Here is a 57,671-nt window from a genome sequence, read left to right as displayed (position 1 = left end):
GACAGCGTCGATCACCGCAATCGCCAGTGGGTGAAGCTGGCCGTGCAACGCTCGGCCGATGAAGTGTTCGATGCCTACCAGGGCAACAGCCTCCCGGCGCCAAGCGACTATGCCGCCCTCAAGGTATTGCCGGACCTGGACGCGGCCAAGCACCAAGCGGCGAACTTCTCGCCACTGTTCGTCATGCAAGGGGACAAGGTCCTGCGCCGCAGCGACGTCAACAACCTCAACGACAGCAAGACCATCGACAACTGGTGGGGCTGGAGCACCTACCTGTTATTGAAAAACTACAGCCCCAACCGGCCCGCGGGGTATCTGGAGCCCCCGGCATCGGCTCCGAGCATCACCCCTGATGGCTGGCAAAGCCATGAACCCAGCGAACCCAACTGGCTGCCGGGCCAGGCGGTGCGCTATGCGATCAGCGAAACCCTTGGCGTCAACGAGTCTTACATCGGCCCCTGGTCGGCATACAGCGAACTCAGCGACAGCTTCCAGCCCACGCTCACAATCCCAGCCGGCACCCGCAACAGCGGCGCCAGCGGACGCCATATTTTTCGCCAGTTCCGCGGCGGCTCACCGGAGCTGATCGGCAGCATCGATAACACCACCAGCACCTTCATCGACCGTAACGCCTGACAAGGAGAACATCATGAGCCTCAAACTGACCCTGGAACTGGCCTCGGGCCAATCCCTAAAAGGCGCGCCACTGGAGCTGCTGGCAGACGGCGTGCCCATTGCCCGAGCCATTGTGGATGAACACGCCAAGGCCATTTTCAACGTCGCCCCGGGCTGCGGTTCGTTGACAATCAGGGTGGACCGCTCAATTCTGCAAACCCACGGATAAGCCTTAAGACCCGTATCTGAGCGCCCCCTCCCAGCAACAGGTGGAGACCTATTGCTGGGGGTTGGCTCAAGCGGTGAGCGTTTGATCCACCAGGCTGCCCTGCTCGATGCGGATATGCCGCGGGTGGAAGCGCTTGAGGCTGCTGCGATGACCGACGCTGACGATGCTCAGCCCCGACAACTGATCGATCAAAGCTTGATACAACGCAGCTTCATCCTCTTCGTCCATGGCCGATGTCGCTTCGTCCATGTACAACCATTGCGGCGCATACAGCAGTGCACGGGCGAAAGCCAGACGCTGCTGCTCCCCCGGGGACAACATGCGCTGCCAGTGATTGCTCTCGTCCAGGCGCAATACCAAGTGCGGCAGTCGGCAGGTTTCCAGCACCTGCACATAATGCTCGTGGGGGTAACTGTCTCCAGACTGTGGATAACTCAAGGCCTCGCGCAGGCTACCAATGGGCAAATAGGGCTTTTGCGGCAGAAACAGAGCACGCTGATTCGGCAGCACAATGCTCCCGCGTCCCGCCGGCCATAACCGTCCCATGGCTCGCAGCAAGGTGCTCTTGCCACTGCCGGAACGGCCACTGAGCATCAGGCGCTCACCGGGCTTGACCGTCATTTGCGCACCAGCCAGCAAATGCCGACCGTCCGCCAGGTCCAGGCCAAGATCGCGTACCTGCAATTCCTCCCCCTGATGCACTACATCGATGGCCGGCGTGCGTTGTTCGTTCTCACTCATGGCCTGGTGAAAACTCAACAGACGGTCACTGGTGGCGCGCCATGAAGCCAGATCCGTATAAGCGCTGATGAACCAACTGAAGTTCTCTTGAACGTTGCCAAAGGCCGAGTTGATCTGCATCAGTTCGCCCAGTTCGATCTTGCCGGAGAAATACCGTGGCGCCGCGACGATGAACGGGAAGATGATCGCGATCTGGCCATAGCCGGCGGTGAAAAAGGTCAGGCGCTTGGAGACTTTCATGATGTCCCAGAAGTTGTGCCAGACATTGCTGAAACGACTGCTTAGGCGCTGATTCTCGCTCCGTTCACCGTCATACAGGGCAATGCTCTCGGCGTTTTCCCGCACCCGCACCATGGAAAAACGCAGGTCGGCTTCGAAACGTTGCTGGCGATTGTTGAGACCGATCAGGCGCCGTCCGATCAGGTGGGTCAGCCAACTGCCGATGGCCGCATAGATCAACGCGCACCAGAACATATAGCCGGGAATGGTGTAGCCAAACACCTCGATGCTGCCGGAAACGCCCCAGAGAATGATTGAAAAAGACACTAGGCTGACCAGGTTACGGATCAACCCCAGGCCCAGCGCCAAAGTGTTGCTGGTGAAACTATTGAGGTCTTCGGAAATCCGTTGATCCGGGTTATCGGTGTAACCGCCCTGCTCCAGCTGGTAGTAATTCTTGTTGTCCAGCCAGCGGGTAAAGTGCTTCTCGGTCAGCCAGGCCCGCCAGCGAATGGTCAGCATCTGGGTCAGGTACAGACGGTACACCGCGCCCAGGATCGCCACGGCGGCAATCCCACAGAAATACAGAATCAGCCGCCAGAACGCCACGTCGTCTTTCTTCTGCAAGGCGTTGTAGAAGTCCTTGTACCAGCTGTTGATCCACACCGAAATCGCCACGCTGAACAACGACAAGGCGATCACGGCAATCAGCAACAACCAGGCCTTGGCCTTTTCCTCGCTGCGCCAATAGGGCGTGATCATGGCCCAAACCCGGCGAAAGAATTGACCGCGCACAGCATCGTTGACCGCAGAGTATTCAGCGTTCTGATTCATGGTTGAGGCTCAATGGGGAGGGAGACAAACATCGAGCCGATCATAGTGGATCGGCTCGCTTTTTCACGATGTCTTGCCAACATTCGTTCAGTCGCGGTTCAGCGACGGACCGGACGCTTCTGCAGTTTGCGCTGCAAGGTACGACGGTGCATGCCCAAAGCCCGGGCAGTGGCGGAGATGTTGCCTTCGTGCTCGGTCAATACTCGCTGGATGTGCTCCCACTGCAGACGGTCCACCGACATCGGGTTTTCCGGCACCAGGGTATCAAGGTCAGCGTGTTCAGAGAGCAGTGCCGCCAGCACGTCATCGGCGTCCGCCGGCTTGCACAGGTAGTTGCAGGCACCACGCTTGATCGCTTCCACGGCGGTGGCGATGCTCGAATAGCCGGTGAGGATCAGCACACGCATTTCCGGGTCCAGCGCCAACAGTTTGGGCAACAGTACCAGCCCGGAGTCGCCGTCCATTTTCAGGTCCAGCGCGGCGTAGTCCGGCAGGTCCTGCTGGGCAATGCTCAGGCCCTCTTCGGCGGAACCTGCGGTGGTGACGCGAAAGCCCCGGCGGCTCATGGCGCGGGCCATGACGCGGGTAAAGGTAGCGTCATCATCCACCAGCAACAGGTGCGGCAGTTCTTCGCCTTCGACTTGGATCTCTTCACTCATGGTCGTCTCCTCGGGCGGCACGGGGCAGGCGTAGCTCGGTGAGCGTGCCGCCTTCCTCATGACTGTAGAGTTTCACTGAGCCACCGGCGCGGGTCACGCTGGCCTTGCTCAAAAACAGGCCCAGGCCGAAGCCTTTGCCCTTGGTGGTAAAAAAGGGTTTGCCGATCTGCTCGGCGATGGCCAAGGGTACTCCGGCACCGTGATCGCGAATACTGATGGTGAGCGTTTCTGTATCCCAATCCAGATGCACTTCCAAACCTTCAGGGCAGGCATCGGCGGCATTGTTCAACAGGTTGAGCAACGCTTGGGTCAGGTCCGGTGGCGGCGCCAGGCGCGGCACGGCCCCCTGGCCCAGCAGATGAAAACGGTAGCTGGCCTCCGGGCGCATCAGGTGCCAGCGGTTCAAGGCTTCGTCCAGCCACTGAGTGACTTCCTGCATCTGTACCGCCAGACGTCGATTGGCCTCAGCAGCGCGGACCAACTGCTGCAGGGTTTCCTTGCACAGTTTGACCTGGTCCTGAAGCACGCTGAGGTCATCCTGCAGCAACGGATCATGATGGTCCTGGCGCATTTCCTTGAGCAGCACGCTCATGGTCGCCAGCGGCGTACCCAATTCATGGGCGGCGCCAGCGGCCTGAGTGGCCACGGCCAGCAACTGCTGATCCCGCAGCCCCTCTTCCCGGCGAATCGCCCGCAGCTCCTCCTGGCGACGCAGTTCTTCGGCCATGCGCGCGGCGAAGAAGGTGATCACCGCCGCGGCCAGGGCGAAACTCAGCCACATGCCGTAAATCTGCAGGTTCTCCCGTGCGATGGGAAAGGTCTGCAAAGGATAAAAGCGTGCCAGCAGCAAGGTGTAGAGGGTCAGGGCGATCCCCGACAACACCACGGAATAACGCCACGGCAGGGTCACTGCGGCAATGGTCAACGGCACCAGGTAGTAGGAGACGAAGGGGTTGGTCGAACCGCCGGAGAAATACAGCAATACGCTGTGGATAAACAGGTCACACGCCAGTTGCAGGGCATACTCCAACTCCGTCACGGGCCATGAAGTCCGCAAACGGATGGCGGTGAAGACGCAGAGCACCGTGGAAAACATCAGGGTGACGCCCAGTTGCAGCCAGGGCAGCGGCAGCAAATCAAACCAATAGGCGAGCCCCACCGAACCGGCCTGAGCGGCCAGCACCAGCGTGCGAATGAAGGTCAGGCGCCAGAGGTTCTGGCGAGTCGCGGACAACAATTTAACGGGGGCGAGCATGAGCTCTCCTGATGAGCGCTCCAGGGCAATCGCCGGGAGTATAACCAAGCAGCCCCCGGCGCAGGCAAAACTGCGGCAAAGCGCCACACTGTTTTTTTCTGCCCCCGTCACCGCCCATTGTCTATATGTATCAAAGTTGTAATTGCTCGAAACGAGACATAAAAACCACAGTCTGAAGGGCTCACGCAGGTGGGGACCTTTCCCTGCGGACCGCACTCAAGGAGTTTCCATGCAGCATTTCAGTCGCAGTATCGCCCTACTCGCCCTCGGCGGCGCCCCTCTCGTCAGCCTGCCCGCCCTGGCCGCCGATGATCTGCACTACAACCAGATTGCCCTGCGCGCCGAAGTCAGCCAGGAAGTGGCCCGCGATCTGATGATCGTGACCCTCTACAGCGAGTCACAGAATACCGACCCGGCCAAGCTGGCCTCACAGATCACCACCACCATGAACAAAGCCCTGGGCCAGGCACGTCAGGTCAAGGGCGTGACCCTACGCCAAGGCAGTCGCAACAGCTATCCGATCTATGACAGCAAGGGTCAGAAGATCACCGGTTGGCGTGAGCGCGCCGAACTGCGCCTGGAAAGTGCCGACTTCGCGGCCTTGTCCAAGCTCACCGGCGAACTGTTGGGCGATCTGAAAATGGGTGGCATGGACTTCGCCATCGCCGATCCGACCCGCAAGGCCAGCGAGGACGCCCTGCTCAAGGATGCGGTCAAGGCGTTCAAGGCCCGCGCCCAACTGGCCACCGAAGCCTTGGGCGGCAAGGCTTACAAAATCGTCAACCTGAACCTCAACAGCAACGGTTATCCACAGCCTTACATGCGTGCGCCGATGATGATGAAAGCCGCCAGCATGGATTCAGCGCCAGTGACCCCGGAGGTCGAAGCCGGCACCAGCCAAGTCAGCATGACCGCCGACGGCGCCATCGAAGTATTGATGCCTTAACGCTTCCCTCGCTTCAGCCCGCGGCGGCTCCCTCGGCACGACGCCAAGGTGACCGCCACTCTGGGTTGGCCATGATCACCAGCCCAGACCGTGAAACCCACCTCAGAATCTATGAGCTCGCTCCTTGGCTGATGCTAAAGTGACCGAGCCCAGTACAGCGCCTGTCGATCGTTTTGGCGTCAGCCGGGTATAGTGTTCCTTCCCTATAAGAGCCTCTCCCATGACCGCAGATCGCATCGGCGAACGCCTGCGTCGCTATCGCCGCGCCGCTAAAAAAACCCTTCACCAAATTGCCAGCGAATCCGGCCTGACGGCCAGTTTCCTCTCCCAGGCGGAACGCAATCTCACCGGCGTCTCGATCTCTTCCCTGGTCAACATTGCCAAGTCGCTGAACGTCCCGTTAAACGCCCTGTTCGACCAGCCCACTCAGGCGCAACCGGACTCCCACAACGGGAAACGCGTGCGCTACACCATCGAAGGCCAACCGCTGGCCTATGAGCGGCTGTCCAGTTCCTTTCCCGGCAATGTGCTGAACGCGGTGAAGATGAACATACCGGTGGGTTACCAGTCGGAACTGATTTCCCACGATGGCTCAGAGTTCTCCTACGTTCTTTCTGGACAGATCGTCTACACCATCGAGGGTCAGCAATATCCCCTCGGCCCAGGCGACTCGGTGCACTTCGACTCGACTAAAACCCATTGCCTGGTCAACGCCGGCAACAGCCCGGCGGAAGTCCTGACCATCACGACCCTGGGCCTGTTCGACGACCCCGCGGCAACCTGAGCCCAACACAACGCCACCCACCGAAGCTCACAGGCAACCCTGTGGGCAAGAGAAATGTAAGTCAGGCTTAATTTTCGTTGACCCCGATTTCAGCATGACTTAATTTCGGCATCGGTTAATCGATTATCAACAACACAACAAACGATTGCTGTCGCCGCACCGGGCCCATGGGGCTGCATCCACGCCCTATAGCAAGGCGAGTTGCCACGGCCCACAAGGCCAATCCTCAGATACGCCCTAGAAGAAGAAAAAATGAGGTTTGCATGTGTAAGACCTTTGCACTTCAGATTTGGCAGGCAACGGGGCTAATCCCCGACACCCCGCTGTCACAGACCGGCAGCCTCCTCCACAGTGACCACCTCACTGCGAGCCACACATTCAACACCGTCGACGATGGGCTGTTCACCCGCCATCGCCTGCCAAACCTCGGGCATCCGTCTCCCACGGCCTCCCCTTGCGAACCACCCTGCGTCCTCCGCTCATCTGAATACGCCGAACGCTGGCGCCTGGCAACGCAAGCACCGCCCCGTCGACCCACGCTCCAGCGACGCCCCCGTTGGAGGCACGAGGAACCTCGCTTGCCCAGTAAAAAGGCAACGCCAGCACCCGAAAAAACCAACGCAAACGTTCAAATGCGTCAAGACTTATACAAATGCGTCATTCGTGTACGTTCGTTCCACTCTTTGAGGCTTGTGACAGTCCCGTATCTTGCATTGGGTATGGGGCCTGCATAAGTATCGGCGGGTCGACTCACGAGGTCGCCCTCAACACCAAAAATGACAACAAATCATGAGGCCACCATGTTCAAAAAAGCAGTCCTTCCGTTTTTAGTCAGCGCCGGCTTGCTTGCCAGCGCCCCCTTCGCCCACGCGGCGACTAACCTGGTGTTCTGCTCTGAAGGGAGCCCGGCCGGTTTCGACCCAGGCCAGTACACCACCGGAACCGACTTCGATGCCTCAGCCGAAACCCTCTACAACCGCCTGAGTCAGTTCGAACGTGGCGGCACCGCTGTAATTCCAGGCCTGGCCACCAATTGGGACATCTCGGACGACGGTCTGACCTACACCTTCCACCTGCGTGAAGGCGTCAAGTTCCACACCACGCCCTACTTCACCCCGACGCGTAACTTCAATGCCGATGACGTGCTGTTCACCTTCAACCGCATGCTCGACAAAGACATGCCGTTCCGTAAGGCGTACCCCACCGAGTTCCCGTATTTCACCGACATGGGGATGGACACCAACATCACCAAGGTCGAGAAGCTCGACGACAAGACCGTCAAGTTCACCCTCAAGACCGTGGACGCCGCGTTCATCCAGAACCTGGCCATGAGCTTCGCCTCGATCCAGTCCGCCGAGTACGCCGACAAGCTGCTCAAGGAAGGCAAGCCCAGCGACATCAACCAGAAGCCGATCGGCACGGGGCCGTTCGTATTCAAGAGCTACCAGAAAGACTCCAACATCCGTTACACCGGTAACAAGGACTACTGGAAGCCTGAAGACGTGAAGATCGACAACCTGATCTTCGCCATCACCACCGACCCATCAGTGCGCATTCAGAAACTGAAGAAGAACGAATGCCAGATCACCCTCTTCCCACGTCCGGCCGACCTCAAGGCGCTCAAGGAAGACAAGAGCCTGAAGATGCCGGAACAGGCAGGCTTCAACCTGGGCTACATCGCCTACAACGTGATGCCGGTCCTCAAGGGCCGCACCGATGCCAACCCGCTGGCCGACCTTCGGGTTCGTCAGGCGCTGGACATGGCGGTGAACAAACCGCAGATCATCGACTCGGTCTACCAGGGGGCCGGCCAACTGGCAGTTAACGCCATGCCACCGACCCAATGGTCCTACGACACCACCATCAAAGATGCCAAGTACGACCCTGAGAAAGCCAAGCAATTGCTCAAGGAGGCGGGCATCAAGGAAGGCACGCAGATCACCCTATGGGCCATGCCGGTCCAGCGTCCGTACAACCCGAACGCCAAGCTGATGGCCGAAATGCTGCAGTCCGACTGGGCCAAGATCGGCCTCAAAGTGAATATCGTCAGCTACGAGTGGGGCGAGTACATCAAACGTTCCAAAGGCGGCGAGAACCAGGCGATGATCATCGGCTGGAGTGGCGACAATGGTGACCCGGACAATTGGCTCGGCACCCTGTTCGGCTGCGATGCACTGAACGGCAACAACTTCTCGAAATGGTGCGACAAGCCTTACGACGCACTGATCAAGCAAGCCAAATCTACCTCGGATGTGGCTAAGCGCACCGAACTGTACAAACAAGCACAGCACATCCTCAAAGACGCAGTCCCCATGACACCTATCGCACACTCGACGGTGTTCCAACCCATGCGCGCCAACGTGCAGGATTTCAAGATCAGCCCCTTTGGCTTGAACTCCTTCTACGGCGTCGGCATCGGCAAATAAGGTACTGCAACGGCGACGTCGCTGACGTCGCCGTTGCGCTACCGCCCCACCCTGCAGGAGACGGCCCTGTCTTCGAAGCAGCGCCACCTAGAGTGCGTTCCTTCGAATTTAAAGCCGATTCCTACAAGGCTTTCAGGCTCAGCGCATATACCGCACGGCCCTGGACCTCTAACGTCGAAGCCAGGTAACGCCGCGTCTGCCCTGGAGTAATTTGTCGCTATGCAATGGTTTGGCATCAATGACCTGCACAGGCTCCAGGAAGGGGCCATGGTCCATTGATCATCACAACAAAAATGGAGTAGGACCGTCATGCGTCATTCCTTGATCATTCCGGCGCTGCTGGGCACTGGCCTACTGGCCACCAGTTCATTCAGCACCGCCGCCGACCGCAGCCTGGTGTTCTGTTCCGAAGGCAGCCCGGCAGGCTTTGACACCGCGCAGTACACCACCGCCACCGACAACGACGCCGCCGAGCCGCTGTACAACCGTCTGGTGGAGTTTGAGAAGGGCGCGACCAACGTACTGCCGGCCCTGGCCAAGCGCTGGGATATTTCCGAGGACGGCCTCACCTACCGTTTCCACCTGCGTGAAGGGGTGAAGTTCCATACCACGCCCTACTTCAAGCCGAGCCGCGACTTCAACGCCGACGACGTGCTGTTCACCTTCAACCGCATGCTTGACGCCGAACACCCATTCCGTAAGGCCTATCCGACGGAGTTTCCCTACTTCAACGGCATGAGCCTGAACAAGAACATCGCCAAGGTCGAGAAGACCGATCCACTGACCGTGGTCATGACCCTCAATACCGTGGACGCGGCGTTCATCCAGAACCTCGCCATGAGCTTCGCCGCGATCCTCTCCGCCGAATACGCCGAGCAACTGCTCAAGGCCGGCACGCCCAGCCAGATCAACCAGAAGCCTATCGGCACCGGCCCGTTCGTCTTCCAGCGCTACCAAAAAGACTCGCAGATCCGCTACGCCGCCAACAAAGACTACTGGGACCCGAGCCGGGTCAAGCTCGACAGGCTGATTTTCGCCATCAACACTGACGCTTCGGTGCGCGTGCAAAAACTTCGCGCCGGCGAGTGCCAGATCACCTTGCACCCACGCCCCGCCGATATCGATGCGCTGAAAAACGATCCGAAACTGCGGGTTATCGAAAAGCCCGGTTTCAACCTGGGCTACATCGCCTACAACGTGCAGCACAAGCCCCTCGATCGTCTCGAAGTCCGCCAGGCGCTGGACATGGCGGTGAACAAAACCAGCATCCTCAACGCCGTCTACCAAGGCGCCGGACAACGGGCGGTCAACGCGATGCCGCCCACCCAATGGTCCTATGACACCCGCATCACGGACGTGGCCTACAACCCGGAAAAAGCCCGCGAGCTGCTCAAGGCCGCGGGGGTCAAGGAAGGCACGGAAATCACCCTCTGGGCCATGCCCGTACAACGCCCCTACAACCCCAATGCCAAGCTGATGGCCGAGATGCTGCAATCGGACTGGGCAAAAATCGGCCTCAAGGTGAAGATCGTCAGCTACGAATGGGGTGAATACATCAAGCGCACCAAGAACGGCGAGCACGACATCAGCCTGATCGGCTGGACCGGTGACAACGGTGACCCAGACAACTGGCTGGGCACCCTCTATAGCTGCGACGCCATCGGTGGCAACAACTACTCCATGTGGTGCAACCCGCAGTACGACGCGCTGATCAAGCAAGCCAAGCTCGTCACCGACCGTGAACAGCGCAGCATGCTGTACAAGCAAGCCCAGCAATTACTCAAGCAACACGTGCCGATCACGCCCGTGGCGCACTCGACGATCAACCAACCGTTGAGCGCCAAAGTCGAGGGCTTCAAGGTCAGTCCGTTCGGCCGCAATTCCTTCTCGGGTGTCAGCCTGACCCCATAAACGGTGAGCTTAAAACTCTGGGGGCGATTTCGCCCTCACGCAGGTGCTTTGCCTGAATTCGGCAATCACGCCGCATGCAAACGTTTGCGAAGCCTTAAATGAGTTCCAAAAAACAGCCGGCCCAAAAAAACCGGCACTTAAAAAAAGAAAGCAAAGGAGCTTCACCCATGAAACTGAGCAGTAGCGCATTGCTAGCCCTGGCTATCAGTAGCATCACCGCCACGGCCTATGCGGAGAGCGTCAGCCAGGCCTTCATCCCGACTGAACTGAACAGCACCCAGGCCCAGGCCGAGACCAAAGGGTTTATCGAAGGACAGAGCCTGTCGGGCACCACCCGCAACTGGTACGCCAACGAGCTGAGACGTCGCGAAAACCGTTTTTCGTACAACCACAACGGTTCAGACACCCCGACCTCACGCCGGATCAACTGGGTCCAGGGCACCATCCTCAACTACAGCTCCGGCTTCACTGAAGGCACCGTGGGCGTCAGCACTGAAGTCGCGGCCTACAACGCTATTGCGCTGGATCGTGACCGCAAGCACATCGCCGGCAAGAACAACCGCACCCTGACCCACTCCGACGGCGACGCCGTGGGCCAGTGGAGCAAATTGGGCCTGGCCAACGTCAAGTTCCGCGTGTCCAACACCACCCTGACCGCCGGCCGGCAGAACTTCAGCACGCCAATCGTCGATGTCATCGGCAACCGCGCCCTGCCTTCAAGCTTTGAAGGGGTGAGCCTGCACAGCGAAGAATTCAACAACCTGTCGTTCGACGCCGGCAGCTTCGATCGGGTCTCGCCACGGACCGAACAGAGCCTGTCGAAATTCCGCTCCGAGTACACCAACAACACCGCCGAGACCGACCGCGTGAGCATCGTCGGCCTCAACTACCAGCCGCTGAAAAGCCTGAAGACCAGCCTCTACGCCTCCAAGGTGGAAGACTTCTGGAACCAGTACTACTTCGGCGCCACCCACGATCTGGGCGACAGCTCGGTACTGAGCCTGACCACCGGCCTGAACTACTACAAGACCGTCGACACCGGCAAGAAAGAGATGGGCAATATCGACAACGATACCTACTCCCTGTCGATGGGGCTGACCCACCAGGCCCACAGCCTGACCTTCTCGTACCAGGAAATTAACGGCAACGAGTACTTCGACTACCTGCACGAAACCAACGGCATCTACCTGGCCAACTCCCTGCTTTCGGACTTCAACGGCCCGAACGAGAAGTCCTTCCAGATCGCCTACGGCCTGAACATGGCCGAATACGGCGTGCCCGGCCTCAAGTTCAACATCTACCAGGCCCGCGGCTGGGGGATCGACGGCACCCACTACAGCGGTACCGCCTACGACGTGAAGAACCTCGACGGCGAACATCACTACGAATACGGCGTCGGCGCCTCCTACGCTGTTCAAAGCGGGCCACTGAAAGCCACTGCGATCCGTGCCACCTACACCACGCACCGCGCCAGCGAGAACCAGGGCGACGGCAACATCAACGAGTTCCGCGTAGTGACCACTATCCCGTTCAATATTCTTTAACCCACCAGTTGAAGGGCCGACTCATGACGAGTCCGCCCTTCAAGCTAATCTGGTTCAATTGATTGCAGAGGGTTCTTGATGAACATGCTTCCCCTGAAAGCGGCCATTGGCGCCGCCCTGCTGAGCGTCGCCCTGGGCGCCACAGCCAAACCCCTGGTGGTCTGTACCGAAGCCAGCCCGGAAGGCTTCGATATGGTCCAGTACACCACTGCAGTCACTGCCGACGCGGTGGCGGAAACTATTTTCAACCGCCTGGTGGACTTCAAGCCCGGCACCACGGATATCCAACCGGCGTTGGCGGAGTCTTGGGACATCAGCCCCGATGGCCTGCAGTACACCTTCCACCTGCGTAAAGACGTCAAGTTCCACAGCACCGACTACTTCACCCCAACCCGCACCATGAACGCCGACGACGTGCTCTGGAGCTTCCAGCGCCAACTGGACCCGATGCACCCCTGGCATGACAAATCCAGTGTGGGCTTCCCCTACTTCGAGAGCATGGGCTTCAAAGAACTGCTCAAAAGCGTCGAGAAGACCGACGATCACACCGTGGTCTTTACCCTGACCCGCCGTGAAGCGCCGTTCCTGACCGACATCGCCATGGCCTTCTCATCGATCTTCCCGGCGGAATACGCCGACAAGCTGCTCAAGGAAGGCAAGACCGCGGACCTCAACAGCAAGCCCATCGGCACTGGCCCATTCATCTTCACCCGCTACGCCAAGGACGCCCAGGTGCGTTTCAAGGCCAACCCGGACTACTTCCGTGGCAAGCCGCCAGCCGACCCGCTGGTGTTGGCGATCACCACCGACAACAACGTGCGCCTGCAAAAACTCAAGGCCAATGAGTGCCAGATCGCCCTCTATCCCAAGCCCGATGACATCCCCAGCATCAAGGCCGACGCCAACCTCAAGGTCGACGAACTGGCCGCCATGACCATCGGCTACATCGCCATGAACACCACCCGCAAATACATGAATGACGTGCGGGTACGTAAGGCCATCGACATCGCCTTCGACAAGGAAGCCTACGTCAACAGCCTCTACGGCAAAGGCAATGCGCTGATTGGCACCGGCCCCTATCCGCCGACCCTCTTGGGCTTCAACAGCAGCCTGAAGAATCCGCACCGGGATCTGGACAAGGCCCGCGCCCTGCTCAAGGATGCCGGAGTGCCGGACGGCACGGTGATCACCCTGTTCACCCGCAACGGCGGCGGCCCGACCAATCCCAATCCCCTGCTGGGCGCGCAGATGATGCAGGCCGACCTGGCCAAGATCGGCCTCAAGCTCGACATCCGCGTCATGGAGTGGGGCGAAATGCTCAAGCGTGCGAAAAACGGTGAACACGATATGGTCTCGGCCGGCTGGGCCGGGGACAACGGTGACCCGGACAACTTCCTGACCCCGAACCTGAGTTGTGACGCAGCGAAAAACGGCGAAAACTACGCCCGCTGGTGCAATAAAGAGTTCCAGGAGCTGATCGACCAGGCCCGCGCCGACGCTGAACCTGCCAAACGGGCAGTGCTCTATGAAAAGGCGATGCTGGTTTTCCAACAGGATCAACCCTGGATTCCCATGGCCTATCCGAAGATGTTCACCGCCATGCGCAAGAACGTCGAGGGTTACCACCAGAGCCCCCTGACCACCAACAACTTCGCGACCACCCAAGTGAAGTGATAAGAAACGCCCGCCGCCCTTGACCGCAAGGGTGGCGGGAACGCCTAACCGGCTGATTGAGGTACTTCAGAAGATGTTTAGTTTTATTGCCCGCCGTGTGGGGTTGTTGATCCCCACATTCTTCGGCATCACCTTGCTGACCTTCGCCTTGATACGCATGATTCCCGGCGATCCCGTGGAAGTCATGATGGGCGAGCGTCGGGTCGACCCCGAGATGCATGCCCAGGCAATGGAACGCCTTGGATTGAACAAACCGCTGTATGCCCAATACCTGGACTACATCGGCAAACTGGCCCACGGCGACCTGGGCGAGTCCCTGCGCACCCGCACCAGCGTGTGGAGCGAATTCACTTCGCTGTTCCCCGCGACCCTGGAACTGTCCATGGCCGCCCTGCTGTTCGCCGGCGTTCTCGGGCTGCTGGCCGGGGTGATCGCCGCCTTGAAGCGAGGATCACTGTTCGACCATGGGGTGATGGGCATCTCACTGGCGGGCTATTCGATGCCGATCTTCTGGTGGGGCCTGATCCTGATCATGTTCTTCTCGGTGAGCCTGGGCTGGACTCCGGTTTCCGGGCGCATCGACCTGCTCTACGACATCGAGCCCAAGACCGGTTTCATGCTCATCGACACCCTGCTGGCCGAGGATACCGGCGCCTTCTTCGATGCGCTGCACCACCTGATCCTGCCGGCCATCGTTCTGGGCACCATTCCGTTGGCGGTGATCGCGCGGATGACCCGTTCCTCGATGCTCGAAGTGCTGCGCGAAGACTACATCCGCACCGCCAAGGCCAAAGGCCTGTCGCCGGCCCGGGTGGTGTTCGTTCACGGTCTGCGCAATGCACTGATTCCGGTACTGACCGTGGTTGGCCTGCAAGTGGGCACCCTGCTGGCCGGCGCGGTGCTGACCGAGACCATCTTCTCCTGGCCTGGCATCGGCAAATGGCTGATCGAGGCCATCGGCGCCCGGGACTACCCGGTGGTGCAAAACGGCATCCTGCTGATCGCCTGCCTGGTGATCATGGTCAACTTCGTGGTGGACATCCTCTACGGCTTTGCCAACCCACGCATCCGTCACCAGCGCTGAGATCAAGACTAATGAGCACTCAAAACTCTTCAGTAGCAGTCGATCAAAGCCTGCTCTATCCGTCCGTTTACAAAGAATTCTGGCAGCACTTTTCCCGCAACAAAGGTGCCGTGGCCGGCCTGCTGTTCATGTCGTTGATCGTGTTCTGCGCACTGTTCGCCCCTTGGGTGGCGCCGCACAACCCCAGCGAGCAGTACCGGGATTTCCTGCTGACCCCGCCAGTCTGGCTCGAAGGCGGGCAGATGCAGTTCCTGCTGGGCACCGACGAACTGGGGCGCGATTTGCTGTCGCGCCTGATCCATGGCTCGCGCCTGTCGCTGCTGATCGGCCTGTCATCGGTGGTGATGTCGCTGATCCCGGGCATCCTGCTGGGGCTGTTCGCCGGGTTCTTCCCGCGTTTGCTGGGCCCGACCATCATGCGCTTGATGGACATCATGCTGGCCCTGCCGTCCTTGCTGCTGGCGGTGGCGATCGTCGCCATCCTCGGCCCAGGCCTGATCAACACCGTGATCGCCATTGCCGTGGTATCGCTGCCGTCCTACGTGCGCCTGACCCGCGCTGCGGTGATGGGCGAGCTCAACCGCGACTACGTGACCGCCGCCCGCCTGGCCGGCGCCAGCCTGCCGCGCCTGATGTTCATCACTGTGCTGCCCAACTGCATGGCACCACTGATCGTGCAGGCCACCCTGAGCTTCTCCTCGGCGATCCTCGACGCCGCCGCCCTGGGCTTCCTCGGCCTTGGCGTACAGCCGCCAACGCCTGAGTGGGGCACCATGCTGGCCTCGGCCCGGGACTACATCGAACGCGCCTGGTGGGTGGTGAGCCTGCCGGGTCTGACCATTTTGCTCAGCGTGCTGGCAATCAACCTAATGGGCGACGGCCTGCGCGATGCGCTGGACCCGAAACTCAAGAACGCCGCCTGAGGAGATTCCCATGTCACTGCTAGAAATCAAGAATCTCAATGTTCGCTTCGGCGACGCCAAGGCCGTTCCAGTGGTGGACGGTCTCGACCTCAAGGTCGACAAGGGCGAAGTCCTGGCCATCGTCGGCGAGTCCGGCTCCGGCAAGTCGGTGACCATGATGGCCCTGATGGGCCTGATCGAGCACCCCGGTATCGTCACCGCCGACGCGCTCAACTTCGACGGTCGCGACATGCTCAAACTCAGCGACCGCCAGCGCCGGCAGGTCGTCGGCAAGGACCTGGCCATGGTTTTCCAGGACCCGATGACCGCGCTGAACCCGAGCTACACCGTGGGCTTCCAGATCGAGGAAGTGCTGCGCCTGCACCTGAAAATGTCCGGCAAGGCCGCGCGCAAGCGTGCCATCGAGCTGTTGGAAAAGGTCGAGATCCCCGGCGCCGCCAGCCGCATGGACGCCTACCCGCACCAGTTGTCCGGCGGCATGAGCCAGCGAGTGGCCATCGCCATGGCCATTGCCGGCGAACCCAAGCTGCTGATCGCCGACGAACCCACCACCGCCCTGGACGTGACCATCCAGGCGCAGATCATGGAGCTGCTGCTCAACCTGCAGAAAGAGCAGAACATGGGCCTGGTGCTGATCACTCACGACCTCGCCGTGGTGGCCGAAACCGCCCAGCGGGTGTGCGTGATGTACGCCGGCCAAGCCGTGGAAGTGGGCCAGGTGCCGCAGTTGTTCGACATTCCCGCGCACCCCTACAGCGAAGCGCTGCTGGCAGCGATTCCCGAGCACAGCCTGGGGGCCTCGCGCCTCTCGACCTTGCCGGGCATCGTCCCCGGGCGCTACGACCGGCCCCAGGGTTGCCTATTGTCGCCACGCTGCCCCTACGCCCAGGACAACTGCCGCCAACAGCGTCCCAGCCTTGATCCGCAAGCCGCCAGCCTGGTGCGCTGCTTCTACCCGCTCAATCAGGAGGTGGCGTAATGGCCGTCGTTCTTACCGCCCGCGAGCTGACCCGTCACTACGAAGTGTCCCGGGGCCTGTTCAAGGGCCATGCCACAGTGCGCGCCCTCAACGGCGTGTCTTTTGAACTGGAGGCCGGCAAGACCCTGGCCGTGGTAGGCGAATCCGGCTGTGGCAAATCGACCCTGGCCCGGGCCCTGACGTTGATCGAAGAGCCCTCCTCCGGCTCGCTGAAAATCGCCGGCCAGGAAGTCGCCGGCGCCAACAAGGCCCAGCGCAAGCAACTGCGCAAAGACGTGCAGATGGTATTCCAGAGCCCTTATGCCTCGCTCAATCCACGGCAGAAAATTGGTGACCAACTGGCCGAGCCGCTGTTGATCAACACGCAACTGTCGGCCGCCGAACGCCGGGAGAAAGTCCAGGCGATGATGAAGCAAGTAGGGCTGCGTCCCGAGCATTACCAACGCTACCCGCACATGTTTTCCGGCGGTCAGCGCCAACGCATCGCCCTGGCCCGGGCCATGATGCTGCAACCCAAGGTGCTGGTGGCGGATGAGCCGACCTCAGCCCTGGACGTGTCGATCCAGGCCCAGGTCCTGAACCTGTTCATGGACCTGCAGCAGGAGTTCAACACCGCCTACGTGTTCATCTCCCACAACTTGGCGGTGGTACGCCACGTTGCCGACCAGGTGTTGGTGATGTACCTCGGTCGCCCCGTGGAAATGGGCCCCAAGGAGGACATCTACAACCGCCCTCTGCACCCCTACACCCAGGCACTGCTGTCGGCGACCCCGACCATTCACCCCGACCCGGACAAACCTAAGATCAAGATCGTCGGCGAGTTGCCCAACCCGCTGAACCCGCCACCGGGCTGCGCGTTCCACAAACGCTGCCCCTACGCCACCGAGCGGTGCAGCTCTGAAGAGCCAGCCTTGCGCCAGCTCGACAACCGTCAGGTGGCCTGCCACTACGCCGAGCAGTTCGTGTAGGCCCCATGAAAAAAGCGCTCCCGAAACCTGTCCGGGAGCGCCTCAAGCGTGTTCTACCGACCCCTTTCGACCGATTGCGCATCAATCGGTCGCGAGGGGTTTTCTGTCAGCCCTGACGTTCGCCAGCATCCTTTTCAGCAATCTGATCATCATCCCCCGAACGACCTTCCTGACCTTCATCCCTCGGCTCAGACTCAGACGTGGCAAACATCTGCACCGGTTCATGCTGACTCGACGAAACGCCCGGTTCCTTGACGTCCAACAGGTTATGGGCCCAGGCCGCTGGGGTTCCAAGCGACAGCACCAGCAGCACTTTGATCAGCAACAGCGTGCGTTGGAAAATAGTCATAGCCGATTCCATCCTTCACAGGTGAATCATCGAAGGCCGCGCCTGCGCCTTTGCGACAGCCACGGCACTGCCTGAAACCTAGCCCCGATGGCGCGGTTTTTCCAGAATGCAGACGACTAACGGCGCCCCTGTGGCCAGCCTGTACGGCGCCGGGTACAAAAAAGCCCCGCTGTCTGCACAGCGGGGCTTGGGGTGTTGCCGGCGAACTCAGTGATGTTCGCGGGTGGCGCGGAATTTCACGTCCGGCCAGCGCTCTTCCATCAACGCCAGGTTGACCCGGGTCGGCGCCAGGTAGGTCAGGTGACCACCGCCGTCCAACGCCAGGTTCTCCACCGCCTTGTTGGAAAACTCTTCCAGCTTCTTCTTGTCGCCGCACTCGATCCAGCGGGCGGACCACACGGTGATCGGCTCGTAGGAGCACTCCACCTTGTATTCCTCCTTCAGGCGGCTGGCCACCACATCGAACTGCAGCACACCGACGGCGCCGAGAATGATGTCGTTGCTGCGCTCCGGGAAAAACACCTGGGTCGCGCCCTCTTCGGCCAGCTGTTGCAGGCCTTGGCGCAGTTGCTTGGACTTGAGCGGGTCCTTCAGGCGCACGCGACGGAACAGTTCCGGAGCGAAGTGCGGGATCCCCGTGAAGCCCAGGACTTCGCCTTCAGTGAAGGTATCGCCAATCTGGATGGTGCCGTGGTTGTGCAGACCGATGATGTCGCCGGCATAGGCCTCTTCCAGCTGTTCACGCTCGGAAGAGAAAAAGGTCAGGGCGTCGCCGATACGCAAGTCCTTGCCGGTGCGCACGTGGCGCATCTTCATGCCCTTCTCGTACTTGCCCGAACAGATGCGCATGAAGGCGATCCGGTCGCGGTGCTTGGGGTCCATGTTCGCTTGGATCTTGAACACGAAACCGCTGAACTTTTCTTCCTGCGGCGCCACGGTACGTTCATTGGCTTTACGGGGCAGCGGCAGCGGCGCCCAGTCCACCACCGCATCGAGGACGTGATCGACACCGAAGTTGCCCAACGCGGTACCGAAGAACACCGGGGTCAACTGGCCATCGAGGAACTCCTGCTGGTTGAACTCATGGCAGGCGCCCTGCACCAGTTCCAGTTGCTCGATGAAACGCTCGTACTCGTCACCCAAGTGGGCACGGGCTTCATCGGAATCGAGTTTCTCGATGATTTTGGTTTCAGTGCGTTCATGGCCGTGGCCCGGGGTGTAGACGATGATGTAGTCGCCCGCCAGGTGATACACGCCCTTGAAGTCGCGGTAGCAACCGATCGGCCAGGTAATGGGCGCGGCCTTGATCTTCAGCACCGCCTCGATTTCGTCCAGCAGCTCGATCGGATCACGAATGTCGCGGTCGAGTTTGTTGATGAAGCTGACAATCGGCGTGTCCCGCAGGCGGCAGACATCCATCAGGGCGATGGTCCGTGGCTCTACCCCTTTACCGCCGTCGAGCACCATCAGCGCCGAGTCCACGGCGGTCAGGGTGCGATAGGTGTCTTCGGAGAAGTCTTCGTGGCCCGGGGTGTCCAGCAGGTTGACCATGTGGTCACGATAGGGGAACTGCATGACCGAGGTGGTAATGGAAATACCCCGTTGCTTCTCCATCTCCATCCAGTCGGAGGTGGCGTGACGGTCGGACTTACGCGATTTGACGGTACCCGCCACGGCAATGGCCTTGCCCATCAGCAAGAGCTTTTCGGTGATGGTGGTCTTACCCGCATCCGGGTGGGAAATAATGGCGAAAGTGCGGCGTTTCGCGACTTCGGCGGCCTGTTGGGTCATGGGAAATCGCCTGGCGGTGATCAAAAAAGGGCGCAGATTATAGCTCAGACAACGCCCCGCGGGCCACCGCTCCCCCCGCCCTCCTGGCCACCGTGCAGCAGATAAACGGTGGCCATCTGCTGTCAATTATGGAACCTTTTAAAAAGCGGAGACGTCCACTCCCCTGCCACGCGCTGTCGTCAGGGGCTTAAATATCAGTAAGTTAGCTTGACGAAGCCGCGCTCATGGCTCGCTCACCTGCCGCTTTGCCGGCACTCGACGAGCTGCTTCTCGCGCGCACGTTCTCGGCAGCCAGCAATGGCCTTGCCACACCAGAAGGTGCACGCCGACCGACACAAAGGAGTCCGCCTGTGGCTATTCGCTATGGCAAAGGGCTGATAGGAGGGGTTGCGGTCATCGCCCTCCTGGCCCTGCTGATCCACTGGATCGGCATCAGTACGATCGAACACTACCGCGACGATCTGTGGTTCTACCTGCAAGCTCATCTGTTCCTGGTCCTGGCGTCCATGCTCGCCGCGCTGGTGGTAGGCATCCCCACTGGCATCTTCCTCAGCCGCGAAGCGATGGTCGGGCGCGCCGAACGCTTCATGCAAGTGTTCAACATCGGCAACACCGTTCCCCCACTGGCCGTACTGGCCATCGCCCTGGGCATTCTCGGCATCGGCAGTGGTCCGGCCGTCTTCGCGCTGTTCCTCGCCTCCTTGCTGCCCATCGTGCGCAACACCTTTGAAGCCCTGAAAAACGTCCAGGGCTCACTCAAAGAAGCCGCCGTCGGCATCGGCATGACACCGCGCCAGGTGCTGTGGAACGTCGAACTGCCCAACGCCGTGCCGATCATCATCGGCGGCGTGCGAGTGGCCCTGGCAATCAACGTCGGCACCGCGCCCCTGGCGTTTCTGATCGGCGCCAACAGCCTGGGCAGCCTGATCTTCCCCGGTATTGCCCTGAACAATCAGCCCCAACTGCTGCTCGGCGCGGCCTGTACCGCCCTGCTGGCCTTGCTTCTCGACGGCCTGGTGACCCTGGCCAGCCGCCTCTGGCTGGAACGTGGCCTGCGCCCGTCTTAGCCCCCGCCTAGGAATGAACATGAAAAAAACAAGCCTGATACTCGGCTGCGTCCTGCTGCTCGCGGGACTGGCCCACGCGGCGGACAAACCGCTGATCCGCATTGGCGCCCGGGTCTTCACCGAACAGACCCTGCTGGCGCAAATCACCTCGCAATACCTCAACAGCAAGGGCTACGACACCCACATCACCGGCGGCCTGGGCAGCAATCTGGCCCGCAGCGCCCAGGAAAGCGGCCAGTTGGACTTGCTTTGGGAATACACCGGAGTGTCGTTGGTGGCCTACAACCATGTCAGCGAAAAACTCGACAGCACACAATCCTACGCCCGGGTTAAACAACTGGACGCGGAAAAAGGCCTGACCTGGCTGACCCCTTCAAGGTTCAGCAACACCTACGCCCTGGCCCTGCCACAGAAAATTGCCCAGCAGTACCCACAGATCAACACCATCAGCGACCTGAAAAAGGCCCTCGACAACGAGCAGGACCCGCACCATCTGGTGGCCCTGGACACCGAGTTCGCCAACCGCTCCGACGGCCTGGACGGCTTGGTCCAGAGCTACCGGCTGAACCTGACCCGCAGCAACATCCGCCAGATGGACGCCGGCCTGGTCTACACCGCCTTGCGCAACGGCCAGGTATTCGCCGGCCTGGTGTACACCACCGACGGCCGTCTGAGTGCCTTCAATCTCAAGTTGCTGGCCGACGATCGACACTACTTCCCCGACTACACCGCAGCGCCCGTGGTGCGCCAGGCGGTGCTCGACGCCAACCCGCGACTGGCCGCCGATCTCAAGCCCCTGGCCGAGCTGTTCGACGACCAGACCATGCGCCAGCTCAATGCCCGGGTCGATGTTGATCATCAAAGCCCATCCGCCGTGGCCGCAGACTTCCTGCGCCAACACCCGATCAACTAATAAAGAGGAGAAGTCATGGAATTTTTAACCGCCTTTTCCCATCTCGATTGGGCCCAGGTCCTGCACCTGACCTGGCAGCACATCACCCTGGTGGGCATCGCCGTGACCCTCGCGATTGTCTTCGGCGTGCCCCTGGGCATTCTGATGACCCGCTTTCCGACCCTGGCCGGCCCGCTACAGGCCAGCGCCACGGTGTTGCTGACCATCCCGTCCATCGCCCTGTTCGGCCTGCTGCTGCCGTTCTACTCCAAGTTCGGCCAGGGCCTGGGCCCACTGCCGGCCATCACGGCGGTGTTCCTCTATTCGCTGCTGCCGATCATGCGCAACACCTACCTGGCGCTGACCGGCGTCGAGCCGGGCATCCGCGAAGCCGCCCGCGGCATCGGCATGACCTTCGGCCAGCGCCTGCGCATGGTCGAGTTGCCGATCGCGGTGCCGGTGATCCTCGCCGGGGTGCGTACCGCGGTAGTGATGAACATCGGTGTCATGACCATCGCCGCCACCATTGGCGCCGGCGGCCTGGGCGTACTCATTCTGGCGTCCATCAGCCGCAGCGACATGTCGATGCTGATCGTCGGCGCGGTGCTGGTCAGTCTCCTGGCCATCTTCGCCGACCTGCTCCTGCAATGGCTGCAACGCTCGCTGACACCAAAAGGCCTGACTCCAAAAGGACTCCTGAAATGATCGAACTGCAAAACCTGACCAAGACCTTTCACAGCAACGGCAAGATCATCACCGCCGTCGACTCGGTAAGCCTGACCGTCAATGAAGGCGAAATTTGCGTGTTCCTCGGGCCGTCCGGCTGCGGCAAAAGCACCACGCTGAAAATGATCAACCGCCTGATCATGCCCAGCTCGGGCAAGGTGCTGATCAACGGCGAGGACACCACCGGCCTGGATGAAGTGACCCTGCGCCGCAACATCGGCTACGTGATCCAGCAGATCGGCCTGTTCCCCAACATGACCATCGAGGAAAACATCGTGGTGGTGCCCAAGCTACTGGGCTGGGACAAACAGAAATGCCACGACCGCGCCCGCGAGCTGATGAGCATGATCAAGCTCGAACCCAAGCAGTACCTGCACCGCTATCCGCGGGAGCTGTCCGGCGGCCAGCAGCAACGCATCGGGGTAATCCGCGCCCTGGCGGCGGATGCGCCGCTGCTGCTGATGGACGAGCCCTTCGGCGCGGTGGACCCGATCAACCGCGAGATGATCCAGAACGAGTTCTTCGAGATGCAGCGCGCGCTGAACAAGACCGTGATCATGGTCAGCCACGACATCGATGAAGCCATCAAGCTGGGGGACAAGATCGCCATCTTCCGCGCCGGCAAGCTGCTGCAGATCGATCACCCGGACACCTTGCTCGCCCACCCGGCGGATGATTTCGTCAGCCACTTCGTCGGCCAGGACAGCACCCTCAAGCGCCTGTTGCTGGTGAAAGCCGAAGACGCGGCGGACAACGCACCGTCGGTGAGCCCGCAAACCCCGGTGGCCGAGGCCCTGGACCTGATGGACGAACACGATCGGCGTTACGTGGTGGTGACCTGCGCCGAGAACAAGGCTCTGGGTTATGTGCGTCGTCGCGACCTGCACCGTCAGACTGGCACCTGCGCCCAGTTCCTGCGCGAATTCAACGCCACCGCCGCCTACGACGAACACCTGCGGATTCTTCTGTCGCGCATGTACGAGTTCAACCGTTCGTGGCTGCCGGTGCTGGATGCCGAGCGTGTATTTCTCGGTGAGGTGACCCAGGAATCCATTGCGGCCTACCTGAGCTCCGGGCGTTCGCGGGGGATGAAAACCAACATCGTCTCGCCGGCGGAGGCACTGGTCGCCTGATCAATAAATAGCCAATAACGAACCTGTGGCGAGGGCGCTTGCTCCCCCCTGGACCATGAAGCGGCCCCTCTTTGCCAAAAAGAGTGGAACTGCTGCGCAGTCCACCGGGAGCAAGCGCCCTCGCCACTGGTTTTTCGGCCCACTTACATGGCGGAAAAAAATATCAACAGCCGCCCCCGCAAACAGCGTCCGGCGACACCTTTCGAAACAGCCAAGATCCCCCTCTGATCAGTCTCTCGTCGCCAACGTCGCCGATGTTGACGCTTTCACACTTTCCAGTCACTTGGCGCGCAAAAGCGCCGAACGTGCAGGTATTTTTAACACTTGGAAAATTTTCGGGAACCTCTTTCCGTCATCTGTGTCGGCTACAACGAGAGGTGTCGATATCGCACGTCAGACACGTGCAAAAACGCGACATTTTTTGTTGATCTCAGGCCCCTCACCGCCTAAAGTTCGCGCCGAACGTCCATGCTGGAAACGATCCATCCGGCTCAAGTACTGACGACGAGACAGCAAGGCCAAGGGCAATATTCCCAGATCGCTTGAGAGCGTAGCGAGCGCAGGCAATAGCAGGCGGGAAGAGGCGAAGAAGCAGAGTTTACAGCTGTAAATGAGCATTCCGAGCCTCTTACCAACGCAGTATTGCCTGCGTAACGCCTAAGGCGCCCAGCGCGCAGTAGCTCTCAAGCAATCTGCGTGGCCTTTTTGCTTTCGGCGCCAATGCCTTGGGAAGTAGGCGAACCAAAGTGGGGATACGGAGGACGTTCACAAGGCGGTGTCATCAATGACCTGTCCTTAAACCCATTGATTACCAACGTTTGCCAGTAGGAGCTCCCAACGCATGTCGATTAACGTCGAAGACTATTTTGCGCGCGAAACCTTTCAAAAAATGAAGGCGTTCGCCGACAAGCAAGAAACCCCATTCGTGGTCATCGACACCCAGATGATCGCCCAGGCCTACGACGACCTGCGCGCCGGTTTCGAGTTCGCCAAGGTCTACTACGCGGTCAAGGCCAATCCGGCCGTCGAGATTATCGACCTGCTCAAGGACAAGGGTTCGAGCTTCGATATCGCCTCGATCTACGAACTGGACAAGGTCCTGGACCGCGGCGTCAGCGCCGACCGCATCAGCTACGGCAACACCATCAAGAAATCCAAGGACATTCGTTACTTCTACGAGAAGGGCGTGCGCCTGTTCTCCACCGACTCCGAAGCCGACCTGCGCAACATCGCCAAGGCCGCCCCGGGCTCGAAAATCTATGTGCGCATCCTCACCGAAGGCTCGACCACCGCCGACTGGCCCCTGTCGCGTAAATTCGGCTGCCAGACCGACATGGCCATGGACCTGCTGATCCTTGCTCGCGACCTGGGCCTGGTGCCTTACGGCATCTCCTTCCACGTGGGTTCGCAACAGCGTGACATCAGCGTCTGGGACGCGGCGATCGCCAAGGTCAAGGTGATCTTCGAACGCCTGAAAGAAGAAGACGGCATTCACCTGAAGCTGATCAACATGGGCGGCGGCTTCCCCGCCAACTACATCACCCGCACCAACAGCCTGGAGACCTACGCCGAGGAGATCATCCGCTTCCTCAAGGAAGACTTCGGCGACGACCTGCCGGAAATCATTCTGGAGCCAGGCCGTTCGTTGATCGCCAACGCCGGCATCCTGGTCAGCGAAGTGGTGCTGGTGGCGCGTAAATCCCGCACCGCCGTCGAGCGCTGGGTCTACACCGACGTGGGCAAATTCTCCGGCCTGATCGAAACCATGGACGAAGCCATCAAGTTCCCGATTTGGACCGAGAAGAAAGGCGAGATGGAAGAAGTGGTGATCGCCGGCCCGACCTGCGACAGCGCCGACATCATGTACGAGAACTACAAATACGGCCTGCCGCTGAACCTGGCCATCGGCGATCGCCTGTACTGGCTGTCCACCGGCGCCTACACCACCAGCTACAGCGCGGTGGAATTCAACGGCTTTCCGCCGCTGAAAGCGTTTTACCTGTAAGGACAGTGGCTAGCTGCTAGCCACCAGCGGCAAGAAAAAGCCCATGACCTGTCATGGGCTTTTGGCTTTTTGTGGAGGCGGTTTTGGCAAAGGACAAGGCTGACTCAAGCGCGCAGCCCATACCACTACTGACTGATGGTCGATCACTCATGCGCAATCGACATCGGCCATTGCTTCCAGTGTCCTGCGAGTGGTGACATTGAAAGACGGCGGGCCAAAAGAGACCAGAGAATCACTCATGAGGCTTTTCCTTGCGTAGGCAGGTGCTCAATCATCGCCACTAAGGCCAAGTCTGTAAGCCGTTCTACATCCCGTTCATCACCCAATTGCGCGGCGCGCTGATGATAGGCCTGGGCCAGTTGGCGAATCTTTGGATGCGTGGCATTGAGCAACGCAGCGCAAGCCACGCGCAGGAAATTCAGATTGCCGCCCGCTAGGGCCTGTTGCAGCCAATCCACGGCTTCGTCGATCCGCCCTGCATCGGCCAGCACCGCCGCGTAGCTGAACTGCCCGCGAAAATCCCCACCCTCGGCCGAACGTCGGTACCAGTCCCGGGCCGCCTCGGGATCGGCCGGACACACCAGCCCTTCCTCCAGGTAACGCCCCAGCAGGTTCATCGATTTAGCATGACCAAGGTCCGCCGCACGGCGGTAGCAGGCCAGGGCCAGGGCATGGTTCTGCGCCACGCCACGGCCGGTGGCCAAGAGGTTGGCGTAGTTGTACAGGCCCCAATCCAGCCCCGCTTCGGCGGCCAATCGATAGTGCCCGGCCGCGCGGGCGGCATCCGCCGGGCACCCCCAGCCGTGTTCATGGCAGCGTCCGAGCATGTTGCGGGCCATCAGGTGTCCGCGTTGCGCGGCGATGTCGAACCAACGCAAAGCCAGGGCTCGATCCTGCTGGATGCCGTGGCCGTCGAGGAGGATCTGCCCCAGCAGCGCTTGGGCCTCCACCACACCCTCGCGCGCCGCTAGCAGGATCGCCTGGGCCGCACGGGCCGGGCTCTGTTGAAGCATGGCGCTCAGTTGCGCACCGTCGAGGACTTCCTCGCGGCGAAGTTGAACAGTCACGGGTTACACCTCGACCCAGCGGCGCAGCAGATTGTGATAGGTGCCGGTCAGGCGGATCAACGAAGGATGCTCGGGCACATCCCGGGTCAGTTCCTGGATCGCGCCGTCCATCTCGAACAGCAAGGCGCGCTGGCTGTCTTCGCGCACCAGGCTCTGGGTCCAGAAGAATGAGGCGTAGCGGGCGCCACGAGTCACCGGGTTAACCTTGTGCAGGCTGGTGCCGGGGTACAGCACCATGTCGCCCGCCGGCAGCTTGACCCGCTGCAGGCCGAAGGTGTCCTGGATCTCCAACTCGCCGCCGTCGTAATCATCGGGGTCGCTGAAGAACAGGGTCGACGACAGGTCGGTGCGCACCCGCTCCGGGCTGCCCTTGGGCTGACGCACGGCGTTATCGATGTGGTAATCGAAACTGCCGCCGGCGGTGTAGCAATTGATCAAGGGCGGGAACACCTTGTGCGGCAAGGCGGCGGACATGAACAGCGGGTGCTGCCACAGGCGATCGAGCATCGCCGCACCGATCTCCTGGGCCAGCGGATGCCCTTCGGGCAGTTGCAGGTTGTGCTTGGCCTTGGCCGACTGATACCCGGCGGTGATCTTGCCGTCTGCCCAATCCGCCTGCTCCAGGGCCTGACGAATGCGCTGCACTTCGTCGCGAGTGAAGACACCGGGTATGTGCAGCAGCATGGCGAGGTACCTGAAGATCGAAGATCGCTAATGGTATTGATTCTTATTGACGATGTAAAACCCACCGACGAATGAGCACGTAAAAACCGTAAGGATAAATTGTAAAGAATGTAAATTAAGTACGAATAGCAATGTTTCGCAATTGATAACAAATACCGCTACCGCCTATATTCCGCCGCCTCAAATCCTTGGGGAGGGGAACCACCATGTCACGCCAACAACCACCATCCACTGCCAGTTCACCACGCTTGCTGGCCTCTGCCATCGGTGTGGCAATCAGCGCAGGCTCCGCCGCTCACATGGCCCAAGCCGCCGAAGACACCCAGCAAAAGACCGCAGGCAAAGCCATTGCCCTGGATGCCACCCGCATTACCGGTGAGGCTCAGGAGCAGACGTCTTACAAGGTCGACACCTCCTCCTCGAAAAAATACACAGCGCCACTACGGGAAACGCCGAAAAGCGTGACGGTGATTCCCCAGCAAGTGATGCGCGACACGGCAGCCACCAGCCTGGTGGATGCCCTGCGCACCACACCCGGGATTACCTTTGGTGCCGGCGAAGGCGGCAACCCGGCCGGTGACCGCCCGATCATTCGCGGCTTCAACGCCGAAAGCGACGTGTTCATCGACGGCATGCGCGACCCCGCTTCGCAAAGCCGGGAGATCTTCAACGTCGAATCCATCGAAGTCAGCAAGGGCCCTGGCTCGGCCTTTACCGGTGCCGGTTCCACCGGCGGCAGCCTGAACCTGATCTCCAAGACCGCCAAGCTGGGCAACTCCTACAACGGTGGGTTCACCTGGGGCTCGGACCAGACCAAACGCACCACCCTGGACCTCAACCAGCAGATGACCGACAGTTCGGCCTTTCGCCTGAACCTGATGAAGCACGAGGCCAACGTGGCCGGTCGCGATGCCGTGGAAGTCAGCCGCTGGGGCGTGGCGCCCTCCTTCGCGTTCGGCCTGGGTACTGACACTCGGGTCACCGTGGGCTACTACCACCTCAACACCGACGACATCCCGGACTACGGCATCCCGTTGACCAACAGCGGCACTCGCCGCAGCAAGTACAACGTCGACAAACCGGTCAGCGTCAATCGTGACAACTTCTACGGCCTCACCGGCCGCGACTACCGCAAGACCAGCGAAGACAGCGGCACGATCAAGATCGAACACGATCTGAACGACAACCTGACCCTGTCCAACAGCTTCCGCCTGTCGCGCTCGACCCTGGACTACATCGTCACCAACCCGGATGACAGCCGTGGCAACGTGGCCAATGGCACCGTCTACCGCAGCCCGAAAAGCCGCAACTCGACCTCCAAGGGCTGGACCAACCAGACCGACCTGAGCGCCAAGTTCGACACCGGTTTCATCGAGCACAGCCTGGTGACCGGTATCGAGTTCTCCTACGTGGATACCCACAACCGTGCCTACGACGTGACCTCGGCGGTCAACGGCAGCACCTGTAACGCGGCCCTGATCGCCAACGGCGACTGCACCAGCCTCAACAACCCGACGCCGGGCGCCGGCTGGAACGGCACCATCAAGGACAGCGCGGCCTACACCGACACCGACACCAAGACCGCTGCGGCCTACGTGTTCGACACCCTGAAGTTCAACGAACAATGGTCGCTGAACCTGGGCCTGCGTTTCGACGACTACCAGACTCGTTCCAGCGGCTTCGCCACTCGGGCCCCGGCGGGTGAATTTGCCCGCGAGAACAACTCGCAGCTGTGGAACTACCAGGTTGGCGTGGTCTACAAACCACTGCCCAACGGCAGCGTCTACGCCGCCTACTCCACCTCCAGCAACCCAGCGGGCGAGACCAGCGGCAACGGCGGCCTGGACTTGGCCGCGAACAACAGCAGCCTGGACCCGGAAAAGAACCGCAACTACGAAGTGGGCACCAAGTGGGACTTCTTCGATGACGATCTGTCGTTGACCGCGGCCCTGTTCCGCACCGAGAAGACCAACGCGCGGATCAACGACCCGGATGGCGGCGCCACCCAGGTGCTGGACGGTGAACAACGGGTCAACGGCCTGGAACTGACCTACAGCGGCAAGCTGACTCGCAACTGGAAGGTCTACGGCGGCTACACCTACATGGAAAGCGAAGTGGTGAAAACCACCCTGGCGGTGGACGAGGGCAACCACACCCCGAGCACACCACGGAACAACTTCACCCTGTGGTCGACCTATGACCTGATCCCGGAACGCCTCACTGTCGGCGCCGGCGCCACCTTCGTCGATTCGCAGTTCGGCAACATCGCCAACTCGGTGGAGATCCCGTCCTACTGGCGCTACGACGCCATGGCCAGCTACAAGCTGACCAAGAACGTCGACCTGCAGCTCAACGTGCAGAACCTGACCGACAAGCGTTACTTCGACCAGGTGTTCCAGACCCACTACGCCCACGTCGCCGCCGGCCGTACCGCCCTGATGAGCGCCAACTTCCACTTCTGACCCAGCACCCAACCGCCTGTGGCCCCGCCACAGGCCGCCAAGCCCCACGCATTGCAATGCCTGGGGCTTTTGCGTGTAAAAACGAATGCTTCTCGACAACACACGGCATACTGCGCGCCGTGTTTTCTCTCTCTGGACGAACAAGGCGAGTGACGTGTTGAAGAAAACCCTGTTCCAGCTGCACTGGTTCTTCGGCATCAGCGCGGGGCTGATCCTGGCCCTGATGGGCATCACCGGGGCGACGGTGTCGTTCCAGGACGAGATCCTGCGCGCCCTCAACCCATCGGTGCTGCAAGTCGACCCGCTCCCCGCCGGGGTGCTGCCGCCCGCCGAACTGGTGGACAAAATCCAGGCCGCCGAAGGCAAGACCGTGTCCATGCTCTGGGTGGAAACCGACAGCGGCAACGCCGCGCGGGTGTTCTTCACCCCGCCGCCGGGGGAACGTCGCGGGCAGATGCGCTACTTCGATCCCTACACCGGCGAGCTCCTGGGTGACGCGGTCGGCCAGGACTTCTTCGGCCTCATGCTGCAACTGCACCGTTTCCTGGCCATCGGCGACACCGGCCGGCAGATCACCGGCGCCTGCACCCTGCTGCTGATCTTCTTCTGCCTGTCCGGGCTGTACCTGCGCTGGCCGCGCCAGGTCGGCAACTGGCGGGTATGGCTGACCCTGGACTGGGCCAAGAAAGGCCGCGGCTTCAACTGGGACCTGCACGCGGTGTTCGGCACCTGGTGCCTGCTGTTCTACCTCTTGTTCGCCCTCACCGGCCTGTACTGGTCCTACGACTGGTACCGGGAGGGACTGACCAAGCTGCTCTCCGACGCGCCACACAGCGAACGCCAGCGCGGCGGTCGCGGCGGCCCGCCACCCAAGGGCGAGGCGCCGCAGGCGGACTACAACGCCCTGTGGAGCAGCATCTACAGCGCCGCCGGCAAGGACCTCAACGCCTACAACATCCGCATGCCGCCAGTGGCCGGGCAGCCGGCGACGGTGTTCTACCTGCTCAAGGATTCGCCCCACGATCGCGCCCTGAACCAACTGACCCTGGACCCCGTCACCGGGGTCATCAGCCGGCATGAGCGCTACGTCGACCAGAGCTTCAAGTCGCAGTTGCTCACCAGCGTCTACGCCCTGCACGTAGGCAGCTACTTCGGCCTTATCGGGCGCATCGTCCTGACTCTGGCCTCACTGAGCATGCCGCTGTTCTTCATCACCGGCTGGCTGCTGTACCTGGATCGCCGGCGCAAGAAACGCCAGATCAAGCAGGCACGCCAAGGCCTGGAAAGCGTCGCCAACGAGGGTTCGGCATGGCTGATCGGTTTCGCCAGCCAGAGCGGTTTTGCCGAACAACTGGCCTGGCAGACCGCCGGGCAATTGCAGGTTGCCGGGATCGCCGCCCGGGTCCTGCCCCTGGGTAACCTCAGCGAACAGGACCTGCGTGACGCCCAGCGAGCCCTGTTCGTGGTCAGCACCTTTGGCGACGGCGAAGCCCCGGACAGCGCCCGCGGCTTCGAGCGCAAACTGCTGGGCCGCGAGCTGTCGCTGCCGGGCCTGGAATACGCCGTGCTCGGCCTGGGCGACCGCCAGTACCCGCACTTCTGCGGCTTTGCCCGGCGCCTGCACGACTGGCTGACCAACCAGGGCGCCAGCACCCTGTTCGCCCCCATCGAGGTGGACAGCGGCGACAGCTACGCCCTGCGTCACTGGCAACAGCAGCTGGGCCAAGTCACCGGCCATGCGCCGGTGGACCTGTGGCAGGCCCCGGCCTTCGACAACTGGACCTTGAACACCCGCACCCTGCTCAACCCTGAAAGCAGCGGCTCCGGGGTCTACCTGCTGCAACTGCTGGCCCCCAGCGCCAGCAGCTGGCTGGCCGGGGATCTGGTGGAAGTCATGCCGCGCAACAGCCGTGGCGCGGTGGCGGATTTCCTCGCGGGCCTGGGCCTCTCCGGCAGCACCCCGGTGCACCTGGACGGCCTGCAGGAAAGCCTCGAACAAGCCCTGGGCAGCCGCCAGCTTCCGGAAAACCGCGCCCATTTGATCGGCCTGCACGCCCAAGCCCTGGTGGACGCCCTGGTGCCCCTGAACATGCGCGAGTACTCCATCGCCTCGATCGCCGCCGACGGCTGCCTGGAACTCCTGGTGCGCCAGGAATGCCGCCCCGACGGCAGCCTGGGCATTGCCTCGGGCTGGCTCACCGAGCATGCCGCGGTGGGTTCCAGCATCAGCCTGCGGGTGCGGCGCAACAGCGGCTTCCACCTGCCGGCCGAACCCTGCCCGCTGATTCTGCTGGGCAACGGCACCGGCTTGGCGGGCCTGCGCAGTTTGCTCAAGGCACGGATCGCCGAGGGCCAGCAACGTAACTGGCTGATCTTTGGCGAGCGCAACGCCGAGCATGATTTCTACTGCAAGGATGAACTGCAGGAATGGCGTACCCGGGGCGACCTGAGCCGCCTGGACCTGGCGTTCTCCCGGGACCAGGCCGAGAAGATCTACGTCCAGGACCGCCTGCGCCAAGCGGCCGACGAACTGAAAAAATGGCTGGCCGACGGCGCCGCGATCTACATCTGCGGCAGCTTGCAGGGCATGGCTTCAGGGGTGGATCAGGTGCTCAACGAGGTACTGGGCGCAGACCAGGTCGAACGCCTGATCGAACAGGGGCGCTACCGCCGCGACGTTTACTGAGGCGTCAGACGCTTCGCCGGCAAGCCGGCTCTACACCACTCCAGCGGCCCCCTCCTGCGTAGGAGCTGGCTTGCCAGCGAAAGCGCCCGCCCGAACAGCGCAAGATTCAAGGGCCTCTTCGCCGGCAAGCCGGCTCCTACATCGATCCTGCGGCCCCCTCCTCCTACGGAACGGGATGCTGGCGAGGAGGGTTACACCGGCTGCAGGTTGTGCTCGTACACCGCCACGCCATCCAGGTCCCGCAGGATCACCTTCAGCTCCGCCGTCTGCCCATCGATCTGCACTTCGCCAAAGAACTGAAACCCGGCAAAGGGCGAAGTGTTCTGCGCAGGTGGCGCCTTCTGAAACACCACTTCCGGGCCGAAGGTCTTGTCCAGCACATTGGGCCCGAAACTCCCGGCATTCAGGGGGCCGGCGACAAACTCCCAGAACGGCTCGAAATCCTGGAACGCCGCGCGATCCGGGTGGTAATGGTGGGCCGCGCAGTAATGCACGTCCGCCGTCAGCCACACATGGTTGCGCACCTGATGCTTGCGCAGGTACGCCAGCAATTCGGCCATCTCCAACTCCCGCCCCTGAGCCGACCCCGGATCACCATTGGCCACCGCTTCCCAGCGCGCCACTCCCGGGCTGACCTCGCCATCGGGCACGCCGAGGCCAATGGGCATGTCCGCCGCCACCACTTTCCATTGGGCCTGTGAATCCTTGAGTTCACGCTTGAGCCAATCCAGCTGCTCACGCCCCAGGAAGGGTTTCTCGCCACCGAGGTTGTCATCGTTGGCCCCGCGATAACTGCGCATGTCCAGCACAAATACATCCAGCAACGGCCCATAGCTGAGCTTGCGGTAAATCCGCCCGCCGCCATCGGCGCTCTGCCGGCGCATCGGCGAATACTCCAGCCACGCCTGCCGCGCGCGGCCCACCAGGGTCTGGATGTCCTTGACCGCGTAGCGTTCATCCAACTGCTTGCCGGGCGACCAGTTGTTGACCACCTCATGGTCGTCCCACTGCCAGATCTGCGGCACCTCGGCGTTAAAGCGACGCAGGTTGTCGTCCATCAGGTTGTAGCGGTAATTGCCCCGGTATTCATCGAGGGTCTCGGCCACCTTGCTCTTGGCCTCGGTGGTGATATTGCGCCAGACGCGCCCGTCCTCCACGGTCAACTGCGCCGGCACCGGGCCGTCGGCGTAAATGGTGTCGCCGCTGTGGATAAAGAAGTCCGGCAAGCGCAGGCGCATGGCCTCATAGATGCGCATGCCGCCGATGTCCGGGTTGATGCCAAAGCCCTGCCCCACCGTGTCGCCGCTCCAGACAAAACGGATGTCCCGGCGTTGCGACGGCGCACTGCGCAAATGGCCGAACCACGGCTCACTGGCCACACCGCTCTGGGCATCCTCGAACCTCACCCGATAGAAGATCGCCTGATCGGCCGGCAACCCGGTCAACTCCACCCGCGCCGTGAAGTCGGTCCGCGCATCGGCCAGGGGCGAGATGAAACGCCGAGGGTTGCTGAACAGGCTTCGCGTGTCCCACTCCACCACCATCCGCGCCGGGCGATCCGTGCGGCTCCAGATCATCGCCTTATCCCCCAGCAGATCCCCGGACTGCACCCCATCGGTGAGCTGCGGCCGGTCCTTGACCGACGCCATCACCGCCGGCGCCAGACTCGGCAGCAACAGCCCCGCCCCGGCGATTTGCATGATCCGACGACGGCCGAGGTTGAACTCGCTCATGGTGACTCCCTGACAATGGTCAAAGGGCAACCTTAGTCAGCGGGGATGAAGGGGGTGTGACAGCAAGGACATACGACCGCAATGCAGGGTGGCAACTCGACGCGGACTAGCAGAACCGGCCTCAGGCAACCGGCGCATCCGTAGATGCTCCGCGCCAAGTTGCCCTGACCATCCGAAGCTAAACAACTGCAGCCTCTACTAAATTTAACTATTCAAGCGTCGCCTGGGATGCTCCACACTTAAACTTGTTCATCGATCCTTTGAATTGAACAGTGGAAAACCAGCTATCAAGCTAAACAATATGGCCACCGAAGCCCCCCCCGACACAACTTCCCTCAACTCTGGAATAATTTCCTTGAACGAACCGAGTGGCATAGAAAAAATAATCCAAACACACAGAACATGACACTCCCCAGCAATGACCCGGATAGAAACATCATGACAATGCTCAATAAGTTTCTGTTTCGCAAAAAAATTACAAGAGGAACCACAAATAGCAAGCATGGTAAATAGCTAAACGGAATAGAAAAAACAGAAGAAAAGCCGCCTGCCTTAGATCGGACAAATTTAATACTAACAAGAACAATACCGAAGGTAGCAAAGGCGCGATAGCAAAGCCCAACCACATCCGTCAATTAGACATAGTCGCCTCACCTGTTCCCTCTAACTCGCACCCAAAGTGCTAAACTACATCGCATTCGACCTCTAATTAAAACCCATCTATTTTCCTGGCAACTCTGATCCATCCTGATATACGCGCACAGAAAACCCTTCATCAATCTTTAGTTTAAAAACTATTCTATGGGAACATTCGCAGGCTGCAAATGCTCCTTTTTCCACGGCAGTAGTTCTATATTTAAATACTATTCCTTTATTTTTAATCTCATACTCTGGCGCCTGCGCCGAAAAAGCACAGTTCATAGTAGAATTCACCCTCACTACCTGCCTGCCCGCCCTCCACTCAGAAGTAAAATAACTCTGACCTGACTCATCACCAGCACATTCATAATCCATAAACTCAAAGCTCGATTTCCCATCAGCATAAGTCAAGCCAGACAGGAACATACCAAGAACTATTCCGGCACTTAGATTTTTTTGAGAAACCATTATTTTTCTCCATCATTATTTTCTGCACCATTAAATCTTACGAACTGACCTTTAGGGCTAAAACTAAATCGACCCTCCCTAATAAAATACCCCCCCATGACAGTCAAGCGTCCACTTGGAGTAATGATAGGGACCCCGAGTATCTTAGATAATTGAGCCGCGAATGAGTTTTGTCTTAAATTAAGCCGTGGCGCTGGCGAGGGGACTTGCCCTGCTCGACAGCGCAACGGCGGTAATCCCTCTCTGAGCGCGAGGGGTGTCTGACAGGCTGCGGCGGTTAGCCATGGGCGCGCTATGCGCGCCAGTGGGAGCAAACTCCCTCGCCACAACAAGCGGGCTGCCTGTGCGGTAGTCTTTACATCAACCGGGAGAGCGGCGATTGCCATCAAGCAAGGCATCGACCACGCCACGGGCCATTTCCACCGAATGCACCAGGGACCAGATCAAGCCACGCTCGATGCCGCTGGCCTGCTCGGTGATCTCGTCGGACACCTCCTCGGCCGCCTTGAGCAGCATGGAAACGTGGAGCAAGGCTTCCTCGGCGCTGATGCCGGCGCGGACGGTGAAGGGGGAACCAGCGCTAATGGGCGTGCTGACTGTTTCTTTAAGGGCTTTGAGCACTGCGTGGTTGGCAGCATCGTGCTTGAAATCGCCTAAACGACGAGCACGCGAGATATGAGAGGTCGAGTTTGAACGTTTCATGAAGCTCCTCCGAATGAATGGAGTCGCCATAACCTATCAGAACAAGTAGAAACTCCACTGACTGGATACGGGACCGAAATCCCTGAGCTCAGGCTGCTAACCCCGGACACTAAACTGCAGTGACGCCCCGAAGACTAGCCAGCAAATTATGCAGTCACAAGCGCCTAAGAACGTCTCCGACCAACCTTACAAAAGAAAGAGATTTTCCCGACTTGCATCGCTGACAAATGCCTTCGGAAACCTCAACACCCAACGCCAGCTTCTCTGTCGTTCGCAGCCTGCGGCAGCGACTACACCAGCCCAAACCCAAAACGCCCCAAACACCCACATCCACCGCCCAAACGCGCCGGCCGGCAGGCCGCGCCGAACGGCTTTTGATCTTGATCCACCCGCCCCCTCGGCAGGCCGAGTGGAGGTGTTTATCAGGGGATTGGCGCGCAGCGCCCCTCGACGCAGTCGAGGACATCGCTGGAAGCTATGCCCCCTGATAAGCACCGCAGGGAGGGAACCTGAGCGCAGCGAAGGCCGAACGCGGGGGCAAGCGTTTTTGCTTACTTTTTAGGCGCTTGTAAAAAGTAAGGCGCCGTAAGGGCGCAACCTTAAGCCGCCGTGACCGCAGCAACGGATATGCACTCCGTACCGATGCACCAGGCCGGCTTCAAGGCCGCCTTCGCCGGCAAGCCGGCTCCTACGAAGACGCGGGTTGCAGAGCCAGCTCCACCGCCTCGGGCCGCTTCACCAGCGCATACACCACCGCCGTCAGCAAACTCCCCGCGACAATCGCCAGCAAATACAGCAGCGCATGATTGATGGCATTCGGAATCAACATCACAAACAGGCCACCATGGGGCGCCATCAGCTTGCAGCCGAAATACATCGACAAGGCCCCAGTCAGAGCACCACCGGCAATGCTCGCCGGAATCACCCGCAGTGGATCTTTGGCGGCAAACGGAATCGCCCCTTCGGAGATAAAGCACAACCCCAACACCAGCGCCGCCTTGCCGGCTTCACGCTCGGTCTGGGCAAATTTGCGCCGGGCAATAAACGTAGCAATCCCCAAGCCAATCGGCGGCACCATGCCCGCGGCCATGGTCGCGGCCATCGGTGCATAACTCTGGGACGCCAGCAGCCCCACCGAAAACGCATAGGCCGCCTTGTTGATCGGCCCGCCCAGGTCGACGCACATCATCGCGCCCAGCAGCACCCCCAGCAGAATGGCGTTGGTGGTGCCCATGCTGTCGAGGAAGTGGGTCAGCGCCGCGAGCATGCCCGCCACGGGTCTGCCCACCACGTAGATCATCACCAGCCCGGTAAACAGACTGGCCAGCAGCGGGATGATCAGGATCGGTTTCAACGCCTCCAGGCTTTGCGGCAGTCGCACATATTGGCTGATCGCCTTGGCCGCATAACCGGCCAGAAACCCGGCGACGATGCCGCCGATAAAACCCGCGCCCAGGGTGCTGGCGAGCAGGCCGCCGATCATCCCCGGCGCCAGCCCCGGCCGGTCGGCGATGGAGTAGGCGATGTAACCGGCCAGCAGCGGCACCATCAACTTGAAGGCGGTCTCGCCGCCGATCTGCATCAGGGCCGCGGCCAGGGTGCCCTCTTCTTTGAAGGCGGTGATGCCGAAGACGAAGGACAGGGCAATCATCAGGCCGCCCGCCACCACCATCGGCAGCATGAACGACACCCCGGTCAGCAGGTGTTTGTAGACCCCGGTCTTTTCCTGCTTGGCCGGTGCCTGGGCGCCTGGCGCGGTGGACTCCAACTGGCCCTCGGCCAGGGCCTTGTTCAGGGTCGCCTCGGCTTGCTTCAGGGCCACGCCGGTGCCGCAGCGGTAGATGCGCTTGCCGGCAAAACGCTCGGTGGCCACTTCGATGTCCGCCGCCAGCAGCACCACGTCGGCGGCGGCGATGGCTTCGGCGCTCAGCGGGTTACGGGCGCCCACCGAGCCCTGGGTTTCCACTTGCAGGTCGTAGCCCAGGCGCTTGGCGGTCTGCTGCAAGGCCTCGGCGGCCATGAAGGTGTGGGCCACGCCAGTCGGGCAGGCGGTGATCGCCACCAGGCGCGGCGCGGGTTTGCCCGCCTCGACCACAGGCTCGGCACTGGCTTCGGTGGCGACATGGACCTGGGCCTCGTCGGCGCCGCGACGCAGTACGGCGTCAACGTCCTGCAGAGCCTGGGCCGGGGTGCTGTGATAGACCCGCTTGCCGACAAAACGCGACATATCCACAGGCCCGGTGCTGACCACCAGTACCCATTCGGCGGCCTCAATCGTGGCCGCTGACAGTTGGCGTTCCGGGTGCGCGTCGTCGTGCACTTCAACGCTGGTGCTCCAACCCTGGCGCTGGGCCGCGGCGTCCAGCAGGCGGGCGCAAAGTACGCTGGTGACCATGCCGTTGGGGCAGGCGGTAACAATGGCTAACTTCATACGCAACCCTCTTATTGTTCTAGGAGGGGATGCACACGCACCCCCTGCTCCAGCCGGGCCAGTTGGGCCCTGTCGCTGATGCCGAAACCGATCTGGGTCACGGCCATGGCGGCAATCGCGGTGGCGGTGCGCAGGGTCTGTTCGAACGGCTGGGCGCCGAGCAGACCATGGAGCATGCCCGCCAGCAGCGAGTCGCCGGCGCCCACGGTGCTGAGCACGCTGACCTTGGGCGGCAAGGCTTGCAGGGACCGCTCGCTGCTGAACCAGTTGACCCCTTCGGCGCCATGGGAGATCACCACGTGCTCGACGCCTTGGCCGTGCAGCAGACGCGCCGCCTCGGCCTGTACCGCCACGCCAAGCACCGGGCTGCCGAGGACGTCCGCCAGTTCCTCAGTGTTGGGTTTGATCAACCAAGGGCCAGCCACCAGACCGGCGCGCAAGGCGGCGCCGCTGGTGTCGAGGGCGACCTTCAGGCCCAGGCTTTTCAGGCGCAGCAACAGCGCCTGGAACCATTCGGGGCTGATCCCTCGCGGCAAGCTACCGGCCACCACCACCGCGTCATGCCCGGGCGCGATCTGCTCCAGGCGCTCCAGCAAGGCCTGTTGCGCCAGCTCGCTGACCTCGGGCCCAAGGCCGTTGATATCGGTAATGCGCCCGTCGTCTTCGGCCAACTTGATGTTGCTGCGGGTGTCACCGGGGACGCGGATAAAGGCATCGACAAAGCCGCGCTGGGCGAACAGCGCGTCAAACGCCTGTGGATTGTTTTCCCCGAGAAAGCCGCTGACGGTCAGTTGGTGGCCGAGGTCGGCCAGCACCTGGGCCACGTTCAGGCCCTTGCCTGCCGCGTGGCTGTGCAGGGCGTTGCTGCGGTTGACTTCCCCAACCTCCAGCCGGGCCAGTTGCACCGTCAGGTCCAGCGCCGGGTTGAGGGTCAGGGTGAGAATCTTTGCCATTACATGGCCTCCACTAGGGCACGCACTTCGTGGGCGCTGCCGACGGCCAAAGCCTGTTGAGCAAGGGTTTGCGCCTGGGTCAGGCTGAGCTCGCGAATCCGCGCCTTGACCTCGGCGATGCTGCGTCCGGAGACGCTGAGTTCATCCACCCCCAGGCCCACCAGCACCGGCACCGCCAGCGGATCGGCCGCCAGTTCGCCGCAGACCCCGACCCATTTGCCGTGGGCATGGGCGGCGCGCACGGTGATGTCGATCAGTTGCAGCACCGCCGGGTGCAGGCCGTCGGCCTGGGCCGACAGCGTCGGGTGGCCGCGGTCGATGGCCAGGGTGTATTGGGTCAGGTCGTTGGTGCCGACGCTGAAGAAGTCCACTTCCTTGGCCAGCACCGGCGCCAGCAGGGCGGCGGATGGCACTTCGATCATGATCCCCAGTTGCAGGTCGGCCACCGGGATTTCCTGGCGTAGGCGCTCGGTCATGTCCCGGGCCTGGCGCCATTCTTCGACGCTGCCGACCATGGGGAACATGATCCGCAGCGGGCGGTTGTCCGCCGAGCGCAGCAGGGCGCGCAATTGCGCTTCCATGATCAGTGGCCGCTGCAGGGTCAGGCGGATGCCGCGCACGCCGAGGAAGGGGTTTTCTTCCTTGGCGATCGGCCAGTAGGGCAGCGGTTTGTCGCCGCCCACATCCAAAGTGCGCACCACCAGCGGACGCCCGGCGAGGCCGTCGAGTACGCGGCGGTATTCGGCTTCCTGGGTGGCTTCGTCCGGGGCCTGGGGATGGGCCATGAAGATCAGTTCGGTGCGCAGCAGGCCGATGCCTTCGGCGCCGTTTTCCACGGCGGCGGCGACACCGGCGCTTTCACCGATGTTGGCGAACACCTCCACCGCGTGACCATCTGTGGTGCGGGCCTGTTGATGGCGTTGCTCGGCGGCGGCCTTGAGGCGTTGTTCGCGGGTATCACGTTCCTCGGCGGCCCGCTGCAGGGTGTGGCGATCGGCGTCGACATGCAGGCGGCCACGCTGGCCGTCCAGCAGCAAGGGCGTGCCGGACTTGATCAGCAGCACGCTGGCACCGGCGCCCACCAGGGCCGGAATGCCCAGGGCCCGGGCGACAATGGCGCTGTGGGCGGTGGCGCCGCCGCGGGCGGTGAGAATTCCAGCGACGCGCGTCGGATCGAGGCGCGCCACGTCCGAAGGACCGACTTCGTCCATCACCAGGATGTAGGGCTGGTCCGGTTCGGCTGGGGTTTCGATGCCGCACAGTTGCGCCAGCACCCGGCGGCCGATGTCCCGCAGGTCGGCGGCGCGTTCGGCGAGCAAGGCATCCTGCAGGGCTTCCTGTTGTTTGGCGGCGGTTTCGATCACGGTCATCCACGCCGCTTCCGCGCTTTCGCCCTGTTTGAGGCGGGTGTCCACCTCGTCGGTGAGCTCAGGGTCGTCGAGCATTTCCTGGTGGGTGACGAAGATCTCGCGAATGGCCTTGGCCTGGCTGCGCTGGATCAAACCGTCGATGTCCTGGCGCACGTCGGCCAGGGCCTGCTGCAGGCGCTGGCGCTCGATGGCGGTGGACTCGCCCCGCAGCGGGTAGTCGATGGCTTGCAGCACCTGGATGTGGGCCGGGCCGATGGCGATCCCGGGAGCGGCGGCGATGGCCTGGATCAGGCTGCCGGAAGCCGGGGCGCTGAGCGGCACCACGACTTCTTGCGGTTGTTCCCGGGGGGTGCTGGCCGCCGGCAGGGGTTCGACGGCTTCGCCCAGACCAGCTTCGATGGCCGCCAGCAGCGCCGGCAAGGCATCGGCGGCAATGCTCGGTTCGGCGATCAGTTCCAGCACCTGGCCACGTCGGGCACCCAGGCTCAGCAGCTTGCTCAGGCTCTTCACCGAGACCGCCGAAGCCGCGCCATCGACGATGCGGATGCGGATCTCGCCCTCGAAATTTTTCGCCAACTGCGCCAGCTCCTTGGCCGGGCGCGCATGCAGGCCGTGGGCATTGGCCAGGGCAATGCGGGCGCTGGGCCAGTCCGCAGGCAACTCACCGCCGAGCACCTCCAGCACCGCGCGACGGCTGGTGGCGCGGCCCAATTCCTGGCCACGGCCTTCGATCAGCAGCGCACACAGGCGTTCCAGCAGGGCTTGATGGGCCTCCCCCAGGCTGGCCAGGCAGAACAGACCGCTCAGGGGCTGGCCTAGGTAGCGGATGGGTTTGTCCGGGGTGACGAACGCCAGCCCCGGGCGCAGCACGGTTTGCTCGCTGTGCAACCACCACAGACCGTCGCCCAGGGGCAGCGCCTCCACCTGCTGCAGCACCGCGGCAAAGCCGTTGCTCACGCATTCAGCCTGACGCAGCAGACGGGCGCCACGCCAGACCAGTTCTTCGAAATCTTCCGCCGCCACCCCGAGGCCGATCATCTGCGCGTCCAGCGCCAGCTCCTGGGGCGCGCCCTGCAACAGCTTGAGCAGGGCTTCCGGGGTACTGGCGCGGCGCAGGGCCTGGCCCAGGTCGGTTTCCCCCAGAGCGCGGGTCAGCAGTTGCAGCAGGCGCAGGTGCTCGTCGGATTTGGCCGCGATGCCGATGGCCAGGTAGACGATCTGCCCGTCGCCCCAGTCCACGCCGTCGGGAAACTGCAGCAGGCGCACGCCGGTGGCAAACACCTGATCGCGAGTTTCCGGAGTGCCGTGGGGGATGGCGATGCCTTGGCCAAGAAAGGTCGAACCCTGGGCTTCGCGAGCCTTGAGGCCGGCCAGGTAGCCCTCGGCCACCAGGCCGTCAGCCACCAGTTTATCGGCCAGCAAGTGCAGCGCCGCAGACTTATCCACAGCCGTTTGGCCCATGGATATCTGCTCTACAGTGAGCTCGAGCATGCGTTCTCCTATTTAGCGCGGGGGGCGGCGCTAGGTATTGTTTTAAGTAAACAGCGTAGGCGTCTTTACCGCCACAAACGGGACCTGTTACCTGGCAAGGGCGTTTTTACCTTTGTGCTTTTGCCGAAAAAATACGCCGGCTGAAACGTTTAATCTAGCAAGTTTGCTAAGTTACTCGATAATCTCAGCGCCTTGAAGTCCTTCTGGTCGATTGCCGCTTCCGACGTTGGTCGCCTGCCCAGATCAGGTAGGATTGGCGAAAATGTCGGGGCAAGCACCAAAAACAAGGAAATCCCGGGTTGAAACTCAGTGATATCGCTCGCCTGGCCGGTGTGTCCGTCACCACCGCCAGTTACGTCATCAACGGCAAGGCCGAACAACAACGCATCAGCAACGCCACCGTGGAACGGGTGCGCGCGGTGGTGGAAGAACACGGCTTTACCCCCAATCCCCAGGCAGCCGGTCTGCGCAGCCGGCACACCCGGACCCTGGGGTTCATTCTTCCGGATCTGGAAAACCCCAGTTACGCGCGCATCGCCAAACTGTTGGAGCAAGGCGCCCGGGCCCGGGGCTATCAATTGCTGATCGCCAGCTCCGACGATGCGCCGGACAGCGAACGGCAATTGCTCCAGCTGTTTCGCGCGCGGCGTTGCGATGCGCTGTTCGTCGCCAGCTGCCTGCCAGCGGAAGATGACAGCTATGAGCAATTGCAGGCCCAGGGCCTGCCGATCATCGCCATCGACCGGGTGATGCCGTCCGAGCGGTTCTGCTCGGTGATCAGCGACGACCTGCAAGCCAGCCTGCACCTGACCCAGAGCCTGCTTGAGCCCGAGCCCAAGCAGATCGTGCTGATCGGCGCGCGCCCGGAACTGAGCATCAGCCAGGAGCGCGCCGCCGGTTTCCGCCAGGCCCTGCAAGGCTTTGCCGGTGAGGTGCTGATCGAGCATGGCGAAGCCTTCAGCCGTGAATGCGGCCGGCAGTTGATGGAGGAGTTGCTGCAGCGCCTGGGCCATCTGCCGGACGCCCTGGTGACCACTTCCTATGTGCTGCTGCAGGGCGTGTTCGACGCGCTGCATGACTTCCCGCTGAAATCCCGGCCGCTGCGCCTGGGCACCTTCGGCGATACCCAACTGCTGGACTTCTTGCCACTGCCGGTCAACGCCATGGCCCAGCAGCATCGACTGATTGCCGAAAAAGCCCTGCAACTGGCCCTGGCAGCGATTGAAGAGGGCCATTACCAACCCGGCGTCCAGGCCATCGCGCGGACCTTCAAACAGCGTATCCGGCAGGATTGACACCGTGGAGCTGATCGACAGCCACACCCATCTGGATTTTGCGGATTTCAACGACGACCGTGAGGCGCTGCTAGCGGACAGCCGCGCCCGGGGCGTCTCGCGAATGGTGGTATTGGGGGTCTATCAGGCCAATTGGCAGCGGGTCTGGGACCTGGTGCAGGGCGATCCGCAACTGTACGCGGCCTTCGGCCTGCACCCGGTGTACCTGGACGATCACCGACCAACGGATCTCAAGGTTCTGGGAGATTGGCTGACACGGCTGGCGGGGCATCCACAGCTATGCGCGGTGGGCGAGATTGGCCTGGACTACTTTCTTGCGCATCTGGACCGTGAGCGCCAGCAATCGCTGTTCGAGGCTCAGTTGCAGCTGGCGGCGGACTTTCACTTGCCCGCCCTGCTGCACGTGCGTCGCAGTCACGCCGCGGTGATCGCCACCTTGAAGCGCTTCAAACTCAAGCGCGGCGGCATCATCCACGCCTTCGCCGGCAGCCGCGAAGAAGCCCGGGAGTACCTCAAGCTGGGCTTCAAGCTGGGCCTGGGCGGCGCTGCCACCTGGCCCCAGGCCCTGCGCTTGCGCAAGGTGATCGCCGGGTTGCCCCTGGAGTCAGTGGTACTGGAAACCGACTCGCCGGACATGGCGCCGGCCATGTTTCCCGGTCAACGCAACAGCCCACAACATTTGCCCGCCATCTGCGCCGCGCTGGCGCAGATCATCAACATCTCCCCCGAACAACTGGCCGCCGCCAGCACCCGCAACGCCTGCCAACTGTTCGGCTGGCCCGGGGCCGCGCCGTAGCCGTCGCGCTCAGACCTGGAACGCACCGATCAACTGCTTGAGCTGTACCACCTGAGCCGACAACTGACGGCTGGCGTCTTCGGTCTGGTGCGCGCCCTCGGCGGTGCGTTCACCGGCACGGTTGATCTCGACGATGTTCTGGTCGATGTCGTGGGCCACCGACGTCTGTTGCTCCACCGCGGCGGCGATCTGCTGGTTCTGGTCGACGATCATGCCCACCGCGCCGAGGATGTTCTCCAGGGCCTGCTGGACCTTCGCCGATTGATCGACCGTACCGTTGGCCATGGCGTGACTGCTGCCCATGGCCTTGACCGCCGCGCTGACGCCACCGTGAAGCTTGTCGATCATCTCTTCGATTTCCTCGGTGGACTGCTGGGTGCGCTTGGCCAGGGTCCGCACTTCATCGGCCACTACCGCGAAGCCTCGCCCCTGTTCACCCGCGCGCGCCGCTTCGATGGCAGCGTTGAGCGCCAGCAGGTTGGTCTGCTCGGCAATGCTCTTGATCACTTCCAGCACGCGGCTGATGGCCTGGCTGTCGCTGGCCAGTTGGTTGATCACCAACACTGACTGATCGATCTCGCTGGCCAACCGGACAATGCTGCCCTGCTGGGACTCCACCAGACCGCGCCCACTGACGGTTTCGTCGTTGACGCTGTGGGCGCTGCTGACCGCCGCCGCCGCGCTACGTGCCACTTCCTGGGAGGTCGCAGACATCTGGTTCATGGCCGTGGCCACCTGTTCGATCTGGCTGCGCTGGCCGGCCACCGCGTGATTACTTTGGGCCGACACGCTTTCCACCTGCACGGCCTGGCGCTCGACTTCACTGACGGTGTGCCCGACCCGCTCGATCAAGTCGTGGATCTTGCGCACCGTGCCGTTGAACACGCTGCCCAATTCGCCCAGCTCATCACGGCTTTGCGCATCGAAGGTGACGGTCATGTCCCCCGCTGCCACCTTGTCCATCATCGCCCCGAGGCGGCGCAAGGTGGTGCGGGTGGAAGCATAGAAACCGCCGTACAAATAGACGATCGACAAAAATACCAAGGCTAAAGCCACCACCAGCAAGAGCATGTGGCTGCGGTTCTGCGCCAGGCGTTTTTGCAGCTCGACATCGAGAAACCTCAGGGTGCCCTGGTTGAGTTGATAGGTCTGTGCCATCAGGCCGCTGACCTGGTCATAGAACCCCTGCCAGGGCGCGTCCAGTGTGTCGGCCATCACCACCTGCTCCTCGAACAGATCGCTGGCCTGCTTGAGGCTGCTCTTGCTGGCGCTGGCCAGACTGTCCAGCGCATCGTGAGCGGCGCGACTGGAGCCCAGGGCGTCCTGCAACTTGAGTGCGTATTCGGCCTGGCGTTTTTCGATCTGCACCAGCAACTCGTCGAAACGGGTGCTGGATGAGGAGTTGAGAAAGCCCTGGCCCAGGGAAGAAGCGCCCAGGGCCCGACCTTCTCCCAAGGCCTGGGTGATCTGGGGGGTGATGCTGGTGATCAGTTCGCTGAGCTGGCGAATATCGCTCTGGCCATCGCGGCTCAGGCCCGATTGGCTGGCGATGATCTGACTGAACAACTGCGCGCTGCCCAGTAGCTTGCCGATCAGTGCGCTTTTATTCAGCAGTGAGCGCTCCGCTTGCTGAGCCTTGAACGCTGCAATCAGCTCGTCGCGCTTGGCATTGAATACTTCCACCTGCTGCGGATCGACGGCAACGGCCTGCATCGCCTGCAGGCGTTCGAGGACGGCTTTCTCCTGGGCGACAATCTTGTTTTCCAGGTCCCCCGCCTTGCCGGACTGGCCAAGGCTGGCGTTGATCTGCACAAGGTTATTGAGGGTTTCCAGATCTCGGCGCAAGGTCAGGCTGCTGCCCAGCAGATCAAGACTCTGCAGCTCGACCTGAGTACCCTGGAATTCGCGGTAAGAATCGCGCACCAGATAGAAGTTGGTCACCAGCATGGGGATAAAGAACAGCACGCTGATCAGGCTGAACTTCATGCCGAAGCTCAGGCGGTTCATCAGCGCGACGGCGGGATAGAGCAAACTCTTCACAAAGAAGTCTCCCTTTTCTTTTATTTTATGGGCGTCCAGGCGAAAGCAGCAGATAGCCACTATTCGGTGCTCCGTCTGTATAGCTCAATTTTAGGGGAGTCTTTGTAACTTAAAGTTAACCGCTAGCCATCCACCCATCGCTTGCCGGGCTTCAAAGGGCGACGCCGCCCGATGTCGCGAGGGCGCCGACTGCCGTTCGGCGGCCGCGCCCAGCGAGGCGCCGCCGCAGACCAAAGCCGCTGGGCCGCCATAGCGCCCAGCAGGACCTGGGGGCCTTGCTCCTCAGGCCAGCACGGTCCACAGGGCAAAACCGGCGTACCACAGTACCGCCGCGCGCAGCAGCAACTCCCAGATCCGATCCAGGCTGTTGATGCCTTCCGGCCCCGCCTGCGGTGGGGGAATCTCACCGCCGACCAGGCCGACCTTTTCCACCAGTTGCGCGGCGCTGATAGGCCAGTTGAGCAGTTCGTGGAGCATCACCCGACTCACCGCCACGAAGTTGCCCACCAAAGCAAAGCTTGCCGCCAGCAGGCGCACCGGCAACCAGTCAAAGGCGTGACGCAACTGCGCCGCGCGCTCCACCAGCGCGGCATTCTTGCCCTGCTCGGCGGCCAAGGCCAGCAAGCGATAACTCAGGGCGGCCACCGGGCCCAGCAGGAAATACCAGAAGATCACCGCAAAGAAGCTCTGAAAGGCCTGCCACAGCAGATAGCCCTGGACGCTTTCCAGCAGTTGTTCGCCACTGTCGGCGCTGATCTCCAGGTCGCGCTTGGCGACATGGGCCGCTGCTTGCAGGTCTTCACGTCGCCAGGCATCGCGGAACGGCCCCAGGCCAGCCAGCAAATCTCCGCGGCCCAGGGCATAGATCACCACCAGCAGGTGCACCGGCAAGGCCAGCAAGCCGTAGGCCACTGGCTGCAACACCATCAATAGCAGGCCCAGCAACGCCACCGGCAGCAGCACCAGCAGCGCCAATAGCCACCAGGGGTGCGCAGCCAGCCGTGGGTTCGTTTCCAGTCGCGCCAGTTGCCCCAGCCAAGCACCGTCGCGCTGCACGCGCTGACGCAAAGCCGAGAACTTCTCGATCCACACTGCCAGCAACAACACCAGAAAACTCATTGTCCTTCTCCCTTCTCCAAGGCGGCACGGTAGCGTGCCCAGTCGAAAGCCTGGCCCGGGTCAGTCTTGCGCCCAGGCGCGATATCGCTATGACCACAAATCCGTTGTGGCGTGATGGCGCAAAACGCCGCCTGCAATTGTTCGGTCAGGGCACTCAGGGATTGATACTGGGCATCGGTGAAGGGCAACTCATCGGTGCCTTCCAGTTCAATGCCCAGGGAAAAATCGTTGCAGGTGTCGCGCCCCTCGAAGCTCGACACACCGGCATGCCAGGCCCGCTCCAGACAAGAGACAAACTGAGTGACCGCGCCGTCACGCTCAATCAAGAAATGCGCAGACACGCGCAAGTCGGCAATCCCGGAAAAATAGGGATGCTCTGTGACATCGAGGCGATTCTGGAAGAATTCCTGCACCTTGCCGGTACCGAACTGACCCGGCGGCAGGCTGATGTTATGAATCACCAGCAGCGAGATCTCGCCCGCCGGACGCTGATTGAAATTGGGTGACGGACAGTGCCGTACGCCATGACACCAACCCGTGGCAGGGTCCAGCCGCATACCGATTCCTTCAACTAAAGCCTGAAGTAGCGCAGTATGCCGCGTTCGGCCCTCGGGTTGCGATCACTTGCCGTGATTGAGGCGCTGCAACGTGTCGATCACCGACTCCAGGGCTCGGTCGAACAGCAGGGTGTCGTCCAGCGCGCGCACCGCACCGCGATGGAACTCCAAGGCCAGGCCCATGCGCGTGCGCTCCAGGACCTTCATCCCGGTACGGTTGACGAATACGTACTTGACCACCGGCTGCGCGACAATCGCCGCCAGCTTGCAGCGCAGGGTATTGTCCTCATCTTCCTGGAATTCGACCCAGGCACCTAAGCGCAACTGATCGACCTGCAGCACGCACGGGTCATTGGCGGGCAAGGCCAGCGGCGAGGTCTCCAACGGACCTTCTTGCGCACACGGCAGGACAATCTTCTGAGCAACCACAATCAGATCAGCAGGCTCCGCCACCAAGGCCTGCACCTGCTGCTCAACCAAGGCTTCGCGCTCAAAGGCCTGCAGGTGCAGCGCCTCCAGTTGGCTGAAGAACTCGCTGGTGGAGAAGGGATCAAACGCCGCACCGCTCAACCCGTCGCGCAGGCCCTTGAGCAGCCCCGGCACCAGCGCCAACAAACGCATGGCGCTGTCGGGCTGTTCGTGAGGTTGCACGCTCCAGACCAGCTGGATCAGGGTTTGTTCGGCGCTCTGCCATTGGGCGGATTCATCACCGTGTTTGAGACAGCTCAATAGCAAGACCTGGCTCCAAGCGTCACGAACGAAGTCCACCACCTTCTGCGGCAATACTTTTCCCAGCAGCGCCTCATTCAGTGCTCGCTCTACCCGCCTGCGAGCCAGTTCCGCCTTGGCCCGGCCTTCTTCGGCGTCGCGGGTGCGCTGCTCCAACAATTCGGCCCGACGCCGCTCGTCGGCAGTAAAGGCCAGGAAGTCCGCCAACAGCTCGGAAAAGATCGCCGGGTCATCGCTGAATTCGCTCAGTAGGCGTTGCACCACTTGCTCGATACGCAGATACAGGCTGTCGCGTTGATGATCGTCGCAACCGCCCCAGCCCATGGCGGCGGCGGCAATCTCGTTGAGCAAGCGCCGCGCAGGGTGGTTGCCGCGGCTGAAAAAACTCTTGTCCAGCACCGCCACCTTGAGCATCGGAATCTGCAGGCGCCCGATCAGGGCCTTGAGAGAATCCGGCAGGTTGCGGTCATCGAGGATGCATTCAAAGAGCATGGCAATCAGGTTGATCACGTCCTCATCGGCGACATCCACTACCCGCGACTTGCCGCTCTTGACGCTGACCCGGGTCAGCAATTGCTCCAACTGGTTGCGCAGGTCGAAGTCTTCCTGGGCGCTGGGCGGCGGCACGTATTGCTGCAAGTGCGACAGCAGGCGCAGCAGATCGCGGGTGGAGATCGGCTGGGTTTCGGCACTGGACTCCAGGGTCGGTGCGACGCTGCCACGCACATGGAACAGCAGCGTCTGCAGCGCCGCGAACACTTCCTGCACGCTTTCGTCCAGCGCGCTCTGGCCGGGCTTGAGCTGGCCGCCATCTGCCTCCAGGCCCTGCCCCTGGGCACGGGCTCGATCGCTGGCCCGCCGCGCCGGAGCGGGCATCAGCTCAGGCAGAATGCCGGTGGCGATCAACAGTTGGTTGGCCTCGCCATAGAGTTGCTCGGTGTCACTGAGCACATAGCGCTCAAACAGTTTGAGGATGATCAGCTTGACCTTGATCTCCACCCCAAGGCTGCGCCCGGCTTGCATGAAATACTCACAGAGCAGCGCCGGCCCCAGAGGGTTTTGCGAGTCGCTCAGGCGCCGCCCCAGGAGCTCTCCCAGGCGCGCCGTCAACTGCCCCAGCGCAAAACCATCACGATTGAGGACCTTGGCCACCATGGCATCCACCGCTACGGTTTTTTCCAGATGGTCATGGGAGGGATCAAAGCATGGGTCATACGCCACCGCGTGGGGAATGACCTGGCAGGGGTCGTACTGAACCAGGCTGGCGAAGCCCTCGAAAAAATGCTGCAGAAAGCCGCGTTCAATGCTTTTGCGCTTCAGCCGCAGGTCACGCATGGCTTCAAACAGGGTGTTCTGCTCGACGTTGCGCTGCGCCCGGTCAGCCATCTCGAACAGCGTGTCGTCGGCATTATCGAACAGTTCCTGCAAACCATAACGAAGTTGCTGGGCGGCCTTGTCACGAACCTGAAGCAGAATCACTGGCAGGCGGGCGAGCGGCGACGCAGTCGCCTGATCTGTAGCGGCCTTGCGCAAAGGCACTACATTCCCGTCGTTGTGCATCCAAGCCTCCTGGAAAGGTGATTCTTCGGTTCGAGATCAAGTTTCAGTCAAGCCGACGGCGCTCACAGCCAACTCACAGTGGGGGCAGACGCACTCCACTGCACTTCGTTTAAGGGGGAGCCAAAGACACGTCAAAGCTATGACGTCAATTACAAGTCACATTATCTTGTAAAAGCCCCCGCTTACGCCAGCAGACTCTGTCACCCCCTCCGAAATAATCATTCACCGACAAAGAACAATCTCATCCACCCATCAGACAAAACCACCCAAAACAGGTTCGCCAACGGAACCCAGGCATTTGCCACCTTGGGTTCGCCGATCCCATGCCCCTATAATCGGCGCACTTTGTTTGTGGAGCCCGTTATGCCGAATCTACGCCTCGCCGACCTCACTGCCGAAATCGAAGCCAACGTGCGCCGCGCGCTGCTGGAAGACATCGGCAACGGCGATATCACCGCGCAATTGATCCCGGCCGAACGCCTGGCCAAGGCCACGATCATTACCCGCGAAGCGGCCGTGATCAGCGGCACCGCCTGGGTGGATGCGGTGTTCCGCCAACTGGACCCGCGAGTCGCCGTGCACTGGCAAGTGACTGATGGCGAGCCGGTGGTGCCCAACCAGACGCTGTTCAACCTGGAAGGCCCGGCGCGCTCGCTGCTTACCGGTGAACGCAGCGCTCTGAACTTCCTGCAACTGTTGTCTGGCGTGGCCACCCGGGCGCGTTACCTGGCCGACTTTGTCGCCGATACCCAGGTCAAGCTGCTGGATACCCGCAAGACCCTTCCCGGCCTGCGTCTGGCGCAGAAGTACGCGGTCACCTGCGGCGGCTGCCATAACCACCGCATCGGCCTATATGACGCCTTCCTGATCAAGGAAAACCATATTGCCGCCTGCGGAGGCATCGCTCAGGCCGTCAGCGCCGCCCACAAGATCGCCCCGGGCAAACCGGTGGAAGTGGAAGTGGAAAGTCTTGCCGAGTTGAAACAGGCTCTGGATGCCGGTGCCGACATCATCATGCTCGACGAACTGAGCCTGGACGATATGCGCGAGGCTGTGCGCCTGAATGCCGGCAAGGCCAAGCTCGAAGCCAGCGGCGGGATCAACGAAAGCACCCTGCGGCCGATTGCCGAAACCGGGGTGGACTACATTTCCATTGGGGCCATGACCAAGGATGTGAAGGCTCTGGACCTGTCCATGCGCCTCAGCCTCTGAGCCATGAAAAACGCCAGCCTGAATCAGGCTGGCGTCGGGCTCAACTTTCGATTTCGTTGAGCTGCAGATAATCCTCAAGGTCCATGCCCAGCGCTTCAGCGACCTCCTGATGCACTTCCAGGCGCATGGCCTTCAATTCCTCCGGTGTCTCGGCCACCAGATCGAGCACCAGCTCCCACGGCTCGATGCCGCGAGACTCCGCCTCGTCCTCAAATGCCCATTGCGCCTGCTGCTTCTGCTCTTCCGGGCTCAGGGCGCTGATTTCCTCTTGCAAGGAAGGCGTGGCAGCCAGGTACCGTTCAAGCGCTACGTCGATTCTTGCCTCTTTAGGAATCATCTCGTTCTCTCTGATCATAGGAATGGAAGATGGATCTGGATCGTTAGGATCTCTCTGCCGCAAAAAACCGTTACAACCGTCGATTTATCTGGCCTTCAGAACCATTCGGGATCATCTGAAAACAGCATGCTGGTACTCAGACAGGAACCGAATATAGGACCTTTGCGCGACGATTTATATGACCCATGCAGCAAATGCGCAAAAACCATTCCCCGCCAGCCCCTGCCGCTTCATGCACCGGGGAACAGGCGCTTAAGGCGACAGCCGTGCATCAACTGGTCGAGGGCCGGCAGCGGACCACCAGACCACTGCGCGCTTAGGCCTCTCAGATCGATCACAGCGAAGCTTGTCACGCCATCAATGCTCGAGAACCGCCAGCGAACACACAACTGGTAACAGGACTCATTTGCATATAAAGTTCCGGCGTTTTATCTCCTCCTACTCGCTCGTTGGGCTTAACTAATGCGCTCCGTGATCACTTCTCTGTGCCTGCTTCAAGCCATTCCTTCACTTGCCCTGGCTGCTGAAATGCCGACCTCTACCGGCAACGTTGAACTTGAAGTCCTCAACATCAATACCCAGGCAAGTGATTACGAGCGTGCCGATGGGCCTGTGGAGGGCTATCGTGCCACGCGCTCGGCTTCAGCCACGCGCACCGACACCTCGCTTCACGAGACGCCGCAGTCGATCAGCGTAGTGCCCAGAGACGTGCTGGAGGACCTCGGTGCCACCCGCCTGCAGGACGCGCTCGATTACGCCGGTGGTGTGGGCCGGGCCAACAATTTCGGCGGCCAGGGCCTGACCAACTTCACTGTGCGCGGTTTTACCACCGGTGAGTTCTATCGCAATGGTTTCCCGGTCAACCGGGGCTATCCCAACGCGCCGGATGCCAATACGGTCGAGCGCCTCGAAGTAATACGCGGGCCCAATACCGCGCTGTATGGCCGTGGCGATCCCGGCGGCACCTTCAACGTGGTCAGCAAGCAACCGCTGCCCGAACAACGGGTCACCCTGGGCAGCCAGTTCGATGACCAGGGCATGCATCGTGCGACACTCGATGCTGGCGGCCCGCTCAACCAGGAAGGCTCGCTGGCCTATCGCCTGAACCTGCTGGGCGAAGGCGGCGACAGCTTCCGCGACCATGTCCAGGGCGAGCGCTATGACGTCGCCCAGGTGCTCAGCTGGCAGGTCAATGACGACACCAAGGTTATCTTCGAAGGTGACTTCATGCGCAACAACCGCCCACTGGACCGAGGCCTGCCGCGCTATGCCACTCAGACCGGCAGCCTGTCCAGCGCTACCAATCTTTGGGAGAAAGGCCGCGACAACCTCCTGCACAACGATAACAACATGGCCCAACTGCGCTTCGAACATCAGCTCAACGACAGCTGGACGCTGGGCGGTGGTTTCCAGTTCCTCGACGGCTCAATGAAGGGCAATGCCGTGGAAGCCAATGGCGCGCCGACCGATGGCCGCACGCTGCAGCGCAACTTCAACTACCGCAAGCTGGAGTGGACCGACCGTGACTGGCAGCTCAACCTGACGGGGTATTTCGATACCGGCAGCTTGAGCCACACCCTGCTGACTGGCGTCGAATACGAGAACTACGACTACAACTCGATCATCCAGAGATCCTCGGCCGCGGCAGGCACCTACCCGATCGATATCTATCAGCCGGTGCTTGGCCAGCCGCGCCCTGCGCTGACCCGCAACACCACCTGGGACAAGGAAAACCTGCAGACCTGGGCGGTCTTCATCCAGGACCAGGTAGCACTGACCGATCGCCTCAAGGCGCTGGCGGCGCTGCGCTTTGAGCGCTTCGAGCATGACTATGACAACAAGCTCAACAATGCAGGCGATTTCACCCAGGCCGAGAACGGCGTCACCCCGCGCCTGGGCCTAACGTACGACCTGACCGATACCGTGGCGGTCTACGCCAACACCGCACGTTCGTTCAAACCCAACAGCGGCGCCGCGGCCAACGGCGGTGGATTCGATCCAGAGAAAGGCACATCGTATGAGGTGGGTGTCAAATGGGATGCCTTGGATCGACAGCTGACAGTCGATGCAGCCCTCTATCACATCGTCAAGGAAAACGTCCTCACCCTGGACCCCGCCAACCCAAGCTACAGCCTAGCTGCCGGCCAGGTGCGCAGCCGCGGGCTGGACCTGAACGTCACAGGTAACATCACGCCTGAGTGGAAAGTCATCGGCGGCTATGCCTACGTCAATGCCGAGGTGACCAAGGACAATCGCCTGCCCAGCGGTACACGCCTGGCCAACATTCCGCGCAACAGCTTCAGCCTCATCAACACCTACGAGTTCCAGAATGGCTTCGCTAAAGGGCTGGGCCTGGGCTTGGGCCTGAAGTACGTCGATGACCGCAAGGGCCAGACAGAAACAGTCACCTACAGCATGGACCGCTATAGCGTGATCGACCTGCTCAGCTACTACCAGGTCAACGAGCACGTGCGCCTGAACCTGGACCTCAAGAACCTGTTCAACAAGGGCTATGACGAAGCAGCCTGGAACAACTATGTCTATCCAGGTTCGCCACGTACGGTGCAAGCCGGTGTCGCTTATACATTCTGATGAAGGGGGGGCACGTTACATCAGGCACTCACAGCATAAGCGCCAGGATGAAACCCAACGGCAGCGTTTGAAGCAAGAAGCCCGGGCTAGACGGGCCTCTAAAGGTGTTCATGCCACTGCCTGGCACGGCATGAATCCATCGACTGGTGCCGGAGACAGGAGTCGAACCTGCGACCTTCGCGTTACGAGTGCGCTGCTCTACCGACTGAGCTACACCAGCGTGGGCTAAAACCTAGCACCAGTCCCCTGGGCCGACAACCAAGAAGCTTTTAGCGCAGGTAGCAAAACGCCCCGAACCAGTCGGGGCGTTTGCTTGTTCAGCGCCAGGCTAAAGGGCGATTAAACGCCCGAAGCTTTGGCTGCTGCCACGTCTTTGATGGACAGCTTGATACGGCCGCGGTTGTCCACGTCCAGTACCAGTACTTCCACTTCCTGACCTTCCTTCAGAATGTCGGTGACTTTCTCAACGCGAGCATCGCTCAGCATGGAAATGTGCACCAGACCGTCCTTGCCCGGCAGGATGTTGACGAAGGCGCCGAAGTCGACGATGCGCTCAACCTTGCCGATGTAGATCTTGCCGATCTCGGCTTCCGCGGTGATGCCCAGAACGCGCTGGCGCGCGGCCTCTGCAGCTTCCTTGGTTTCGCCGAAGATCTTGATCGAACCGTCGTCTTCGATGTCGATCGAAGCCTTGGTTTCTTCGCAGATCGCGCGGATGGTGGCGCCACCTTTACCGATGACGTCACGGATCTTGTCGGTGTCGATCTTCATCGCGATCATGGTCGGAGCGTTGGCCGACAGTTCGGTACGGGACTGACCGATGATCTGGTTCATCTGGCCGAGGATGTTCAGGCGAGCTTCCAGGGCCTGACCCAGGGCGATCTCCATGATTTCTTCGGTGATACCTTTGATCTTGATGTCCATCTGCAGTGCGGTGACGCCTTTGGCGGTACCGGCTACTTTGAAGTCCATGTCGCCCAGGTGGTCTTCGTCACCCAGGATGTCGGTCAGGACGGCGAACTTCTCGCCCTCTTTAACCAGGCCCATGGCGATACCGGCAACCGGTGCCTTCATCGGTACACCCGCGTCCATCAGCGCCAGGGAAGCACCGCACACGGAAGCCATGGAGCTGGAACCGTTGGATTCGGTGATTTCCGATACTACGCGGATGGTGTAAGGGAACACGTCGGCGGCTGGCAGCATGGCCTGGACCGAACGACGGGCCAGACGGCCGTGACCGATTTCACGACGGCCCGCGCCGCCCATGCGACCACACTCGCCCACCGAGAACGGAGGGAAGTTGTAGTGCAGCATGAAGGGGTCTTTTTTCTCGCCTTCCAGGGTGTCCAGCAGTTGTGCGTCGCGGGCAGTACCCAGGGTCGCAACCACCAGGGCCTGGGTTTCGCCACGGGTGAACAGGGCCGAACCGTGAGTCTTCGGCAGTACGCCGACTTCGATGTTCAGCGGACGTACAGTGCGGGTGTCGCGGCCGTCGATACGTGGCTTGCCGTTGACGATGTTTTCGCGAACGGTGCGGTATTCGATCTCGCCGAAAGCGGCTTTGACGTCAGAGGCAGAAGGCTGGCCTTCTTCACCGGAGAGCTTGGCGACAACCTGGTCTTTCAACTCGCCCAGGCGCGCATAACGGTCGGCCTTGACGGTGATGGTGTAAGCCTGGGAGATGGCTTCGCCGAACTCGGCACGGATAGCGCCCAGCAGTTCGGTGGCTTCTGGGGCAGCGGCCCAGTCCCAGGTCGGCTTGGCAGCTTCGGCGGCCAGCTCTTTGACAGCCTTGATCACCGACTGGAATTCGTCGTGGGCGAACAGTACCGCGCCCAGCATCTGGTCTTCGGTCAGCTCTTTGGCTTCCGACTCAACCATCAGCACGGCTTCTTCGGTACCGGCCACGACCATGTCCAGGCTCGAAGCAGCCAGTTGCTCGTAGGTCGGGTTCAGCAGGTAGCCGGTGCTTTCGTGGAAAGCCACGCGAGCGGCGCCGATCGGGCCGTCGAAAGGAATGCCGGAGATCGCCAGGGCAGCCGAGGTACCGATCATCGCAGCGATGTCCGGATCGGTCTTCTTGCTGGTGGAAACCACGGTGCAGACAACCTGCACTTCGTTCATGAAGCCTTCTGGGAACAGAGGGCGGATCGGACGGTCGATCAGACGCGAGGTCAGGGTTTCTTTCTCGGAAGGACGGCCTTCACGCTTGAAGAAACCGCCAGGGATCTTACCGGCAGCGTAAGTCTTTTCCTGGTAGTGAACAGACAGAGGGAAGAAGCCCTTGCCTGGATCGGCTTGCTTGGCGCCAACCACGGTCACCAATACGCTGACGTCGTCGTCAACGGTGACCAATACTGCGCCGGAGGCCTGACGGGCGATACGGCCAGTCTCGAGGGTTACGGTCGACTGACCGAACTGGAATTTTTTGATTACCGGGTTCACGGTGTCCTACCTTCTTTGTGGCTCTTGGGGAAACTGGTTTCTTGCGAAATTCTTGGGCAATGCGGGGAATCGGCCCAGCCTTGATTGTCCAGGTAAAACGGTGCAGCAGATAAAACTTGAGGCTGGGAGCCTGCCATACGCCGGCGGAAAAACCGCTGACGCATGGCAAACAACCAACCTCATAGCGCAATCGCTGATTAGCGACGCAGACCCAGACGACCGATCAGGGTGCTGTAACGGCTCAGGTCTTTGCCTTTCAGGTAGTCCAGCAGCTTACGACGCTGGTTTACCATGCGGATCAGGCCACGACGGGAGTGGTGGTCTTTACCGTTGGCTTTGAAGTGACCTTGCAATTTGTTGATGTTGGCGGTCAGCAGTGCAACTTGCACTTCTGGCGAACCAGTGTCACCAACAGCTTGCTGGTAGTCGGTTACGATCTGAGCTTTTTCTTCAACGCTGAGTGCCATGTGGGCAATCCTTATATCAGGAAACTGTTCAAGAACAGTTTCAACAGGCCAGGGACAAATCCCTGTATCTATAAATGAGTAG

General features: G+C 61.3%; 43 protein-coding genes and 1 tRNA gene (1 of these 44 cut by a window edge). 23 read left to right on the top strand and 21 right to left on the bottom strand.

Annotated features, from left to right (window positions below):
- Both PLD_RS19725 and PLD_RS19720 read left to right on the top strand, forming a co-directional pair.
- Positions 1 to 636: the 3' portion of a phospholipase gene (locus PLD_RS19725; RefSeq protein ID WP_159895650.1), read on the top strand. Its footprint begins 1,011 nt before the window's first position; only the last 636 of its 1,647 coding nucleotides appear in the window; the start codon falls outside the window, past its left edge; its stop codon occupies positions 634 to 636.
- A gap of 13 nt (positions 637 to 649) precedes the next feature.
- Positions 650 to 844: a hypothetical protein gene (locus tag PLD_RS19720; protein WP_159895648.1), complete on the top strand. Its 195-nt coding sequence runs from the start codon at positions 650 to 652 to the stop codon at positions 842 to 844.
- A gap of 66 nt (positions 845 to 910) precedes the next feature.
- Here PLD_RS19720 and PLD_RS19715 read toward each other — a convergent pair whose 3' ends face one another.
- The 3 genes from PLD_RS19715 to PLD_RS19705 all read right to left on the bottom strand — a co-directional run bounded on the left by PLD_RS19715 (position 911) and on the right by PLD_RS19705 (position 4,552).
- The gene (locus PLD_RS19715) at positions 911 to 2,638 is read right to left on the bottom strand and encodes an ABC transporter ATP-binding protein/permease (RefSeq protein WP_159895646.1); all 1,728 of its coding nucleotides are present in this window, start codon (positions 2,636 to 2,638) and stop codon (positions 911 to 913) included.
- Positions 2,639 to 2,736: 98 nt separating this feature from the next.
- Positions 2,737 to 3,297 (bottom strand): response regulator transcription factor, encoded by a 561-nt coding sequence (locus tag PLD_RS19710; protein ID WP_159895644.1) that lies wholly within the window; start codon positions 3,295 to 3,297, stop codon positions 2,737 to 2,739.
- Positions 3,290 to 4,552 (bottom strand): ATP-binding protein, encoded by a 1,263-nt coding sequence (locus PLD_RS19705; protein ID WP_159895642.1) that lies wholly within the window; start codon positions 4,550 to 4,552, stop codon positions 3,290 to 3,292. The genes PLD_RS19710 and PLD_RS19705 overlap by 8 nt, the downstream gene beginning before the upstream one ends.
- Positions 4,553 to 4,781: 229 nt before the next feature.
- Here PLD_RS19705 and PLD_RS19700 point away from each other — a divergent pair, with 229 nt between their 5' ends.
- The 10 genes from PLD_RS19700 (at position 4,782) to PLD_RS19655 (ending at position 17,791) form a co-directional block, all read left to right on the top strand.
- Positions 4,782 to 5,498, top strand: coding sequence for an SIMPL domain-containing protein (locus tag PLD_RS19700; protein ID WP_159895640.1), 717 nt, complete (start codon positions 4,782 to 4,784; stop codon positions 5,496 to 5,498).
- A 220-nt stretch (positions 5,499 to 5,718) separates the two neighbouring features.
- The gene (locus PLD_RS19695) at positions 5,719 to 6,282 is read left to right on the top strand and encodes a helix-turn-helix domain-containing protein (RefSeq protein WP_159895638.1); all 564 of its coding nucleotides are present in this window, start codon (positions 5,719 to 5,721) and stop codon (positions 6,280 to 6,282) included.
- 800 nt (positions 6,283 to 7,082) lie between these two features.
- Positions 7,083 to 8,708: an ABC transporter substrate-binding protein gene (locus PLD_RS19690; protein ID WP_159895636.1), complete on the top strand. Its 1,626-nt coding sequence runs from the start codon at positions 7,083 to 7,085 to the stop codon at positions 8,706 to 8,708.
- A gap of 309 nt (positions 8,709 to 9,017) precedes the next feature.
- On the top strand, positions 9,018 to 10,619 hold the full coding sequence (locus PLD_RS19685; protein WP_159895634.1) for an ABC transporter substrate-binding protein: 1,602 nt from the start codon (positions 9,018 to 9,020) through the stop codon (positions 10,617 to 10,619).
- Between the two features lie 167 nt (positions 10,620 to 10,786).
- Positions 10,787 to 12,163: an OprD family porin gene (locus tag PLD_RS19680; RefSeq protein WP_159895632.1), complete on the top strand. Its 1,377-nt coding sequence runs from the start codon at positions 10,787 to 10,789 to the stop codon at positions 12,161 to 12,163.
- A gap of 78 nt (positions 12,164 to 12,241) precedes the next feature.
- Positions 12,242 to 13,837, top strand: a complete 1,596-nt coding sequence (locus PLD_RS19675; protein ID WP_159895630.1) for an ABC transporter substrate-binding protein — start codon at positions 12,242 to 12,244, stop codon at positions 13,835 to 13,837.
- 73 nt (positions 13,838 to 13,910) lie between these two features.
- Positions 13,911 to 14,921, top strand: a complete 1,011-nt coding sequence (locus tag PLD_RS19670) for an ABC transporter permease subunit (protein WP_159895628.1) — start codon at positions 13,911 to 13,913, stop codon at positions 14,919 to 14,921.
- Between the two features lie 11 nt (positions 14,922 to 14,932).
- Complete coding sequence (locus tag PLD_RS19665) at positions 14,933 to 15,844, top strand: ABC transporter permease subunit (RefSeq protein ID WP_159895626.1); 912 nt, start codon at positions 14,933 to 14,935, stop codon at positions 15,842 to 15,844.
- Positions 15,845 to 15,854: 10 nt separating this feature from the next.
- On the top strand, positions 15,855 to 16,823 hold the full coding sequence (locus PLD_RS19660) for an ABC transporter ATP-binding protein (protein ID WP_159895624.1): 969 nt from the start codon (positions 15,855 to 15,857) through the stop codon (positions 16,821 to 16,823).
- Positions 16,823 to 17,791 carry a peptide ABC transporter ATP-binding protein gene (locus PLD_RS19655; RefSeq protein ID WP_159895622.1) on the top strand — a complete coding sequence of 323 codons (969 nt, stop codon included), beginning with the start codon at positions 16,823 to 16,825 and terminating at the stop codon, positions 17,789 to 17,791. The genes PLD_RS19660 and PLD_RS19655 overlap by 1 nt, the downstream gene beginning before the upstream one ends.
- Before the next feature lie 106 nt (positions 17,792 to 17,897).
- On the opposite strand, the gene PLD_RS19650 is transcribed toward PLD_RS19655, so the two are convergent.
- Both PLD_RS19650 and PLD_RS19645 read right to left on the bottom strand, forming a co-directional pair.
- Positions 17,898 to 18,140, bottom strand: a complete 243-nt coding sequence (locus tag PLD_RS19650) for a hypothetical protein (protein WP_178116193.1) — start codon at positions 18,138 to 18,140, stop codon at positions 17,898 to 17,900.
- Between the two features lie 207 nt (positions 18,141 to 18,347).
- On the bottom strand, positions 18,348 to 19,931 hold the full coding sequence (locus PLD_RS19645; protein ID WP_159895618.1) for a peptide chain release factor 3: 1,584 nt from the start codon (positions 19,929 to 19,931) through the stop codon (positions 18,348 to 18,350).
- Positions 19,932 to 20,281: 350 nt separating this feature from the next.
- Between PLD_RS19645 and PLD_RS19640 the strand changes: the two genes are divergently transcribed.
- The 5 genes from PLD_RS19640 (at position 20,282) to PLD_RS19620 (ending at position 25,754) form a co-directional block, all read left to right on the top strand.
- Positions 20,282 to 20,998: an ABC transporter permease gene (locus PLD_RS19640; protein ID WP_159895616.1), complete on the top strand. Its 717-nt coding sequence runs from the start codon at positions 20,282 to 20,284 to the stop codon at positions 20,996 to 20,998.
- A gap of 19 nt (positions 20,999 to 21,017) precedes the next feature.
- Entirely contained in the window at positions 21,018 to 21,911 is an 894-nt protein-coding gene (locus PLD_RS19635) for a glycine betaine ABC transporter substrate-binding protein (RefSeq protein ID WP_159895614.1), read from the top strand.
- A 15-nt stretch (positions 21,912 to 21,926) separates the two neighbouring features.
- Entirely contained in the window at positions 21,927 to 22,595 is a 669-nt protein-coding gene (locus PLD_RS19630) for an ABC transporter permease (RefSeq protein ID WP_159895612.1), read from the top strand.
- Positions 22,592 to 23,749: a betaine/proline/choline family ABC transporter ATP-binding protein gene (locus PLD_RS19625; protein WP_159895610.1), complete on the top strand. Its 1,158-nt coding sequence runs from the start codon at positions 22,592 to 22,594 to the stop codon at positions 23,747 to 23,749. Before PLD_RS19630 ends, PLD_RS19625 begins: the two co-directional genes overlap by 4 nt.
- An 841-nt stretch (positions 23,750 to 24,590) precedes the next feature.
- Complete coding sequence (locus PLD_RS19620) at positions 24,591 to 25,754, top strand: type III PLP-dependent enzyme (protein WP_159895608.1); 1,164 nt, start codon at positions 24,591 to 24,593, stop codon at positions 25,752 to 25,754.
- Between the two features lie 236 nt (positions 25,755 to 25,990).
- On the opposite strand, the gene PLD_RS19615 is transcribed toward PLD_RS19620, so the two are convergent.
- Both PLD_RS19615 and PLD_RS19610 read right to left on the bottom strand, forming a co-directional pair.
- Positions 25,991 to 26,821: a tetratricopeptide repeat protein gene (locus PLD_RS19615; RefSeq protein WP_159895606.1), complete on the bottom strand. Its 831-nt coding sequence runs from the start codon at positions 26,819 to 26,821 to the stop codon at positions 25,991 to 25,993.
- Between the two features lie 3 nt (positions 26,822 to 26,824).
- Positions 26,825 to 27,505, bottom strand: coding sequence for a Fe2+-dependent dioxygenase (locus PLD_RS19610; RefSeq protein WP_159895604.1), 681 nt, complete (start codon positions 27,503 to 27,505; stop codon positions 26,825 to 26,827).
- Between the two features lie 206 nt (positions 27,506 to 27,711).
- On the opposite strand from PLD_RS19610, the gene PLD_RS19605 reads away from it, so the two are divergent.
- Together PLD_RS19605 and PLD_RS19600 are read left to right on the top strand one after the other, a co-directional pair.
- Complete coding sequence (locus PLD_RS19605; RefSeq protein WP_159895602.1) at positions 27,712 to 29,967, top strand: TonB-dependent siderophore receptor; 2,256 nt, start codon at positions 27,712 to 27,714, stop codon at positions 29,965 to 29,967.
- A 154-nt stretch (positions 29,968 to 30,121) separates the two neighbouring features.
- A complete protein-coding gene (locus PLD_RS19600; protein ID WP_159895600.1) occupies positions 30,122 to 32,653 on the top strand; it encodes a sulfite reductase flavoprotein subunit alpha in 2,532 nt (843 codons plus the stop codon).
- 191 nt (positions 32,654 to 32,844) lie between these two features.
- On the opposite strand, the gene PLD_RS19595 is transcribed toward PLD_RS19600, so the two are convergent.
- The 6 genes from PLD_RS19595 to ptsP form a co-directional block, all read right to left on the bottom strand.
- Complete coding sequence (locus PLD_RS19595; protein WP_159895598.1) at positions 32,845 to 34,386, bottom strand: alkaline phosphatase; 1,542 nt, start codon at positions 34,384 to 34,386, stop codon at positions 32,845 to 32,847.
- A gap of 720 nt (positions 34,387 to 35,106) precedes the next feature.
- Positions 35,107 to 35,493 (bottom strand): hypothetical protein, encoded by a 387-nt coding sequence (locus PLD_RS19590; protein ID WP_159895596.1) that lies wholly within the window; start codon positions 35,491 to 35,493, stop codon positions 35,107 to 35,109.
- Between the two features lie 360 nt (positions 35,494 to 35,853).
- Positions 35,854 to 36,195 (bottom strand): hypothetical protein, encoded by a 342-nt coding sequence (locus tag PLD_RS19585; protein WP_159895594.1) that lies wholly within the window; start codon positions 36,193 to 36,195, stop codon positions 35,854 to 35,856.
- Between the two features lie 688 nt (positions 36,196 to 36,883).
- Positions 36,884 to 38,626 (bottom strand): PTS fructose-like transporter subunit IIB, encoded by a 1,743-nt coding sequence (locus PLD_RS19580; RefSeq protein ID WP_159895592.1) that lies wholly within the window; start codon positions 38,624 to 38,626, stop codon positions 36,884 to 36,886.
- 11 nt (positions 38,627 to 38,637) lie between these two features.
- Entirely contained in the window at positions 38,638 to 39,579 is a 942-nt protein-coding gene (gene pfkB, locus PLD_RS19575; protein ID WP_159895590.1) for a 1-phosphofructokinase, read from the bottom strand.
- The gene (gene ptsP / locus PLD_RS19570) at positions 39,579 to 42,440 is read right to left on the bottom strand and encodes a phosphoenolpyruvate--protein phosphotransferase (protein ID WP_159895588.1); all 2,862 of its coding nucleotides are present in this window, start codon (positions 42,438 to 42,440) and stop codon (positions 39,579 to 39,581) included. Before ptsP ends, pfkB begins: the two co-directional genes overlap by 1 nt.
- 299 nt (positions 42,441 to 42,739) lie before the next feature.
- Between ptsP and cra the strand changes: the two genes are divergently transcribed.
- Positions 42,740 to 43,735: a catabolite repressor/activator gene (gene cra, locus PLD_RS19565; protein ID WP_159895586.1), complete on the top strand. Its 996-nt coding sequence runs from the start codon at positions 42,740 to 42,742 to the stop codon at positions 43,733 to 43,735.
- Between the two features lie 4 nt (positions 43,736 to 43,739).
- Positions 43,740 to 44,531 carry a TatD family hydrolase gene (locus tag PLD_RS19560; RefSeq protein WP_159895584.1) on the top strand — a complete coding sequence of 264 codons (792 nt, stop codon included), beginning with the start codon at positions 43,740 to 43,742 and terminating at the stop codon, positions 44,529 to 44,531.
- Between the two features lie 9 nt (positions 44,532 to 44,540).
- Here the strand turns inward: PLD_RS19560 and PLD_RS31275 are convergent, their stop codons facing one another.
- The 4 genes from PLD_RS31275 to PLD_RS19540 all read right to left on the bottom strand — a co-directional run bounded on the left by PLD_RS31275 (position 44,541) and on the right by PLD_RS19540 (position 50,536).
- Positions 44,541 to 45,245 (bottom strand): methyl-accepting chemotaxis protein, encoded by a 705-nt coding sequence (locus PLD_RS31275; RefSeq protein WP_371929099.1) that lies wholly within the window; start codon positions 45,243 to 45,245, stop codon positions 44,541 to 44,543.
- A gap of 1,608 nt (positions 45,246 to 46,853) precedes the next feature.
- Positions 46,854 to 47,690: a regulatory signaling modulator protein AmpE gene (ampE, locus tag PLD_RS19550; RefSeq protein ID WP_159895580.1), complete on the bottom strand. Its 837-nt coding sequence runs from the start codon at positions 47,688 to 47,690 to the stop codon at positions 46,854 to 46,856.
- Positions 47,687 to 48,247 carry a 1,6-anhydro-N-acetylmuramyl-L-alanine amidase AmpD gene (ampD, locus tag PLD_RS19545; protein ID WP_159895578.1) on the bottom strand — a complete coding sequence of 187 codons (561 nt, stop codon included), beginning with the start codon at positions 48,245 to 48,247 and terminating at the stop codon, positions 47,687 to 47,689. The genes ampE and ampD overlap by 4 nt, the downstream gene beginning before the upstream one ends.
- A 63-nt stretch (positions 48,248 to 48,310) precedes the next feature.
- Positions 48,311 to 50,536 (bottom strand): DUF1631 domain-containing protein, encoded by a 2,226-nt coding sequence (locus PLD_RS19540; RefSeq protein ID WP_159895576.1) that lies wholly within the window; start codon positions 50,534 to 50,536, stop codon positions 48,311 to 48,313.
- A gap of 363 nt (positions 50,537 to 50,899) precedes the next feature.
- Between PLD_RS19540 and nadC the strand changes: the two genes are divergently transcribed.
- Complete coding sequence (nadC, locus tag PLD_RS19535; RefSeq protein WP_159895574.1) at positions 50,900 to 51,748, top strand: carboxylating nicotinate-nucleotide diphosphorylase; 849 nt, start codon at positions 50,900 to 50,902, stop codon at positions 51,746 to 51,748.
- 40 nt (positions 51,749 to 51,788) lie between these two features.
- On the opposite strand, the gene PLD_RS19530 is transcribed toward nadC, so the two are convergent.
- A complete protein-coding gene (locus PLD_RS19530) occupies positions 51,789 to 52,085 on the bottom strand; it encodes a DUF6388 family protein (RefSeq protein WP_178116192.1) in 297 nt (98 codons plus the stop codon).
- Between the two features lie 462 nt (positions 52,086 to 52,547).
- Here PLD_RS19530 and PLD_RS19525 point away from each other — a divergent pair, with 462 nt between their 5' ends.
- Complete coding sequence (locus tag PLD_RS19525; RefSeq protein WP_159895570.1) at positions 52,548 to 54,677, top strand: TonB-dependent siderophore receptor; 2,130 nt, start codon at positions 52,548 to 52,550, stop codon at positions 54,675 to 54,677.
- 144 nt (positions 54,678 to 54,821) lie between these two features.
- Here the strand turns inward: PLD_RS19525 and PLD_RS19520 are convergent.
- From PLD_RS19520 to rpsO, 3 genes are all read right to left on the bottom strand, one after another.
- Positions 54,822 to 54,897 (bottom strand) — tRNA-Thr (locus PLD_RS19520).
- Between the two features lie 119 nt (positions 54,898 to 55,016).
- Complete coding sequence (gene pnp, locus PLD_RS19515) at positions 55,017 to 57,122, bottom strand: polyribonucleotide nucleotidyltransferase (protein ID WP_159895568.1); 2,106 nt, start codon at positions 57,120 to 57,122, stop codon at positions 55,017 to 55,019.
- Between the two features lie 197 nt (positions 57,123 to 57,319).
- Positions 57,320 to 57,589 carry a 30S ribosomal protein S15 gene (rpsO, locus tag PLD_RS19510; RefSeq protein ID WP_011059205.1) on the bottom strand — a complete coding sequence of 90 codons (270 nt, stop codon included), beginning with the start codon at positions 57,587 to 57,589 and terminating at the stop codon, positions 57,320 to 57,322.
- Positions 57,590 to 57,671: the final 82 nt, after the last annotated feature.

The sequence above is a fragment of the Pseudomonas sp. LD120 genome (assembly GCF_009861525.1).
GTDB lineage: Bacteria > Pseudomonadota > Gammaproteobacteria > Pseudomonadales > Pseudomonadaceae > Aquipseudomonas.
This window is presented reverse-complemented; position numbering and strand designations above follow the sequence as displayed.

What these genes read in the sequence shown, in the direction of transcription:
- PLD_RS19710 (WP_159895644.1), bottom strand. Translation starts at nt 3,297, where the DNA reads ATGAGTGAAGAGATCCAAGTCGAAGGCGAAGAACTGCCGCACCTGTTG.
- PLD_RS19650 (WP_178116193.1), bottom strand. Translation starts at nt 18,140, where the DNA reads ATGACTATTTTCCAACGCACGCTGTTGCTGATCAAAGTGCTGCTGGTG.
- PLD_RS19680 (WP_159895632.1), top strand. Translation starts at nt 10,787, where the DNA reads ATGAAACTGAGCAGTAGCGCATTGCTAGCCCTGGCTATCAGTAGCATC.
- PLD_RS19525 (WP_159895570.1), top strand. Translation starts at nt 52,548, where the DNA reads ATGCGCTCCGTGATCACTTCTCTGTGCCTGCTTCAAGCCATTCCTTCA.
- PLD_RS19530 (WP_178116192.1), bottom strand. Translation starts at nt 52,085, where the DNA reads ATGATTCCTAAAGAGGCAAGAATCGACGTAGCGCTTGAACGGTACCTG.
- PLD_RS19660 (WP_159895624.1), top strand. Translation starts at nt 15,855, where the DNA reads ATGTCACTGCTAGAAATCAAGAATCTCAATGTTCGCTTCGGCGACGCC.
- PLD_RS19690 (WP_159895636.1), top strand. Translation starts at nt 7,083, where the DNA reads ATGTTCAAAAAAGCAGTCCTTCCGTTTTTAGTCAGCGCCGGCTTGCTT.
- PLD_RS19540 (WP_159895576.1), bottom strand. Translation starts at nt 50,536, where the DNA reads ATGCACAACGACGGGAATGTAGTGCCTTTGCGCAAGGCCGCTACAGAT.
- PLD_RS19595 (WP_159895598.1), bottom strand. Translation starts at nt 34,386, where the DNA reads ATGAGCGAGTTCAACCTCGGCCGTCGTCGGATCATGCAAATCGCCGGG.
- PLD_RS19665 (WP_159895626.1), top strand. Translation starts at nt 14,933, where the DNA reads ATGAGCACTCAAAACTCTTCAGTAGCAGTCGATCAAAGCCTGCTCTAT.
- PLD_RS19635 (WP_159895614.1), top strand. Translation starts at nt 21,018, where the DNA reads ATGAAAAAAACAAGCCTGATACTCGGCTGCGTCCTGCTGCTCGCGGGA.
- rpsO (WP_011059205.1), bottom strand. Translation starts at nt 57,589, where the DNA reads ATGGCACTCAGCGTTGAAGAAAAAGCTCAGATCGTAACCGACTACCAG.
- PLD_RS19720 (WP_159895648.1), top strand. Translation starts at nt 650, where the DNA reads ATGAGCCTCAAACTGACCCTGGAACTGGCCTCGGGCCAATCCCTAAAA.
- PLD_RS19585 (WP_159895594.1), bottom strand. Translation starts at nt 36,195, where the DNA reads ATGAAACGTTCAAACTCGACCTCTCATATCTCGCGTGCTCGTCGTTTA.
- PLD_RS19675 (WP_159895630.1), top strand. Translation starts at nt 12,242, where the DNA reads ATGAACATGCTTCCCCTGAAAGCGGCCATTGGCGCCGCCCTGCTGAGC.
- PLD_RS31275 (WP_371929099.1), bottom strand. Translation starts at nt 45,245, where the DNA reads ATGTCTGCGACCTCCCAGGAAGTGGCACGTAGCGCGGCGGCGGCGGTC.
- PLD_RS19625 (WP_159895610.1), top strand. Translation starts at nt 22,592, where the DNA reads ATGATCGAACTGCAAAACCTGACCAAGACCTTTCACAGCAACGGCAAG.
- nadC (WP_159895574.1), top strand. Translation starts at nt 50,900, where the DNA reads ATGCCGAATCTACGCCTCGCCGACCTCACTGCCGAAATCGAAGCCAAC.
- PLD_RS19620 (WP_159895608.1), top strand. Translation starts at nt 24,591, where the DNA reads ATGTCGATTAACGTCGAAGACTATTTTGCGCGCGAAACCTTTCAAAAA.
- PLD_RS19685 (WP_159895634.1), top strand. Translation starts at nt 9,018, where the DNA reads ATGCGTCATTCCTTGATCATTCCGGCGCTGCTGGGCACTGGCCTACTG.
- PLD_RS19630 (WP_159895612.1), top strand. Translation starts at nt 21,927, where the DNA reads ATGGAATTTTTAACCGCCTTTTCCCATCTCGATTGGGCCCAGGTCCTG.
- ptsP (WP_159895588.1), bottom strand. Translation starts at nt 42,440, where the DNA reads ATGCTCGAGCTCACTGTAGAGCAGATATCCATGGGCCAAACGGCTGTG.
- PLD_RS19605 (WP_159895602.1), top strand. Translation starts at nt 27,712, where the DNA reads ATGTCACGCCAACAACCACCATCCACTGCCAGTTCACCACGCTTGCTG.
- PLD_RS19580 (WP_159895592.1), bottom strand. Translation starts at nt 38,626, where the DNA reads ATGAAGTTAGCCATTGTTACCGCCTGCCCCAACGGCATGGTCACCAGC.
- pfkB (WP_159895590.1), bottom strand. Translation starts at nt 39,579, where the DNA reads ATGGCAAAGATTCTCACCCTGACCCTCAACCCGGCGCTGGACCTGACG.
- PLD_RS19715 (WP_159895646.1), bottom strand. Translation starts at nt 2,638, where the DNA reads ATGAATCAGAACGCTGAATACTCTGCGGTCAACGATGCTGTGCGCGGT.
- PLD_RS19590 (WP_159895596.1), bottom strand. Translation starts at nt 35,493, where the DNA reads ATGGTTTCTCAAAAAAATCTAAGTGCCGGAATAGTTCTTGGTATGTTC.
- ampD (WP_159895578.1), bottom strand. Translation starts at nt 48,247, where the DNA reads ATGCGGCTGGACCCTGCCACGGGTTGGTGTCATGGCGTACGGCACTGT.
- PLD_RS19610 (WP_159895604.1), bottom strand. Translation starts at nt 27,505, where the DNA reads ATGCTGCTGCACATACCCGGTGTCTTCACTCGCGACGAAGTGCAGCGC.
- ampE (WP_159895580.1), bottom strand. Translation starts at nt 47,690, where the DNA reads ATGAGTTTTCTGGTGTTGTTGCTGGCAGTGTGGATCGAGAAGTTCTCG.
- PLD_RS19655 (WP_159895622.1), top strand. Translation starts at nt 16,823, where the DNA reads ATGGCCGTCGTTCTTACCGCCCGCGAGCTGACCCGTCACTACGAAGTG.
- PLD_RS19695 (WP_159895638.1), top strand. Translation starts at nt 5,719, where the DNA reads ATGACCGCAGATCGCATCGGCGAACGCCTGCGTCGCTATCGCCGCGCC.
- PLD_RS19700 (WP_159895640.1), top strand. Translation starts at nt 4,782, where the DNA reads ATGCAGCATTTCAGTCGCAGTATCGCCCTACTCGCCCTCGGCGGCGCC.
- PLD_RS19705 (WP_159895642.1), bottom strand. Translation starts at nt 4,552, where the DNA reads ATGCTCGCCCCCGTTAAATTGTTGTCCGCGACTCGCCAGAACCTCTGG.
- PLD_RS19670 (WP_159895628.1), top strand. Translation starts at nt 13,911, where the DNA reads ATGTTTAGTTTTATTGCCCGCCGTGTGGGGTTGTTGATCCCCACATTC.
- PLD_RS19645 (WP_159895618.1), bottom strand. Translation starts at nt 19,931, where the DNA reads ATGACCCAACAGGCCGCCGAAGTCGCGAAACGCCGCACTTTCGCCATT.